The organism is Pseudomonas sp. GD03858, from assembly GCF_029840925.1.
GTDB lineage: Bacteria > Pseudomonadota > Gammaproteobacteria > Pseudomonadales > Pseudomonadaceae > Aquipseudomonas.
Genome location: NZ_JAOCDM010000035.1, coordinates 1 through 44640, shown reverse-complemented (window position 1 = coordinate 44640; position 44640 = coordinate 1). Strand labels below are relative to the sequence as shown.

Below are 44640 nucleotides of genomic sequence, written 5' to 3'. Positions count from 1 at the left end.
GGGCGAAAAGGGGACGGATTTAATTTTCCTACTCTAAATCCGGTTCCTGAGGTGAAGGGATCTAGCTGTCAAACCGAAAAGGTGACAGATCGATTTTCCCTCATTCGTATCCCGTTCTGCCCATGCTAACCTGCGCCCAAGTTCATTAAGGCGCCCATTCCCATGTCCATCGCCGACAACCTGATTGCCTTTACCTTCGCGGCTACGCTGCTGACCCTGACACCGGGCCTCGACACGGCCTTGATCCTGCGTACCGCGACGATGGAAGGCCGTCGCCAGGGGTTCCGCGCAGCGTTGGGTATCAATGCCGGTTGCCTGCTATGGGGCGCGGCTGTTGCTTTCGGCTTGGGTGCATTGATTGCCGTGTCCGAGTTGGCCTACGACATTCTCAAGTATTCGGGGGCCGCCTACCTCACTTGGCTGGGCTTGAACATGCTGCTGCGTCCGCGGCACTCCGTGGCGGCGGCAGGCGAAGACGCGCAACCGCAAGCCAATTGGTTTCTCAAGGGGATGATGGGCAACCTGTTGAATCCCAAGGTCGGGATCTTCTATGTCTCGTTCCTGCCGCAATTCATACCGCCAGGCCAGCCGCTGGTGGCCTGGACCTTCGGTCTGGTGAGCATTCACGTGGTGCTGGGCCTGCTCTGGTCAGTGATACTGATCAACGCGACACGTCCAATGGCGGGCCTGCTGCGCCGTGAAAAGGTGATCAAGTGGATGGATCGCGCCACTGGGCTGGTCTTCGTCCTCTTTGCCGCGCGGCTTGCCTTTAGCCGGCGCTGATTTGCGGGAAAAATCTTAAGACTTTCCCTATACCGCGTAGGCCATTTCCCAAACATGATTTCGCGGCCTGCAAAAGGTTGTCCTTGTCTGTCGCACTCCTTAGTCTCGCCCGGTCGTTGCCAACTCAACGACCGGGTGTGCAAGCCCGAGGATACAGCGCGTAAGCGTCATGGAGCCTTTTCGGTGAACTGCCGTTGAGGTGCCTTCAATGGCGGCCATGCGTGGGAGGTCTTCGGGCCTGCCGGGTTCCTGTATCCTCGGTCTTGCACACCTGCGCATAGCTGCCACCTATTCGAGTGCAAGCGGATTTCGGCAGTTTTCCCATGACGGTACAGGAGTGCTGAACCATGCTGAAAATAGTGCCCGATCCACCCCATGCCTTCGCTCGGGAGGTTCGCCCATGACCCTCGAGACGCCCACCGCCCGAACCTCCCGCCCCTCCACGGCCCACGCCCATTTCGGCACCTGCCACGACGCCCATCCCCCCATGTTCTCGGTCCACGCTGGCATCGATGGCGAGGACGCGCTGGTATGCGCCGTGGCGGCGCTCCAGGCGGCCTATGAAACCAATGCCACGGCCCTGGAGAAAGCCAGCGAACCGCTGCGCAGCCTGCTGGTGGCCACGGAGAACTCGTTGGAAAAGGGGCTGGCGCTGGCTTCGGCGGTGTTGGAGGGCATAGAGCGGGGCTAGGGAACTTGCCGCAAGGGCCGCCGGTGCGGCCCGATCCTGTGGCGGTCGATCAGTGATCGAGCATCTTGTGATAGGTCACGAAGTCGCGCTCCGCTTCATAGCCCAGCGATTCGTAAAGCGCCTGGGCCGCCAGGTTGGTCCTGGCGGTATCCAGGCTCAACCGCTGCGCGCCCTCGGCGCGGAAGATCTCGCTCAGCCGCTGCATTAGGTAGCGGGCATGTCCGCCTCTGCGCGCATGCGGCGCGACGAACAGGTCGTACAGCCAGTAGAAACGCTTCATCGCCAGCGAGCAGGTCGCCGGGTACAACTGGGCGAACGCGATGGCCTGGTCGTTGTCGTCCAGCAGCAGGTAGATGCGCGAGTTGCCGGTTTCGAGGTTGGCCTGCAGGAAGGCGCGGGCGGCGGGCAGGTCATCCGCCTCGTGGTAGAACAGGCGGTACTGGTTGAAGAGGTGTGCGGCGGCGTCGAGGTGTTGCAGTTCACAGGCAATGACATTCATGTCGGGGCTCGCTTTCAGGCTATCCAATGCCCTGGTCACACGGGGCGGTCTTGCAGAACTTCACGAAATACATCGGGGCGCGCGGCGGCGATATGGAGCAGCGACCTTGCCGCGCCTGACGGTGTGCGACGACCTTGCTCCCACTCCTGCAGCGTGCGAACCGAGACGCCCAGCAGTTGGGCGAACCTGGACTGGGAAAGCCCGGTTTTACTGCGGGCCGCCGCCGCTTCGGTCAGTTCGAGCTGGCCTACCGCGCCATGCCGTCCGGCTTTGACATCGCGAAGGGACTGCAGCAATTCTTCGCCGATGTTACGGCCGGCGTCGCGCTGCAGCAGTTCTTTTTCATTCATGGGCATGAGGTCATTTCCTTGGCGATCTTGCGCAGTATGTGCGTGGGTATGTTCTCGTTGGCGGTCTTGCCGTAGATCAGCAGTGCCATCAGGGCTCCGTGGGTCGATTGGGCGATATAGATCACCCGGACAGCCTCTCGCTTGCCTTGGCCTTCCACGCTCCAGCGCACTTTGCGACATCCACCTGAGCCAGGAATCACGGACCCGCTCCCTGGATCGTTTGCAAGGTACTGCATGAATTCACCGTGTTCGTCCTCGGTCCAATAGTCCGGCCACAGTTTGGTGAAGAGTGGAGATTCAATGATCGTCAGCATAGCGCATCCTTACGTCTTTGACGTAGAGATTTTGCTATGAACTGTCGAGTTTCAAAAGCGCAAGGCTGTTTCTAGCGGTTGCAGGTCGCGGCCATGACTAGCTGCCGCTAGGGGCGCAGCACGCGTCGCTCATCGAGCCATTGCTCGAAACAGGCGAAGGTTGCGACTGCGGCCTGCACCGCGCGGGTCTGGGCATGCTCGGAGGGCGGAGCAGCGGCCAGTCGAGCGAGAAAGCCGCGCCAATGCGCGCCGGTGAGCGGGCCGTAGACATCGAGAAAGGCAGCGCCCGTGTCGCCATCGATACCGAGGCGCTCGGCCATGGCGCGCTTGAGCACCTGGCCGCCGAGGGTCGAGCCTTCCAGCACGTACATCACGCCGAGCGCGCTGGCTGGATCTTCGATGGTCGGCAGCACTTGGCATTGGGGCAGGGTGTCGATCGGCACGGCAAGGGCGCGCAGGTCCCGTGCCAGGGCCGGGGCCTTGTTGCGTTCGGCTGGCTGGTGGTCGGCCAGGGCGCGGTCCAGTGGGGCGTAAAAGCCATGGTAGGCCGCGAGCAGGTGGCCGTAGGCCGTCAGGTCGAACCCAGGGCTGAAGAACGGCAGGCGTGCTTCCAGTTGCTGGTGGCGGGGGCGGGTGCCTTCGCGCAGGGCGAGCAGGAGCGGGCTGGTGTTTTCGGGCATGGGCGGGGTTCTGGCGGTTCGAGGGTCGATAGTGCCAGTTTTTCCTTGTCGAGGCAGCTCGCCCGTGAGCACCGGCAGAGCCGGTGCCATGCATCGCGCGGGCTTCTTCGCGGGCAAGCCCGCTCCCGCAGGGGCTGCTTAGAACGCCAGTTTGTACCCGATCAGCAACAGCATGGTCGCCAGGCAGGGGCGCAGCACGCGGTCGGACACGCGCCCGGTGAGGTGGCTGCCCAGGTAGATCCCCGGCAGCGAGCCGAGCAGCAGGTAGCCCAGCAGCGACCAGTCCATGTTGCCCATGCCGGCGTGGCCCAGGCCGGCCACCAGGGTCAGCGGCACGGCGTGGGCGATCTCGGTGCCGACCAGGCGACGGGTGACCAGGAACGGGTAGAGCAGGAACAGCGCCACGGTGCCCAGGGCGCCGGCGCCGATGGAGGTCAGGGTGACCATCACGCCCAGCACCACGCCGGTGATGACGGTGAGAAGATTCAGGCTGCGGTCGCTGAGGTGGTAGTGATCGCCGGCGTGCTTGCTGGCGAAGGCCTGCAGGCGCGACTTGAACAGGATCGCCAGGGCGGTGAGGATCAGCACCACCGCCAGGCCCTGCTTGATGATGGCGTTGAGCGCCGAGGTGTCGGCGTGCAGGGTGCTGAGGAACCACAGGGTCAGCGCGGCCGCCGGGACGCTGCCCAGGCTCAGCCAGCCGGTGATCTTCCAGTCGATGTTCTTGTTGCGGCCATGCACCCAGACGCCGCTGGCCTTGGTGATGGCGGCGTAGAGCAGGTCGGTGCCCACGGCGGTGGCCGGGTTGATGCCGAACCACAGCAGGATCGGGGTCATCAGCGAACCGCCGCCGACGCCGGTCATGCCGACGATGAAGCCCACAACCAGTCCCGCAATGGTGAAACCGAAAGAACCTACATCCATACGCTACTCGACGCCCAGCTTGCCCGTGATCGGATGGATGCCAGCATATAGATTTTTTTATAGCCAAATAGACTTGTTCGTTATTAGGTTATAACCGCTCCGCTGTATCCGCGGGCTTTGTGCAGGAGCGGCCTTGCCGAGGCGTCGGACCGGTCGGAAAGGGGCGCGAAGCGGCCCCGGCAAACTTCGCGTCAACGCTGAAATCCTGGGGCCGCTACGCAGCCCTTTCGCGACACAAGGCCGCTCTCATGGAACAAAACATAATTCTTTGATTTGACTGGGGCAGCGTGGGAGCGGGCTTGCCCCGCGATGCGGCGTTTGGCACCGGCTTCGCCGGTGATCGCGGGGCAAGCCCGCTCCCACGCTGGAACCTTGTTCCCTGCGCGACAGCGCAGCCCGGAAGGCTGTGTGATCTCCTACAGGGGATGGGTAACCCCAGGCCTTTCAGCGATCGGTCATCACCACCATCACCTGCGCATCGCCGCCATCCTCGCTTTCCGACAGGTAGATATGCCCCACCTGGCTGTCGAAATAGGCCGTCTCCTGCGGTCCGATGCTGACCGCCTCGCCTGTCTCGAATTCGATGCGCACGCGCCCGCTGATGACCATGGCGAACTCCTGGCCGGGGTGGCGGATGAAGTCGTCGAACTGGCCGCGTTCGCGGGCAATGATGCGGGCATAGGCCGGGGTCATGCGCCGTTCGGGGAAGGCGCCGGCGATCGGGTAGTAGTCGTAGGTGCCGGTGGAATAGCCCGCCACTTCGGTCAGTGAATCGACCACCACGGTGGCCGGTTGCGGTGTGCTGGCCGCACCGCTGGCGCGAAACAGCTGGGCGATGTCCAGGTTCAGGGCGCGGGCGGCGGCAGCCAGTTTCTCGTAGCTCACCGAGACCTGCGCCAGCTCCATCTTCGACAAGGTGGACACCGGCACGCCGCTGAGTGCCGACAATTGCTTGAGCGTCATGTGCCGGGCCTTGCGCACCTGGCGCAGGCGCGCGCCGACTTCGCTGCGGTCGAGTGAGGGGCGGGCGGTAGGCGCGTCGGACATCGGGGCTCTCAGGCGGGTCTTTGGTCGGGCATCTTACCTTGTCGGCTTGCACAATCCGAAATTCTCATATATTAGAATTCTCACAAATGATAATTAACCGACACAGGAGCGTGCATGGGACAGGTTCACGACATTCTGATCATCGGTGCCGGCATCGCCGGCGCCTCCCTGGGCTATCGCCTGGCCGGCCAGCGCCAGGTGCTGATGCTCGAGCGCGAGGCGCAGCCGGGCTACCACTCGACCGGGCGTTCGGCGGCGATGTTCATGGAGGCCTACGGCACGCCGCAGATCCAGGCCCTGACCCGTGCCAGCCGGGCGTTCTACGAGCAGCCGCCAGCGGGCTTTGCCGAACACCCATTGCTCGAACCCCGTGGCTGCCTGTATGTCGCCAGCCATGAACAGCGTCACCTGCTGGAAACCACCTACGCCCAGAACCTGGCCAACGGCACTGCCGTCAGCCTGCTTGACAGCGCGGCGGCGCTCGCGCTGGTGCCGAGCCTGCGTGGCGAGCTGCTGGCCGGTGCGGTGCACGAGACCGGGGCGATGGACCTCGACGTGCATGCCCTGCACCAAGGCTTCCTGCGCGGCTTTCGCCAGGCCGGTGGCGAGCTGCGCTGCAATGCCGAGCTGGTGAAGGCGCACTATCTGGATGACCTGTGGCATATCGAGTTGGCCGACGGCAGCCGCTTGCGCGCGCGGCAGCTGGTCAATGCCGCCGGCGCCTGGGCCGACCGGGTGGCCGCGCAGTGCGGGGTCGACACGGTCGGCCTGCAACCCTGCCGACGTAGCGCGTTCACTTTCCCCGGCCCTGCGCAACACGACTTCGCCGGCTGGCCGGCGGTGATCGGCGTCGACGAGAGCTTCTACTTCAAGCCCGACGCCGGGCAGTTGCTCGGCTCGCCGGCCAATGCCGACCCGGTCGAGCCCCAGGACGCCGCGCCGGACGAACTGGACCTGGCCCTGGGGATCTACAACATCGAGGCCATGACCACCCTCGAGATCCGCCGCCCCAGCCACAGCTGGGCGGGGCTGCGCTCGTTCGTCGCCGATGGCGACCTGGTGATCGGCTTCGATCCGGTTTCACCCGCGTTCTTCTGGCTGGCCGCCCAGGGTGGCTACGGCATCCAGTCCGCCGCTGGGGCCTCGCGCCTGGCGGCCGACCTGTTGCTGGGCCAGCCGTTGTGTTCCAGCCTTGTCCGCCAAGGGGTCGAGCCGGCACGGCTGTCCCCGGCACGTTTCAATCAATCCAATGTGGAGCTTTCCCATGAGCAATGACATCCAGCGTTTCCCCAGCAGCCTGCCATTCCCGTTTTCCCGTGCGGTGAAGGCCGGGGGCTTTCTGTTCCTGTCCGGCCAGGTGCCGATGAGCCCGACCGGCGAGGTGGTGCGCGGGGATATCCAGGTGCAGACCCGGGCGGCTTGCGAGCGCATCGCCGAGAGCCTGGCGGCGTGCGGCGCGCGCTTCGACCAGGTGGTGAAGTGCACCGTGTGGCTGTCGGCCATGGATCATTTCGCCGGTTTCAACGAGGTGTACAAGGAGTTCTTCGGCGCGGCGCTGCCGGTGCGCTCGACGGTGGCTTCGGCCCTGGCGCTGGGCGTGGATGTAGAGATCGAGGTGCAGGCCTACCTCGGTCAGGACAACTGAGATCGGTGTCGTGGGAGCGGGCTTGCCCCGCGATGGCGTTATCGCGGGGCAAGCCCGCTCCCACGACGACTTGCAACGACCCGACACAACAATAAAAACCAGAGGTGCACATGCAAGAGCAACTGAAGATCGCCGGCGCTTTCGTCGGCGTGATCGTGGGGGCGGGCTTCGCGTCCGGACGGGAACTGCTGTTGTTCTTCGTCGATTTCGGTGTGTGGGGCCTGGTCGGCGCGCTGGTCAGCGCCGCGCTGTTCACCTTTCTCGGCATGGCCCTGGCGGGGCTGGGAAATCGCCTCAAGGCCACTTCGCACAAAGAGGTGATCCAGGCCATTTGCGGTCGGCACCTGGGCGTGCTGGTCGATTGGCTCATCACCTTCTTCATGTTCGGCGTGATGGTGGTCATGCTCGCCGGTGGCGGCGCGCTGCTCGAACAGCAGTTCGGTATCCCGGCGTTGACCGGTAGCGTGCTGGTCACCGTGCTGGTGGTGGCGATCGTTTGCCTGGATGTGCAGAAGGTGATGGTGGCCATCGGCGCGATCACCCCGCTGCTGATCCTGGTGGCCTCGGCCATCGCCCTGTATGCGGTGTGTACCCGCAGCCTGAGTTTCGCGGCGCTCGACCAGGTGGCCAGCCAGCAGGAGGCCGGTACTCACCACTGGTTGCTCGGGGCGTTCCTGTATGTGTCCTACAACATCGTGGCCGGTGCGCCGATCCTGGCGATCCTCGGCGGCTCGGCGCGCAATGGCAGGGTCGCGGTGGTCGGCGGCTTGCTCGGTGGCGCGGCCCTGGGTGGGCTGATGCTGGTGATGAGCGCGGGCCTGCTCGCGCGCCTGGACACTGTCGCGGCCCTGCCGATGCCGATGCTGTCGATCGCCAGCGAGGTGTCGCCGCTGCTGGGGCTGGTGATGTGCCTGATCATCTTCGGGATGATCGTCAACACGGCGGTGGGCACGCTGTTCTCGTTCCTGTCGCGGTTGCTGCCGGCGGGCACGGCCAGGTTCCGCTGGGGCGCGGTGGTGGCCGGCGGGGTGGGGTTCATTTGCAGCCTGGTGGGGTTCATCAGCCTGGTGGGGCAGGTGTATCCGTTGTTCGGCTACCTGGGGCTGGTGCTGATGGCGGCGGTGCTGGTGGGGTGGTTGAGGCGCGGGCGGGGAGGCAAGGTGGTTGCGGCCTGAGGGCCGCTATCGCGGGGCAAGCCCGCTCCCACAAAAGCCTGTGGGAGCGGGGGCAGGTCAGATGCGGAAGCTGCCCACCAGTTGCTTCAGGCGCCCGGCCTGCTGGCTCAGGGCGTCGCAGTGGCGCAGGGTGTCGTTGAGGTTCTCCACCCCTTGCTGGTTCAGCGCGTTGATCTGGGTGATGTCCAGGTTGAGGCTCTCGACCACGGCGGTCTGCTCCTCGGTGGCGGTGGCCACCGACTGGTTCATGCCGTCGATCTCGCCGATGCGCTGGGTGACGCTGGCCAGGCGCTCGCCGGCCTGGTTGGCCACCTGCACGGTCTCCTCGCTCGACACCTGGCTGGTGTTCATGGTGTGCACCGCCTCGCGCGAGCCCACCTGCAGGCTGGTGATCATGCGGTGGATCTCTTCGGCCGACTCTTGGGTACGGTGGGCCAGGTTGCGTACTTCGTCGGCGACCACGGCGAAGCCACGGCCGGCTTCACCGGCACGGGCGGCTTCGATGGCGGCGTTGAGCGCCAGCAGGTTGGTCTGCTGGGAGATGCCCTTGATCACGTCGAGGATCTTGCCGATCTCGTCGGTGCTGGCGTTGAGGGTCTCGATCTGTTCGCAGGATTCGCTGATGCGCTCGGACAACGCGGTCATGGCGCTGATGGCTTCTTCCACCACCTGGCGGCCACCGTTGGCCTGCTCGCTGGCGCCGCTGGCGTGCTGCGAGGCGTCGGCGGCGTTGCGCGCGATTTCCTGGGTGGCGGCGCCCAGTTCGTTGATCGCCGCGGCGACGCTGTTGGTGCGCATGCTCTGCTCTTCGGAGCCGGTGAGCGAGGCGTTGGAGGCGACCACCACTTTCTCCGACAGGTCATGCACCAGGCGGGTGGCCGAGGACACTTCGCTGATCGAGGCGTGGATACGCTCGACGAAGCGGTTGAACGAGGTGGCCAGCTCGCCGAATTCGTCCTTCTGCTCCACGGTCAGGCGGCGGGTCAGGTCGCCTTCGCCTTCGGCGATGTCTTGCATGGCGCGGCCCATGGTGGTCAACGGGCGCATCAGCACCGGGATCAGCAGGCCCAGCAGGCCGGCGATGACGGCCACGGCGATGAGCATGGCGATGATCGCCGAGGTACGGAACTGGCTGAGTGGTGCGTAGGCTTTGTCCTTGTCGATGGACAGGCCGATGTACCACTGCGCCGACGGCAGGCCTTCCACCGGGGCGAAGGAGATGATGCGGTCCTTGCCGTCGAGGCTGACTTCCTGGATGCCGGGTTCGACCCGCAGCGGCGAGCCTGGGTAGATGTCCTTGAGGTTCTTCATCACCCGGTCCTTGTCCGGGCTGACGATGACCATGCCGCTGCGATCGACCAGGAAGGCGTGGCCGATGCCGCCGAAGTCCACGGCGTTGATGATGTCCACCAGGGTGTTCAGGCTCAGGTCGCCGCCGACCACGCCGAGCAGCTCGCCGCTGCCCTTGGCCTTGACCGGCATGGCGATGGTCACCACCAGGCCGCCGACCGCGGCCATGTAGGGCGGGGTGAGCATGGTCTGGTTGGCGGTCACGGCCTGGGTGTACCAGGGGCGCTGGCGTGGGTCGTAGCCGTCGGGCATCTTCGCGTCGGGGCGCTGGGTGAACAGGCCGGTGTTCTGGCCGAAGTAGGTGAACTGGAAGTTGCTGGTGTACGACGGCTGGTCGACCAGGCCCGGCACGTTGTCGCCGGCGCCTTGCTGGGCGATGTCCTGGGCCAGGTTTTCCAGCACCAGGATGCGCCCGCTCATCCAGTTCTGCACGCTGCTGGCGGTCTGCGCGCCGGCCTGGCGCACCGACGCCTCGATGCTCTGGCGGATGGTGTTGCGCTGCAGGTAGTCGTTGTAGAGGGTGAACAGCGCGAAGGCCAGGACCACGACGGCGCAGGCACTGAGCAGGATCTTGTGGCGGAATTTCAGGTTCATGTTTCGAGACCTTGAGCCAGTGAAGGAAGGGCGCCGCGTGCTTGTGGCACGAAGGGCGGAGCCTGTTGCAACGCTATCGGCCAGATCTGAAAAATGTTGAAAGACTAAATGTCGCAGCGCCTGGCAGATTTGCCCTGAATTTGTTGCCAGCTATTTGGGTGCAAGCAGGCTTACCAGTGATCTTGCTGCCTGCCCGAGGGGCTGTTGCTTGAGCCAGAAGGCGTTCACCGGCAGTTGCAGTTCGTTGCGAGTGTTCAGGAACTCGAGGCGTACCAGGCGGCCGCTGGCGATCAAGGGCGCGACCCGCGACAGCGGCAGGTCGCCCCAGCCCAGGCCGGCCTCGACCATCTGCACGGCCAGGTCGAGGCTGTCGGTGCGCCAGTGCGAGGTGCCGATCAGCGAGCGCGGGTCGGACAGCGGCAGGTCGCGGCTGCGCACCAGGATCTGGCGCAGGTTGACCAGGTCTTCGAGATGACGGATGCGCCCCTCGCGCAAGGCCGGGTGATGCGGCGACAGCGTGGCCACCAGCGACTCCATGGCGATCTGCTGGAAGCTGCGGCGTGGATCCACCTGCAGGCCGGCGAAGGCCAGGCACAGGCCGACCCGGCCGCTGTCGAGCAGTTGCAGGGCGTCCTCCTGCGGGGCGGCGAGCAATTCGATATCGAGCAGGGGGTAGCGCTCGCCCAGGCGGGCGATAGCCTCGAGCAACGGACGCTGGTCGATATCGGGGACCACGGCGATGGCCAGGCTGCTTTCCAGGCCGCTCGACAGCTCCAGCGCATGCACTTCCAGCAATCCCAGTTGCTCGGCGATCAGTCGCGCATGGGGCTCCAGGGCTTGGGCCTGGGCGGTAGGTCGCGCCTCGCGCGCCCCCCGTTCGAATAGCGCATAGCCCAGCTCGGCTTCGAGGTTGCCGATGGCCATGCTGACCGCCGAAGGCACTCGTCCCAGCGCCCGGGCGGCCGCAGAGAACGAGCCACGGTCAAGCACGGCGAGGAACAGCAGGATGGTGTCGCTGGAAAAATTCATGGCAGTCTCCTTTCAGTAAATCTGAAAGCTGCCGACTTTTTCTGTCAAGAGCGTTGATGCATTCTTGCCGCCTTCGTGAAACCCGCAACAAGGTAAAGCCGGTGCAAGGACTCAAACGCAAACTGGTCTACGTGACCTTCTATGAACTGATCGGCCTGTGCATGTCGACGCTGGGCCTGGCCTATCTGTCCGACACCCAGGCTTCGCATACTGGCCCCCTGGCGGTGATGATCACCACCATCGCCATGGCCTGGAACTTCATCTACAACAGCCTGTTCGAGTGGTGGGAGAGCCGCCAGGCCAGGCGCGGGCGCAGTGTCGGACGGCGGGTGGCGCACGCCATCGGTTTCCAGCTGACCCTGGTGGTGTACCTGATCCCGCTGATTGCCTGGTGGCTGGACATGACCCTGCTGGAGGCGTTCGTGGTGGACCTGGCGTTCATCCTCCTGGTGCCGTGCTACACGTTTATCTACAACTGGGCGTTCGACCGCATCTTCGGGCTGCCAGCCTCGGCCATGGCGCCGTCTGCCGCGTAGGAGATCGTCCGACGCTCACCCTGTAGGCGCCTGTCTTGCCTGGATTCCTCAACCTGGTGCGATTCCTGTGGGAGCGGGCTTGCCCGCGAACACGGGCGTAGCCCGTGCCATCCATCGCGTAGCCTGCTTCGCCAGCCAGCCTGATCAAGGTGCCCGGCGGTTCTGCAGCAAACTGTCCTCCACCTGCCCCGACAGGTAGTACACCCCGGACATGGCCCCGCTCTGGCGGTTCTCCATCAGTTCCTGCCATTCCTGGTTCAGCGCGACATTGAGGATCACCCGCAGCTGCTCGACCATCTGCGGCTGTTCACGGTCGTGGGTGATCATGCCGTAGCCGGTCACCGCCACCGAGATCATCGCCCCGGCTGCCTTGCCCACCGCCGCGGCGATGGCGCTGGCCGCGCCGCGCGGTGCCAGGCTGGCACCGAGCTTCTCGCTGGCCTGGGTGGCCACCGACGATAGCCCTGCCTCGGTCTGGCCGGGGGCCTTGGCTTGCTGGTGCAGGTGCTCGCGCAGCGACTGCCAGGCCGGCTGCTGATCGAGCGACTTGGCCCGCAGCAGCAGGTAGAGCGAGGCGTTGCGTGCATCCGGTGGTCCCAGGGCGATGACCGGGATGCGGTTCAGGCGCTGGCTGAACTGCTCGGGCGGGGCGTTGTAGCGCTGGATGATCGCCGGCAGTTGCTGGGCGAGCAGTTGCAGGTACAGCTCGCTGGCACGGTCGCGGATGCCCTCGGGGTCGATCTGCTCGGCCACCGGCTCGATGACCCGTTCGTGGTACTGCTCTTGCAGGTACAGGCCCAGGCGCTTTTCCGGGGTCTCGCTGCCGTTGCCGCTGTTCATCTTGTACCAGGCCACCTTGAGCGTGAGCCATTGCTGGGTCCAGTAGCCGGTGAACCAGGGGATGAAATTGTTCTCGGTGCGCTGCTGCACCTGCTCCTTCCACACGCGCATGGAGCGGCGGGCATAGTCGTTGGCCGAACCTGCGGCGGCCACGGAGGCGTCGAGAATCTCCTGGTCGATGCGTTGCCAGACGGCGGGCGGGAGGTTTTGCGCTGGGGGCGGGGGGCGTTTGCCGGCGCAGCCGGCGAGGGCCAGCAGCAGGCAGAGCGGGAAAATCACAAAAAGGGATTTCACGCGGAGCGCCCCCTTGAAAGAGGCCGGAATGTCTATTGGAGTATAGGTTCGTCTTCACTGCCTTTTCGCAGGCAAGCCCGCTCCCACAGCGACCGTGCTCGCAGTCGCTGTGGGAGCGGGCTTGCCCGCGATGGGCCGCGCAGCGGCCCCCTTTGCAGGTTTGAATGACATTGTTCAGTGCTCCCGCTTCAGTTGCAGCAACGGATACGGATCACCCTGTCCATCCACCTCGGACCGCCCGACCTGGACGAACCCGTGCTTCAGGTAGAACCCCACCGCCTGCGGGTTCTGCTCGTTGACGTCGACCTCGCCCACGCCCAGTTCCTCGACCACCTGGGCCAGCAGCGCCTTGCCGATACCCTGGCCACGGCAGGCCGGGTCGACGAACAGCATTTCCAGCTTGCCGTCATGCACCCCGGCAAACCCTTGGATCCGGCCATCGCTGTCACGCCAGGCGCGCAGTTGGACGAAACCCAGGTACTGCTCGCGCACCAGGGGGCGCAGACGCTCGATGTAGCCCTCGGGAAGAAAGTCGTGGGTCGCCCGCACCGAGGCCTCCCAGAGATCGGCGAGCCGGTCGAAGTGCTCCGCGCCCACCGGCGCGATACTGTGCTTCATGTTTGCCTCCAAGGCTGTGTGATGAATCGTCGGGCATGGTAAGACACGCCCGATACCTGCGCTATGCTCGGCGTTCCGTTCACTGCGCACGCTGGAGCACGCGATGACCCTCGACCCCGTCCCTCAGGCTGACGCCTTGCTGTTGGTGGATGTGCAATGTGCATTCATGGAGGGCGCCGAGGCCGTGCCGGGGCACCTCGCGCTGCAAGTGAGCATCGCCCGTTTGCTGGCACGGGCCCGGCAGGCCGGGGTGCCGGTGATCTTCCTGCAGAACGACGGCGCGCCCGGCAGCCCCGACGCTCCACACTCGGCGGGCTGGCCGCTGTACTTCCCGGCGGCGCCTGGCGAGCACGTGTTGTTCAAGACCGAGGACGACGGTTTCGTCGAGACTGGGCTGCAAGCGTTACTGCAGGTTTTGGGCGTGCGGCGCCTGGCCCTGTGCGGCCTGCTCTCGGAGATGTGCCTGGCCGCCACCGCCCGCGCCGCCCTGCAACGAGGCTTCGAGGTACTGCTGCCCCACGATGCCCACGCCACCTACGACGTGCCGCCGGGGCCGGGCGGTTCGCCTGGCGTGCCCGCCGCCCTGGCGGCGCGGGCAGCGGAGTGGTCGCTGGGTGACGACGTGCGGATTCTGCCGGGCGTCGAGGCGGTGGTGTTCAGCTCGGCCAGCCCGACTGGCGGATGATGCTGCAGAAGTTGCCGGGGCGGAACGTGGCTTGCTTGTCGGCGATGACGTCGGCCTTGACGTTGCCGAAGGTGGTCTGCGGCTTGTGCCGGATGCCGTCGTAGAACGCCTGGATGATCGCTTCCTTGAAACGCTCGCCACGGGGATGGGCCTGCGCCACGGCCTCGCGCTCCCCAGCGCGCAGATGTTCGTGGTGCAGGCCGAGTACATCGGTCTCGACGCCGGCCGTGACCAGGGCGATCAGTGGGTGCATGTGCTCGGGAATGCCGGGTGTGGTGTGCAGGGCGATTGCGGTCCAGACCCGTTCGATGTCGCGCTCGGCGATGCAGTGGCGCTGGAGGAAGTCGCGGGCGGCATTGGCGCCGTCGACCTCGAAGCGGCAGCAATCGCTGCTGTGCGCCTGGGTCAGGCCCATGTCGTGGAACATGCAGCCGCAATAGAGCAGTTCACTGTCGAACTTCAGGCCCAGGCGGCGACCGGCGAGGGCGGCGAAGTAGTACACGCGGCTGGAATGATGGAACAGCAGGGGCGAAGCGGTGTCGCGCACCAGCTCGGTGATTTCCCGGGCCATGGCGCTGTCGGGGAGGGTGATGCCGGCGATGGCAGTGGACATGGTGGCGCTCCTCGGTAGGTGAGGGGCCCAGTGTGCCGGGGGAGGTTTTTGTCCTCAATTGACGTTTAACGTCATATTCTGCCATTGTCCGCCAGGCAAGGACGCCGTCCGCTCCAAGAACGCGATTCCCGAGAACCAGCCATGCCCATCACCCTCGCCATTCTGGCCATGCCCGGCGTCCAACTGCTGGACGCCTGTGGCCCGCTCGACGTCTTCGCCGAGGCCAACCGCCAGGCCGGGCACGGGGCCTATCGGCTGTCGTTGCTCGCGTGCGAGCCTGGGCCGTTGGTCAGCTCGTCGGGGGCGAAACTGCTACCCGATGGCTGGATCGGTGATGACTTCGCGCCCTTCGACACCTTGCTGATCGCCGGCACGCCCCAGGCCGCCGAGCTGCATTTGCGCAGCGGCATCCTCGACTGGCTACGCCGGCACGCCGGGTCGAGCCGGCGCTATGGCTCGGTCTGCACCGGCGCCTTCGCCCTGGCTGCCGCCGGTCTGCTCGACGACCGACGCATTACCACTCATTGGGCAGTGGCCGAGGCGCTGGCGCGGCGTTATCCGCAGGTGACGGTGGAAGCCGACGCGATCCAGGTACATGACGGCAAGGTGCGCACCGCGGCTGGGGTGACCGCGGGGCTCGACCTGGCGCTGGCATTGGTGGAGGAAGATTTGGGCCGGGACATCGCCAAGCGCGTGGCGAGCCAGCTGGTGATGTATTTCAAGCGCCCGGGCGGGCAGTTGCAGTTCAGCCGCCAGGGCGCCTCGTCAACGCTGGGGCGCTCGGCGTTGCAGGGCGTGCAGCGCTATGTGGCGGCAAATCCGGCGCAGGATCACGGCGTCGCCCGGCTGGCGGCGCGGGTCGGGCTGAGCCCTCGGCATTTCGCCCGCCTGTTCCAGGCCGATGTCGGCATGACGCCGGCCGCCTGGGTGGAACTGGCGCGGGTCAATGCCGCTCGCGAACACCTGGAGGGCGGGTTGGAGGCACCCAAGCAGGTGGCGGCGCTGTGCGGTTTCGCCAATGCCGATACCCTGCGCCGGGCGTTCGTGCGGCATGTTGGCGTGACGCCGGCCGAGTACCGCAAGCGCTACGCGCAGCCGCTCTGATCCAGGTCGAGCTTGGCTTCGAGGCGGTCCAGATGCTCGTGCATCAGCGTCAAGGCCTCGCGGCCGTCGCCGCGTTCCACCGCATCGATGATCGCCGCGTGTTCCTGCCAGGCGCAGTGCTCGCAGCAGGGCGACTCGTAGCGGGCGATGATCAGCGAGGTCATCGGCACCAGGCCGTCGAGAAAGCGTGCCAAAGGCGCATTGGCCGCCATCTGCGCCAGTTTCATGTGGAACTCGCCGCCCAGGCGGATCGCCGTGCAGCGTTCGCCACGCTCATGATGCTGGCGCTCGCGCTCGACCAGCTGGCGCAATTGGCGGATCTGCGCCGGGCGCGCGCGTTGGGTGGCCAGGCCGATCAGCGTGGTCTCGGCCAGGCGCCGGGCGCTGAGCACCTGGCGCGCCTGTCGTGGGTCGGGGGCGGCCAGGTGCGCGGTGTGGCTGGGGCGTTGCACCACCACCTGCTGGTCGGACAGGCGCCCGAGCACCCGACGGATCACCGTGCGGCTCACGCCGAATACGTCGCCCAGCGCCTGTTCGGGCAGGGCGCTGCCGGGTGGCAGGCGCTGCTCGAGGATGGCATCGAACAGCCGGGGGTAGATCTGCTCCGCCGACAGGCGGGTTTCGCCGGCGCCGAGCAGGGCAGGCAGGCGGGGGGCGGCTGGGGCGCAGGCGGTCATGGTCGCTCTCCTTCTTTATTCAGGGACCTGGTCGGGAATGTTCAGGGCGATGCCCATGCGCTGGCCTTCGGCGAGGATGTGCCGGCGCATCTGCAGGCTGGCATGGGCGCTGTTGCGTTCGCGAATGGCGCGGACCACTGCTTCGTTTTCGCTCAGCCGCGCGGCCAGGTGCTCGGGGGAGTTGCGCAGCATCTCGGCGCTCTGCTTGAGGGCGTTGCCGGTCTGCTGCACCACGCTCTGGAAGATCGGGTTGGTGGTCAGCGCGAACAGCGCTTCGTGGAAGGCGATGTAGGCATCGAAGCCCGCCTCGCTATCGCCGGCCTCCAGGGCCTCGCGCATGTCCATCAGGGTCAGGCGCAACTGGCCGATGTCCTGGCTGCCGGCCGATTGCGCCACCAGGCCGGCGATGAAGGGTTCGAGGGTGTAGCGCAGCTCGAGCACATCGGCCAGGCTGGCCTGGGCGATGGCTTCCTGCGTCTGTTCCTGGGCTTGGCCGGCGTCGCTGTCGAGCACCAGCACGCCCTTGCCGGGCATCGAGCGCACCAGGCCGAGGGTTTCCAGCACGGTCACCGCTTCGCGCAGACTGGGCCGGCTGATGCCAAGCTGCTCGGCCAGCTCGCGCTGGCCGGGCAGCATGTCGCCGCTGCGCCACTGGCCACGGGCCAGGGCCTGGCGGAGTTTTTCCACCACTGAATCGACTACGGTAGAAGAGCTGATCACGGTTCGCTCCTTGGTTGACGCTGCATCCGTGCCGTTGACCGGCCGGCGCTGGGCGCCGGCCGCCTGAGGCTTAGAATTCCTGTTGATGGGGTTGGCCCTGCTTGCGGGTTATCGGGGTGAAGCCGGGTTTGTTGGCCAGCACGTTGTGCGCGCGCTCCAGGTCGATGTCCTTTTCCCAGCGGGCGATGGCCACGGTGGCGACGCAGTTGCCGATCAGGTTGGTCAGCGCTCGGCCGATGCCCATGAACCAGTCCACCGCCAGCACCAGCACCAGGCCCACCACCGGGATGGCCGGGACCGCGGTGAGTGTAGCGGCCAGGATCACCAGCGCCGAGCCTGGGATGCCGTGGGCACCCTTGGAGGTCACCAGCGACACCAGGAGAATGGTCAGCAGGTCGGTCATGGCCAATGGCGTGCCGGTGGCGTTGGCGATGAACACGATGGCCAGGGTCAGGTAGATGGAGAAACCATCGAGGTTGAACGAATAGCCGGTGGGGATCACCAGACCGACGGTGGAGCTGCCGATGCCGAGGTGCTCGAGCTTGCGCATCACCTGCGGCAGCACGGCGTCGGAGGACGCGGTGCCCAGAACGATGGACAGCTCTTCGCGCAGGTACTTGATCAGGGGCAGCAGGCGCAGGCCGGACAGGCGCATCACCGTGCCCAGCACGATCAGCACGAAGCCGGCGCAGGTCAGGTAGAACAGTGCGACCAGCCCGCCCAGGTGCTGCAGCGAGCTGAGGCCGTACTTGCTGGTAGTGAAGGCGATGGCGCCGAACACGCCGATCGGCGCCAGGCGCACGATCATACCCATGATGCGGAAGATCACGTGGCTCAGTTCGTTGATCAGGCGCGAGATGCCCGAGGCCGATTCGCCGACCAGGTTCAGCGCGCTGCCGAACAGCACCGAGAACAGCAGGACCTGGAGAATGTTGTTGTCGGCGAAGGCGCCGACCACCGAGGTGGGAATCAGGTCCATCAGGAAGGTCGTGGTGCCATGAATGTGCTGGCCACGTTCGGCCAGGGCGCCGGCGTCGGCGCTGGACAGCTGGTCGAGGTGGATGTTGGCGCCGCTGCCGATGCCGGTGGAGAAGGCGAACACCAGGCCGATCACCAGGGCCAGGGTGGTCAGCACTTCGAAGTAGATCACCGACTTCAGGCCGATGCGTCCGACCTTCTTCAGGTCGCCCGCGCCGGAGATGCCGCTGACCACCACGCAGAACACGATCAGGCCGATGAGCATCTTGATCAGCTTGATGAAGCCGTCACCCAGGGGTTTGAGTTGCAGGGACAGGTCGGGGAAGCTCAAGCCGCAGACGATGCCGAGGGCAAGGCCGAGCACAACCTGGAGGAAGATCGAACGCGAACACCATTTGAGCATGGGAGGGATCTCGGGTCGGTGTCCTTGCCCCCCAGCCACACGGAGCGAAAGAGTGCAGGACTTAATTATTGTGGTCTTACCGGTTTGTTCACTGCCGGACCATGGAACTCCGAAATTTCCCACATTGCAAGGCTTTTTGGCCTGACCGGTCTGACCAGTTGTGGTGCAATCGCAGCGAAGCTGCTCTAGCGTGGTGCGCGGGGGATTTCAGGGCTTGGCGAGCACCTGATCGACGGCAGCGATCAGCTTGACCAAGTCCTTGGGCGGGGCGTTGTGGATGACACCGAAAAGGTAGGCGCGCTGTTCTTCTTCATCGTCGGGCTCGGCGAAGAAGACCTTGGGCTTGACCCCCAGTGTTCTGGCGAACGTGACCAGGGTCTCGACACTGGGGGTATAAGTGCCGGTTTCGAAGCGGCTGATGGTCTTGGGGTCGAAGCCGGTTCGCTCGCCCAGTTGCGCCTGGGTGAGGCCGGCCAGTTTGCGGTAGCGGCGCAGGGCTGGGCCTAGACCTGTTCTCGTCATCGCTCAATTCCCATTTAGAATCAAGCACTTAACGATATCTTTCGACATGGCGCAACGCCATGATCCATCACATTTATTTGCAAAATGTGATGGAGTTCGTAGAATTCGGCGCTTTGATTGATCAGCCATTCAAGTCATCGTCCAGGGCGATCCGGCCATTCGCCGGCCCGCGTGCAAGCGTTGTCGGGCATTGGAGCTGATCCTGGACGAACGGTTCCGACGCCCCTGGCCCTTGCCAGGCCGCTCGTCGGCCCGGGTAGGAATGGAGTCTCATCGTGCGTCTGAACCTGCCGGTCAATCCGGTCGAGCAAAGCTTCCCCGAGCACCAGCGGCTCATTTCGGCGACCGACACGGCCAGCCTCATCACCTACTGCAACGCCGAGTTCGCCGCCATCAGCGGCTACAGCCAGCAAGAGCTGGTCGGCAGCCCGCATAACCTGGTGCGTCATCCGGACATGCCTGAAGCGGTGTTCGAGCTGATGTGGCAGTACCTCAAGGCCGGTCGCAGCTGGATGGGCATCGTCAAGAACCGTTGCCGCAACGGCAATTTCTACTGGGTCAATGCCTACGTCACGCCCATGCTCGAGAACGGCCAGGTGATCGGCTACGAGTCGGTGCGCGTACGCCCGACCCGCGAGCAGGTGGCCCGCGCCGAGGCGTTGTATGCACGGTTGCGCGAAGGCCGCTCGGCACTGACCGCCTCTCGGCGCCTGGCCTTGCTGGCCCGGGCCATGACCCTGCCGTTGCTGGCCGGCGGCCTGGCCGCTGGGGTCAACGGGCTGTGGCCGGGCCTGCCGGCGCAGGCCTTGACCCTGGTGCTGTTCGGCGGCGTCGGCTTGTGGGCACAAAGCCGCATGGGGCGTTACCTGCGGCGGATCGTCCAGGTGGCCGACAACACCTTCAGCGACCCGGTCGCGGCACTCACCTACAGTGACCTGCCGGGCGCCGCCGGGCAGCTGGAGCTGATCCTGATCAGCGAAGAGGCACGCCTGAAGACCGCGCTCACCCGCCTCAGCGACCTCGCCACGCAGATGGCCGATGCCGCCCAGGATGCCGGGCGGCTGTCGCGTGGTACCGAGTCGGCGCTGCTCGAACAGCGTGCCGAGACCGACCTGACCGCCACTGCCATGACCGAGATGGCCGCCTCCATCGGCGAGGTCTCCGGCCACGTGCAACTGACCGCCGAACAGGCGCACACCGCCCACCTGCTGGCTGGGCAGGGCAGCCAGGTGGCCGACGCCACGGGGGCGGCGATCCACAACCTGGCCGGCACGGTCGGGCAGATCAACCAGGCGGTCAACGACCTGGCCGGTCAGACCGGTGCCATCGCCGAGGCGGCTGGCATGATCCGCGCCATCGCCGAGCAGACCAACCTGCTGGCGCTCAATGCCGCCATCGAGGCGGCCCGGGCCGGCGAGCAGGGTCGCGGCTTCGCCGTGGTCGCCGACGAGGTGCGCGCCCTGGCCGACAAGACTCGCCAGTCCACCCTGCACATCCAGTCGATCATCGATGGCTTGCGCGGCGGCGCCGAACAGGCGGTAAGCATTGCCAGCCGGGGGCTCGAGGGCGCGCGGGAGGGGGTGAATCAGGTCGCCTTGACCCAGGAAGCCCTGCTGGGCATTCGCCACGCGGTGCAACGCATCAGCGACATGAGCCAGCAGATGGCGGCGGCCTCGCAGGAGCAATCCTGCGTGGCCGAGGATGTCTCGCGGCAGATCAACGGCGTGGCCGGCACGGTCCAGCAGAGCGCTCGCCGCGCCAATGCCGCCGCCGTGCGTGGCGCTGAACTTGAGCAGGTGTGCGCTGGCTTGCGCGCCCTGGTGGAGCGTTTCGACCGCTAGGTTGCGAGGGCTATGGACGACAACTACCGCGCGGCCGTGGATGCGGCCGCGATCTTTTCCGAAACCGATCTGCGCGGTCGTATCACCTACGTCAACCAGCAGTTCTGCAGCATCTCCGGCTACAGCCGCGAGGAACTGCTCGGGGCCAACCACCGTATTCTCAATTCCGGACTGCACGAGCCGGCCTTCTTCCTCGAGATGTGGCACGCCCTGGCCGCGGGCCAGGTGTGGAAGGGCGAGATCTGCAACCGTGCCAAGGACGGCTCGCTGTACTGGGTGGACAGCACCATGGTGCCGCTGATCGACCCGCACACCGGCAAGGTGCGCAAGTACGTGTCGATCCGCTTCGACATCACCGAGAAGCGCCAGTTGCTGCATACCTTGCAGTGGCGCGTGGGGCACGACGTGCTGACCGGCCTGCCCAACCGCGCCTACCTCAGCGACCTGCTCAACCAGGCCTTGGCGTTCTCCCGGCGCGAGCGCATCCCGCTGGCGGTGTGCATGCTCGACCTGGATGGTTTCAAGGCGGTCAACGACGGCTATGGCCATGCCACCGGCGACCTGCTGCTGGTGGAGGTCGCCCAGCGCCTGCAGGGCATCCTGCGTGGTGGCGACACGGTGGCGCGGTTGTCGGGCGACGAGTTCGTGCTGATCCTGCGCCATATCGAGGGCCCGCAGCAGTTGCACGCGGCGCTGATGCGCATCCTGCGGGGCCTTGCGGCCCCTTATCTGATCCGCGAGCATGCCTTGGCGCTCAGCGCCAGCATTGGCGTGACCCTGTTCCCGCAGGACGACGAGGATGCCGATACCCTGGTGCGCCACGCCGACCAGGCGATGTACGTGGCCAAGCAGCGCGGGCGCAACCGCTATCACTTGTTCGACGTGTCCCAGGAGCTCGAGCTCAAGGCCACGCACCAGACCGTGGCCCGGGTGCGCCAGGCGCTACGCCATGACGAGCTGTGCCTGCACTACCAGCCCAAGGTGAACATGCGCAGTGGCCAGGTGATCGGTTTCGAGGCGCTGCTGCGCTGGATGCACCCGTCGAAAGGGCCGGTACCGCCCGGAGAGTTCCTGCCACTGGTCGAGCAGACCGACCTGATCGTCGAGCTTGGCGAATGGGTCATCGACCAGGCCTTGGACCAGCTGTGGCAATGGCAGCTGTCGGGGCGGGACTGGTCGCTGAGCGTGAACATCGCCGCGCGCCAGCTGCAACGGGGCGACTTCGCCGAGCGACTGGCGCGGTTGCTCGGGCAATACCCCGGGGTCGAGCCGGCCCGGCTGGACCTGGAGATCGTCGAGTCGGTCGCCATCGACAACCTGGCACGTGTCGGGCAGTGCCTGGATGCCTGCCGCGCACTCGGTGTGCGCTTCTCGTTGGACGACTTCGGGACCGGCTACTCCTCGTTGAGCTACCTCAAGCGCCTGCCGGCGCAGACCATCAAGGTCGACAAATCCTTCGTGCGCGACATCCTCCATGACCATGACGATCTGGCGTTGACCGGCGCGGTGATCGGCCTTGCGCGGGCGTTCGGGCGGGAAGTGGTGGCTGAAGGCGTGGAGACCATCGAGCATGGGCGGGTGCTGATGGAGCTGGGGTGTGAGCTGGCCCAGGGGTATGGCATCGCTCGGCCGATGCCGGCCGATGAGGTGGCGGGTTGGGTGGCGGGCTATGCCCAGCCACCCGAATGGCAAATGGGATGATCCCGTTTAACGTGTAGTGTTAGCGGGGGGGAGGTGCGCGTTGATCAGCTGGTCGGTCTGCGTGCGCGACAGATGCGTTTCGGCGGCCTGCCTGGCGTGCAGCAGGATACCGCCGACGCGATCATGCAGGCTGGGTTGCAAGGCGGCGAAGCGCGGGGCCTGGAGATCGAAACGCTGGAGCTTGCCGTTGCGACGCCAGGTCAGGCCGGGCACATCGCGGGTTTCGCTCTCCAGGGCCTGGATGAACGCTTCAGGCACCGCTGGGCCGGTATAGTCCCCGAGCGTGCCACCGATGGTGGACAGCGCATCGTAGTACTCCGATGCGCCCTCCCATGCGCGGGCGAGCGCGGCGAAAGGCTGAGGGGTCAGTCGTCGCAGCCAGGCTTGCCAGAATGATTGGCCGGCGGCCCAATCGGCCAGGCTGGTCGTGGTGGCGCCGGCGTTCACTCGCGCACCCAGGCGATGCAGCGTGGCGTCGCTCAGCCGCGCCAGGTAGCCGAAACGGATCTCCTGGGGTTGCGGCGGCAGATTCAGTTGCGTGCGCAGGCGCAGGCGCGCGTACAGGGCCATTTCCAGCTCGTCGAGCAGATAGTCGGGTTCTGTCAGCGCTCCATCGCTGATGTCGTCATCGCCATCGGTCGGCGGCGCCGCCTGGCGCTCGGTTTCGTCGCGGGCGGCGGCCAGCGCGCGGCGCCGGCTGACACGGGCGTTGTACAGTTCACCGATTTGCGCATCGAGCAGGCGTTGGCGGAAAAGGCAACCCACGACGCTGGTCGCGACCTGCTGGTCGGCCATGTCGGGGCTGGCGTGGTTTACCGCCTGCCAGACCTGCACATCGGTCTCGACTTGCTGGAACAGCAGGCTGGCCTGGTCGACGCACTGTTGCCCGGCATCTTCCAGCAGGTCGTCGATCTGTTGCTTGAGCTGCGCTCGTCCCCAGCCGGACGCGGCCTCTTCCTGCTCTCCGACTACCAGCACGCGCAGCACGTGGCGCATGCGCTGCAGCATGGCCTCGGGGTTGCGCTGGTAGTCGGCGCTGCCCGAGAGGCGCAAGAAGAGATCGTGCAAGGCGCGCCATTGCGGGTCTTGCGCGGTGCCGGCCAATTGCGCCAACAGCTCCGGCGAATCGCCGATGGCCCAGTCACCGGATGAGCGCACCGAGTCGTGCACCTGGAGGCCGGCCTCGCTCAGGCGAGTTCGCGCGGTAGCGTCGAATGGGTTGTTGTCGAACGAATAGGCGAATTGTGCCTGATGCTCGCGTATCGCCTGGGCGTAGGCCAGATCGCGCAGTTCGGGTACTTGTGTCAGCGCATTGTCGCTCAGGTCGATCTGGCGCAGGGTGAGCGGTTGTCTATTCATCAGGTCCAGCAGCCCGTCGGGCCACTGGCTGATGCCGCAGTCTTGCAGATCGAGGTTTTGCAGGGCGTTCCAGCCAGAGAGGTCCGGCGCCAAGGACAATGGGTTTTCGTACAGGATCAGCAGTTCCAGTCGGTTCAGGCCGGCCAGGGCCGCCCGGCTCGACTCATCCAGCACGATCGCATTGCGGCCCAGGCTCAGGCCGCGCAGGGAAGGCCAGCGTTGCAGGGCCAGGAAGTGCTCTGCGGTCAGTGACAGCTCGTTCAGGTCGGCCTGGAGCCATTGCAGCGCCGGCAAGCGTGCCAGGCGATCGAGGGCCTCCACCGGTAGTGTCTGTAGCGCCTCGGTCAGGTTCAGGTTTAACAGGTGAGGAAGCTGGTCGAACACCGCGAGGCTGGCCTCGTCGAGCAAGTCGATGTTGTTTTCCGCCAGGTCCAGCGACTGCAGCTCGCTCAACTGGCCCAGCACTGGCGGCAGACGGTTCAGTGCGTTGCCGGCGATGTCCAGGTGGCGCACGCCTGGAAACGCGCCGAGCACTTCATTCAGGTTGCTGGCGTGCGGGTCGGTCAGGCCATTGATGGTCACTCGCCGTACGTAGGGCATGTTGACCGGTAGCCTGGGCAGCGAGTCGGCTTGGTGCGCCTCGAGCAACAGAGGCACATGGTCGATGCTGGCGGCCGAGTCTTCGCCGGGCTCGCGGCGCCAGGCCGCGCGAATCCGCTGGGCCAGCGCCTCGCGGTTGGCGCTGCGCAGCTCGAGGCCGCCGACGGCGATGCCTTGCGGGTCATGCACCCAGCGTTGCAGGGCAAAGTCGAGGCGCAGGTACTCTTCCCATAAACGGGTCAACAGGCGACGGAAGGCACCGGGCTGCTGACCTGCCTGGAAGCGCAGGCGCAGCATTTGCCGATCGTCGGTTGGCGTGGCCGGATACAGCTGGTCGAACATCTGGTCCTCGCTAAGCCAGCCTTGGGCGTTGCCGCTGAGGCGGTAACCGATGCGGCTGTCGCCAGGCAGGCGGGAGGGCAGTCGGTACATCGGGCGCACCGGCGCCATGCCCAAGTCTCTGGCTGCCTGGCGACGATTGCCGGCGGCCTTCTCGAAGAGCTTCTCGCGCAGTGCCGGCGCCTCGCCGATGTTCAGGCTCATGGCCCTGCGTTCGCTGTCGGGCAGTGCGTGCAAAATGGCATCGAACAGATCGCTTGCGTTGGCCAGCGAGTTACCGTGTTCATCGAAGGGTTGGTAGGTGTCGGCGACGCGCACCAGGGTCTTGCCGGGCATGCCGCTGTTGCCGGCTTCGCCGAGCAGGTGGCCAGCGAGGCGCCCCTCCCTCAGCGCGATACGCACGTTGCCGGACCAGCCAGGCAGCCGCCGCAGTGCGCCGAGCGCCAGCGCATCACGGTCGTTCGCACCCGCGCCCGCCGAATGGAAGCGCGCCAGGGCCTTGCTGATCCGGCTTTCGCGAATGTACAGGCGAGCCGTTTCGGCCATGCGCAATGGCAACCGACCCGTTCGCCGTAACTGCAGGATGTCGGGTGGCCTGGCCTGCGTCAGGATTTCCAGGCGCGCCGCAGGGCTGAGCGAGGGAAATGCCCGCGCCAGGGCGGCTGCCTCAGTGGGCTCGGATAGCGTGGTGCGCGGGGTGGCGCCAGACAGTTCGAGACAGTCGAGCAGCAGCGCAGGCAGTGGTCGATGGTCTTGCAATACCTTGCGCAGCACGTTGGCATCGTAACCGCTGCAGCGCAGGACGCGTTCGAGCGATGGCAGGTCCAGCCCGCTGGCGGCCGCGCCCAGGTGCTCGAGCAGTTGGGTCTGCTCCCAGGCCAATGGTCGATCGTGTTCGAGCAACCAGGTGCCTTGGCCATTGCCCACCAGCCGGGGTTGGTGACGTACGCCCCGGGCTGGCGCCAGGCGTTGCGTGCCCTCGGCGGCATGCTCCAAGGGCAGGGCCAGGCCGTCGCGCTCGAGCCAGCTCTGCCCGTGCCACTGGAACAGGCCCTGGGCATCGATCTTGTGTGTGCTTGGCCAGGGGCGCGGGCGTGAAAACGCTGCAAGCTCGCCGTGCCACCAGCGCTCGTTGCCCGGCTCGCCGACCTGGTGCCATTGCTCCAGGGTGCCGGGTGTCTCGCTGAAGTGTGAAGCCGTGCCGAGGGCGGCCATCAGCGCCAGGTTGCCGAACACATCGAACAGCGCGCCGATCGCGGCGGCGCCATCGCCTTCGTTGGCACTGTGCACGCCGTCGAGAAACTCATCGACCAGCTGCCCGCCGCCGATCACCATCATCATCTCGCCCAGGCCGGGCACGAACAGGCCGGCGACGTTGAGCAGGTTCAGACCAATGCCGAGCCAGTGCTCGAGGCGTGCCAATTGCGCGGCGGCGTCGCGCTGCGACACGGGCACCGCCAGGGTCGCAGCGTCTTGCAGCTTGCGCTCGACGTGGGTACGGGCGCGTTCGGCGAAAACATCCTGCTTCCAGCGAGTGGCGACCAGGGGCAGGCGGGCGTTCTTGTCGAGGGTTTCCTGCCAGATGTCGGTCGGAGCGGGAAACACGCGCTTGATCCAGTTGAAGGACTGGCCCTTTTCCAGAGTCGGTGGTGCGGGGTGCAAGGTGGCGTAGGGGTAGCGCGGATAGAGGGTCGCGCGCAGTCGGGCGGCGAAGGTCGGCTGGTCCGCGAGGTTGACGAAACGCGTGAAGAACGTTCGCCCGTCTTGCGTCCACAGCAGTTGGGTCAGGGCACTACCGGCGGCCTGTTCGCTGGCGTACTGGCGCAGTGGCTGGGTGGGGTGACCCGGCAGGTACAGCAAGCAGTTGCCTGAGCCGTGCGCTTCATCCAGGTGAATCAGCAGCGGGCCATTGAGCGGCAGATTGAACAGGCTCAGGAAGTGACAGCGCAGCGTGCGCCTGGCCGAGGGTGCCAAGCCCGAGGCCACGGTTTCGCCCATGGCCAGTCCATGGCTGTCGACATGGCCCTGCAAGGCTGCGGTGGCCAGTGTGGCGGCGAACGCGGCGCGGTCCTGCTCGCGCAGCAGCTCGCGGAAGCGGTCCGTGTCGATGTGATCGCCCAGGTGATAGCGGTAGAGCCGGCCAAGGTCGAGGTTGCGCACACCGCTGACGAAGGTGTGAACGTCCAGGCTGCAGGGCTGGGCACTGCCAGGGCGCTCGAAAAGCCTGGGTGTGGCGTTGGCGGCGAAGTTCTGCATGGCCGCCTCGAGCCAGGACATGTCCCGCTGCTGCTGGCGCACGCGCCCCTGGTCGACGAGGGGTAGGGCCGTATCCGGGTACCAGCGCTTCAGCGCCTGTTCGAGCAAGGGGCGGCAGTAGGTTTCGATATCCTGGATCGGTGCCAGCGCGTCGGCGACGCGGCGGGAGGCGGCATGGCTGCGCAGGATGAGTTTCTTGAGTCTGTTGCGCTGGCCAGGTGTCGCTTTGGCCAGCCAGATGGGCAGCCGTTTATGCACGAAGGCCAGGTGCGGAGGGGGCGAGACGATGGTCATGATGGCTGCTCTGTGAAAAGGAGCAGCGAGGCTAATGTCCGCGTGGCGTGCAGCCGAGTTGCATAATTGCCACCCGGCGCCCGTTGGAATGGGTCAGGCCTGTGGGGGCGTGCTCTTCACCGCGGCCAGTTCCGGATGCGCCACCAGCTTGTCGATGTGCAGTTCGTCGTTGTTCATCCAGGTCTCGGTCAGGACCCGGTAATGCTCCATGTCACGACAGCGCATGCGCAGGCTGTAGTCGAAGTGGCCACTGATCAGCTGACACTCGTAGACCTGCGGGCAGGCGCGCACCGTGGCCTCGAACGCCTTCTGCGCCGAGCGTCCGCTCTGGTTGGACAAGGCCACCAGCACCAGCAACGACAATCCGGGGGAGACCTGCTGCAGGTCGATGATTGCCCCGTACCCTCGGATCACCCCGCGCCGCTCCAGCTTGCGCACCCGTTCCAGGCAGGGCCTGGGGGTCAGGTGCACGAGGGTGGAGAGCTTCTCGTAGGTGATCCTTCCATGGTGGCGCAGCACGTCGATGATCGCTTCGTCGATGCGATCCAGCGGTGCGGCGGCGCGGGTGATGGCCTTGGTATCCATATGCGGCGTGACTTCACTTCAGACGATTGGAGAGGAACTGCCGCAGGCGCTCGCTCTGTGGCCGGTCGAGGATCTCGGCGCTGCCGCTTTCCTCGACCAGGCCCTGGTGCAGGAACAGCACCTGGCTCGACACCTGGCGGGCGAACCCCATTTCATGGGTGACCATGAGCATGGTACGTCCTTCCTCGGCGAGCGTCTGTATCACCTTGAGCACTTCGCCGACCAGCTCGGGGTCCAGCGCCGAGGTGGGCTCGTCGAACAGGATGATTTCCGGCTCCATGGCCAGCGCCCGGGCGATGGCCACGCGCTGTTGCTGGCCGCCGGAAAGAAACGCCGGGTACTGGTCGGCGGCGCGGGCCGGCAGGCCGACCTTGTCCAGGTACTGGCGTGCCCGCGCCTCGGCTTCGCCGGCGCTGATGCCCAGCACCTTGCGCGGCGCCAGGCAGATGTTCTCCAGCACCGTCAGGTGGCTCCACAGGTTGAAGTGCTGGAACACCATGGCCAGGCGCGTGCGCAGGTTCTGCAGCTGGGCCGGCGGCGGGGTGCGGGTGCCGGGGTGGATCTCCAGGGTCTGGCCGTCGAGGGTGATGCTGCCGGCGTTGGGCTGCTCGAGGAAGTTGATGCAGCGCAGGAAGGTGCTCTTGCCCGAGCCGCTGGCGCCGATCAGGCTGATCACGTCGCCCTTGCGCGCCTGCAGCGAGACGCCCTTGAGCACCTGGTGCTCGCCGTAGTGCTTGTGCAGCCCCTCGACGCTGAGCTTGATGGCGCTGGCATGGGCGTGTGCCGCGGGGGCCTGTTCGAAGGTGTTGAGTGGCAGTGCGGTAGCGGTCATTTGGTCAGCCTCGTACAGGGTCAAGGAAGCGCATCCAGCGACGTTCGGCCACACGGAACAGGCCGACCAGGGCGAAGGACAGCAGCATGTACAGCAGGGCGGCCACGCCGAAGGCCTGGAAGGTCAGGAAGGTCGCGGCGTTGGCGTCGCGGGCCACCTTGAGGATGTCGGCGACGGTGGCGGTGAAGGCCAGCGAGGTGGCGTGCAGCATCAGGATCAGCTCGTTGCTGTAGGCCGGCAGCGAACGGCGCAGGGCCGCTGGCAACACCAGGAACAGGTTGAGCCTCCAGCCGCGCAGGCCGTAGGCCTGGGCCGCCTCCAGCTCGCCGGCGGGCAGGTTGCGGATGGCCCCGGCGAAGATCTCCACGGTGTAGGCGCAGGTGTTGAGCACGAACGCCAGCAGGGTGCAGTTGAGCGCGTTGCGGAAAAACTGATCGAGCAGGGCATGGTCGCGCACCATTTGCAGGCTGTAGAGCCCGGTGTAGCAGATCAGCAGCTGGATATAGAGCGGCGTGCCGCGGAACACGAAGGTGTACAGCTGCACCGGCAGGCGCAGCCAGGCGTGGCGCGAGGTACGCGCCAGGGCCAGCGGCAGCGACAAGGCGAAGCCCAGCACCATGCTCGCCAGGAACAGCCAGAGGGTCATGGCCAGGCCCGAGAGTCCGGCGCCGTCGTGGTACAGGTAGGCCAGGCCATATTCCTGAAGGAGTTCGATCATCGCGCCAGCTCCTTGATACCGATGTTGTAGCGCCGCTCCAGGTGCTTGAGCAGACGGTTGGACAGGGTGGTGATGAGCAGGTACACCAGGCCCGCCAGGCACAGGAAGAACAACACGTCGTTGGTGGTCTTGCCGGCGTTCTGCGCGGCCTTGACCAGGTCGGCCAGGCCGATGATCGACACCAGCGCGGTGGACTTGAGCAGCACCAGCCAGTTGTTGCCCAGCCCCGGCAGGGCGAAGCGCATCAGTTGCGGGAACAGCACCAGCCGAAACCGCTGTGCCCGGCTCAGGCCGTAGGCGGTGGCGGCCTCCAGCTGGCCGGCGGGCACGCTGAGGATGGCGCCGCGGAAGTTCTCGGTGAAGTACGCGCCGTAGATGAAGCCCAGGGTGATGACCCCGGCGCCGAACGGGTCGATCTCGACGTAGTCCCAGCCCAGCGCCTCGGTCAGGTCGTTGAGCCAGATCTGCATGCTGTAGAAGATCAGCAGGATCAGCACCAGGTCCGGGACGCTGCGGATCAGCGTGGTGTAGAGGGTGGCCGGGAGGCGCAGCAGCCGGGATCGCGACAGTTTGGCGCTGGCGCCGATCAGGCCGAGCGCGAGGCTCAGCGCCAGCGACAGCAGGGCCAGCTTGACGGTCATCCAGGTGCCCTGGGCCAGCAGCGGGCCGAAGCCTTGCAGGCCGCTTGTGAGGAAGTCGTGCATGACGGGAATCTCGCGGTGGGCGCTTCGCGGGTGAACCCGCTCCCACAGGATATGTGCAGGCCGAAGGCTGGTGGGTTATCTGTGGGAGCGGGTTTACCCGCGAAGAGGCCGGTGGGGGCTCACTCGTTATAGATGTCCAGGTCGCCGACGTACTTCTTCTGGATCTCGGCATAGGTGCCATCGGCGTGGATCATGGCGATGCCCTTGTCGAGCAGGGCCTTGAGCTCGGGGTCGGTCTTGCGCAGACCCATGGCGATATCCAGCGGCAGGGTCGGGTCCTTGATCGCCGGACCGCTCCTGAAGTCGGCGCCCTCGGGCTTGGAGAGGAAGTTCAGCTGGGCTTCGAGCTTGTCGGTGACGGTGGCGTCGAGGCGGCCATTCATCAGGTCGGCGTAGTTCTGGTCCTGGCCCTGGTACGCCTTGACCTGGGCGCCCAGCGGCGCCAGCACGGCGCGGGCGTACACCTCCTGCAGCGATCCCTGGAGCACGCCGACCTGCTTGCCCTTGAGCGACTCGGCGGTGTCGCCGAAGTCGGCCGACTTGCGCACGATCACCGAGGTAGGGCTGAGGAACAGGCGGTCGGTGAAGTCGATCTGCTTCAACCGCGCCGGGGTAACGGCCATCGACGACATGATGGCGTCGAACTTGCGGGCGCGCAGGGCGGGAATCATGCCGTCGAATTCGTTGTGCACCCAGGTGCACTTGACCTGCAGCTTGGCGCAGATGGCATTGCCCAGGTCGATGTCGAAGCCTTGCAGGCTGCCATCGGCGGCGACGGATTCGAACGGTGGGTATTCGGGGAAGACGCCGAAGCGGATCTCGGTCCACTCCTTGGCCTGGGTAACGGTGGTAGCGCACAACGAGAACAGCAGCACGCCGAGGCGTTTTCGCATGGAGGGCATGGTCTTGGGTCCCTGGGTGTTGTTATTGGTAGTAGGACGGTTAGCGCGTGCAGGTCCGTCGCTGACTCATGGGTCGGGCTCAGGATGCGCGAGATAGACAGGTTTTTTGTGTCGTTTGCCAGCGTGTGGCGTGTCGAATTCGGCTGTTAGGATTCCCTGCGCAGCCGAATCGGCTGTTTCGACAAAGATTTATGCAAGTGCGACAGCGGTTTCGGTCATTGGTCGAGCGACCGCCATGCTTGTCGGTCGCGGTGTACGCGGTCCCCTGTAGGAGCGGCCTTGTGTCGCGAAAGGGCCGCAGAGCGGCCCCGGCAATATCGGCTGCATAGCTGAACCCCTGGGGCTGCTGCGCAGCGCTTTCCGACCGGTCCGACGCCTCGGCAAGGCCGCTCCTACAGGGGGGCGTGCCAGGCCGGTCAGGCGGCGTTGACCTTACGTGCCGCCACGTTCGGCTGCAGCAGGGCGAACAGGTCCTTCGGATTCTCAAGCGTCGGCACCAGCGCGATATCGCGCCCGATGTCCAGCGCCCTGGCCACATCCAGCACATAGCGCAGGGCCGAGTAGTCCTCCAGGGCGAAACCGACCGAGTCGAACAGCGTCACCTGCGCGGCGTTCTCGCGTCCTGCGGCGTTTCCCTCGACCACCTGCCAGAATTCGGTGGTCGGCGAGTCCGCCGGCATCTGCTGGATCTCGCCTTCGATGCGGCTCTGTGGCTCGTACTCGACGACCACCCGGGCGCGCTCGACGATGTCGCGGTGCAGCTCGGTCTTGCCCGGGCAATCACCACCGACCGCGTTGAGGTGCATGCCGGGTTCGATCATCTCCGGGGTGAGGATGGTGGCGTAGGCCTTGTCGGCGGTGACCGTGGTGACGATATCGGCGCCGCGCACCGCCTCGGCCACACTGCCAGCGAGGATCAGCTTCAGTTGCGGATAGCCAGCGAGGTTGGCCGCCAGCTTCTGGCTCGCCGCACGGTCGATGTCGAACAGGCGGATCTCGCCGATGCCGAGCAAGGTGTGGAAGGCGATGGCCTGGAATTCGCTCTGCGAGCCGTTGCCGATCAGCGCCATGCTCCGGCTGTCGGGGCGCGCCAGGTAGCGGGCAGCCAGGGCCGAGGTGGCGGCGGTGCGGATCGCGGTGGTCAGGGTCATTTCGCTGAGCAGCACCGGCGCGCCGGTATCCACGTCGCCCAGGGCGCCGAAGGCCATCACCGTGAGCAAGCCGTCATGGGTATTCTTCGGGTGGCCGTTGACGTACTTGAAGGCATACAGGTTGGCGTCGGACACCGGCATCAGTTCGATCACGCCGTCTGGCGAATGGTTGGCCAGGCGGGCGCACTTCTCGAAGTCGTGCCAGCGCAGGTAGTCCTGGCGAATGTATTCGGCCATCTCGGCCAGGCAGGTCGGCAGGCCCTTGCGGTTGACCAGGTGGGCGAGGTCGTGCACGTCGATGTAGCGGGTCATGATGATTCTCCTTGTCGAGTCAGTGGCGCGAGGGCAGGTGGATTTCGGCGAGCATGCAGCGCGCGCTGCCGCCGCCGATGCGTTCGATATGGTCGATGTTCACCACCAGCGGATGACTGTGCCGCTCGACCTGGCGGCGCTGGTCGGCGTCGAGCGCATTCCAGGCGCTGCGCGACATGACCAGCAGGGAGCGGCCGTCACGGTCGTGGACTTCGAGCATGTTGCCGGCGAAGTTCTCCAGCTGGTCGAAGTTCAGCGCCAGCACCTGTTTGTCGGTGTCGCGCAGCGATTGCTCCAGGGCGCGGCGTTCATCCAGGTGGGGCAGGGCGTCGAGGCAGGCCACGGCGAGCTGGCGGCCGACGTTCATCATCACGTTGCTGTGGTATATCGGCGCCTGGCGGCGGTCCACGGCGTGGAACAGGCACAGGCGGTAGTCCAGGCGCTCGGCGAACTGGCGCAGGGCGCGTTCGTGGGTGCGCCCGGAGTGGCAGGCGTAGCTGATGCGGTGCTCGCGGTCCAGAACCATGCTGCCGGTGCCTTCGAGAAACAGATTCTGCTGTTCCAGCGGACTCAGGTCGATGGTGCGGCGGATGGCAAAGCGTTCCTGCAGCACGCCGAGTACGCCCTTGCTGCGTTCCAGGCGGCGGTTCTCGCCTTCCATCGGGTACAGCACCAGACTGCCGTCGGCGTGGCTGCTCCACCAGTTGTTGGGGAAGATCGAGTCGGGGGTATGGGGTTCGGGCGTGTCCTGCACCACCAGCACGTCCACGCCTTGCGGGCGCAGGGCATCGACGTAGCCGTCGAACTCTTCCAGGGCCTTTTCGCTGGCGGCTTCAGGGTCCAGCGGCGCTTGCTGGAAACGGTTGTTGGCGGCGGTGTCCGGGTTGAAGGCGAACCGCGCCGGACGAATCATGAGGACGGTATTTGTTGTTTGCATTGGGCACGCATCCACGGGTGGGCTGTGTGACCATTGTCGGAGGGATCGCGGGGCAATCCTGGCTGAAGCGTGAGAGGTGGGCAGCCGGTCCAGCTGAAGTGGCTTGCTTGGCAGCGGAATCGGCTGGTGTCGCAGAAAAGGTCGCCATCCTCGTGGGAGCGCAAATGAAAACGGCGCCTCGAAAGGCGCCGTTGCGTCTATTGCCGGAGCAACTTACTTGTGCAGCTCTTCAGCCGCATACAGGGTGTTCTCCAGCAAGCAGGCGCGCGTCATCGGGCCCACGCCGCCCGGCACCGGGGTGATCCAGCCGGCGCGGGGCAGGGCGGTCTCGTAGACCACGTCGCCGACCAGCTTGCCGTCTTCCTGGCGGTTGATGCCGACGTCGATGACGATGGCGCCTTCCTTGATCCATTCACCTTTGACCAGGCCCGGCTTGCCGGCGGCCACCACCACCAGGTCGGCGCGCCCGACGTGTCCGGCCAGGTCCTTGGTGAAGCGGTGGCAGACGGTGACGGTGCAGCCGGCCAGCAGCAGTTCCATGGCCATGGGCCGGCCAACGATATTGGAGGCGCCGACGATGACGGCATTCATGCCGTACAGATCCTGACCGGTGCTTTCCAGCAAGGTCATGATGCCTTTGGGCGTGCATGGGCGCAGCAGCGGGATGCGTTGCGCGAGGCGGCCGATGTTGTACGGGTGGAAACCATCGACGTCCTTGTCCGGGCGAATGCGCTCGAGCAGCAGCGAGGCATCCAGGTGCTCGGGCAGCGGCAGCTGCAGCAGGATGCCGTCGACGGCCGGGTCATCGTTGAGGCGATCGATCAGGTCGGTCAGGGCTTGCTGCGTGGTATCGCTGGGCAGGTCGAAAGCCTGGGAGATGAAGCCGACCTCTTCGCAGTCCTTGCGCTTGTGCGAGACATAGACTTGGGAGGCGGGGTCGGTGCCGACCAGGATCACCGCCAGGCCTGGAGTGCGCAGGCCCTGCTGGCGGCGCTCCGCGACACGTTGGGCGATCTGCTGGCGCAGGTTGGCGGCGATCGCCTTGCCATCGATAAGGTGTGCAGTCATAGACGCGTGATTAACCATCGAGAAGGGAACATATAAGAAGCGCGTATTCTCGCACGACACGGCGCAAGGGCAAAGGCGCGTGGTCGGGCAAATCCCCTAACCCCTTCAATAATTTAAATTTTTTAGAGAAAGGTGTTGACGACCCGCAGGGCCGACTATAAGATTCGCCGCACTTGTCGGGCACTGCCTGGCACGGGTTGGCAAAGTCGGGCAGAATAAGCGGTTCGTTTGTTCGGTTGGACTGAAAGCTTAAGCGCCCGTAGCTCAGCTGGATAGAGCATCCGCCTTCTAAGCGGATGGTCGCAGGTTCGAGTCCTGCCGGGTGCGCCATAAGGCCTGGGCAAGTGGCAAGCAACACCGCAATATGGTGGGCGTAGCTCAGTTGGTAGAGCGCTGGATTGTGATTCCAGTTGTCGTGGGTTCGATTCCCATCGTCCACCCCAGATTCTGCAGAGGCGCCTCGATTTGATGATCCGGCGCCTTTGTTTTTGAGTTTCATGCGGACGTGGTGAAATTGGTAGACACACTGGATTTAGGTTCCAGCGGCGCAAGCTGTAAGAGTTCGAGTCTCTTCGTCCGCACCATGTTTCTGTAAGGCTGTACCGCAACACTGCTATATGGTGGGCGTAGCTCAGTTGGTAGAGCGCTGGATTGTGATTCCAGTTGTCGTGGGTTCGATTCCCATCGTCCACCCCATATTTTCGAAGGCGCCTTGGTCGTATGACCGGGCGCCTTTGTCGTTTCTGGTATTGGCGGCCTATGGTGGCCTTGCTGCAAAAGCTGATAGATTTCAGTCGGTTGAATGGTAGGCCGAACGGTCGGCAGAGGAATAGCGCAGATGATCGCAAAAGAGGCGCGCCAGGCCCTGGCGCTGCAACGTTTCGCCGAGGCCAATCCGCAACTGCTCGAGGAAATCCACGAGCTGGACGCCCGCGAGCAGGCCCGGCAGATCGAGTGGGCATTCGAGGACGCTGCGCAGGAGCAGGGCGTCGAGCCTTGGGAGTATGCGCTGCAGCTGATAGCCGAGTCGCCTGAGCAGTTGCAGGCCATGCGCCTGGAGACCCATCGCGAGGTGGCCGAGGCGCTGGGGTTGGCGTGGGAAGAGTATTGTCAGTTCAATGGGATTGATCTGGAGTAGGTCGGGGTTTTCCGGTTGTGTTGTGATTAGTCGAACACTTGTAGGCCTTCACGCAAGCTCCCTTGAAATCACCGACAAAAAGCCATATCTCAACTGGCCGCTGTTTGTTTGACAAGGTTTTACAACCGCGCGCGCCACAAGGTGTCGCGCGGCCATGAATGAAACAGGCTCGACGCCAATGCGGGCGGGCCTTCCAAGGAAATCGACCGGCATAGCGGGCCGACAATCCGGGTGGGGTGACTTCTGCTGCACGAGTCACTAGAATGCTTGCCCTTGATTCTGGAGTCGGGCTATCGCCGGCTAACGTCTGTGCAACGAGGAATATCCATGCAAGTTTCTGTTGAAAACACTTCCGCTCTCGAGCGCCGCATGACCATCGCCGTTCCGGCCGAGCGCGTCGAGAACGAAGTCAACAAGCGTCTGCAGCAGACTGCCAAGCGCGCCAAGGTTGCCGGCTTCCGTCCGGGCAAGGTGCCGATGAGCGTGATCCGCCAGCGTTACGAAGATGCCGCTCGTCAAGAGGCCTTCGGTGACCTGGTCCAGGCTTCCTTCTATGAAGCCGTGGTCGAGCAGAAGCTGAACCCGGCTGGCGCCCCCGCCGTCGAGCCCAAGTCGTTCGAGAAGGGCAAGGATCTCGAGTTCGTCGCCATCTTCGAAGTCTTCCCTGAGTTCACCGTTGCCGGTTTCGACTCGATCGCCGTCGAGCGCCTGAGCGCCGAAGTGGCCGATGCCGACCTGGACAACATGCTGGAAGTCCTGCGCAAGCAGAACACCCGTTTCGAGGCCGTCGAGCGCGCTGCAGCCAACGACGATCAGGTCAACATCGACTTCGTCGGCAAGATCGACGGTGAAGCCTTCGCCGGCGGCTCGGCCAAGGGCACTCAGCTGGTGCTGGGTTCCGGCCGCATGATCCCGGGCTTCGAAGAAGGCCTGGTCGGCGCCAAGGCCGGTGAAGAGCGCGTGGTCAACGTGACCTTCCCCGAGGACTACCAGAACCTGGACCTGGCCGGCAAGGCCGCCGAGTTCACCATCACCGTCAACAGCGTCTCGGCGCCTGTGCTGCCTGAGCTGAACGAAGCCTTCTTCGCCCAGTTCGGCATCAAGGAATCGACCCTGGAAGGCTTCCGCGCCGAAGTTCGCAAGAACATGGAGCGCGAACTGCGCCAGGCCATCAAGACCAAGGTCAAGAACCAGGTCATGGACGGTCTGCTGGCCGCCAACCCGATCGAAGTGCCGAAAGCCCTGCTGGAAAACGAAGTCAACCGTCTGCGCGTGCAGGCCGTCCAGCAGTTCGGTGGCAACATCAAGCCCGACCAGCTGCCGGCCGAACTGTTCGAAGAGCAGGCCAAGCGCCGCGTGGTCCTGGGTCTGATCGTCGCCGAAGTGGTCAAGCAGTTCGAGCTGAAGCCGGATGATGCCAAGGTTCGCGAAGTCATCGAGGAAATGGCCTCGGCCTACCAGGAGCCTGAGCAGGTCATCGCCTGGTACTACAAGAACGACCAGCAACTGAACGAAGTCCGTTCGGTTGTGCTGGAAGAGCAAGTTGTAGATACTGTCCTGCAGAAAGCGACTGTGACCGACAAGTCGGTCTCGTACGAAGAAGCCGTCAAACCAGCACAGGCTCCTGCCGCCGCTGAGTAACAGGCTACTCTCGTAGGAAACCCCCACAAGCCAGCCTTCGCGCTGGCTTGTGCGTATTCAAGCCATGACTATTTGGGAGCGAGTGCAGGACATGTCCCGCAATTCTTATATTCAGCAAAGCTCTGACATCCAGGCCGCAGGCGGCCTGGTCCCGATGGTTATCGAGCAGTCCGCCCGTGGCGAACGTGCCTACGACATCTACTCGCGCCTCCTGAAGGAGCGCGTGATCTTCCTGGTCGGCCCCGTAGAAGACTACATGGCCAACCTGGTGGTGGCGCAGCTGCTGTTCCTGGAAGCGGAAAACCCGGACAAGGATATCCATCTTTATATCAACTCCCCGGGCGGCTCGGTAACTGCCGGCATGTCGATCTACGACACCATGCAGTTCATCAAGCCGGACGTCTCGACCATCTGCATCGGCCAGGCCTGCAGCATGGGCGCCTTCCTGCTCGCGGCCGGTGCCGCTGGCAAGCGCCACTGCCTGCCCAACTCGCGGGTGATGATTCACCAGCCGCTGGGTGGTTTCCAGGGGCAGGCGACCGACATCGAGATCCACGCCCAGGAAATCCTCAACATCAAGGCGCGCTTGAACGAGCTGCTGGCCCACCACACCGGCCAGGACCTCGAGACCATCAAGCGCGACACCGAGCGCGACAACTTCATGAGCGCCGCGCGCGCGGCCGAGTACGGCCTGATCGACTCGGTCTACGACAAGCGGCAACTGGCATCCTGAAGCAATACGCCAGAGCGCGCGGGCGCGGATTGCGCCCGTGCGCGGACTTGAAAAAGCCAGCGATTGCCTTCATCTTGTGTTTCAAGCCTACCGGATTGGATCGATCGAATGACTGACACCCGTAACGGCGAGGACAACGGCAAATTGCTCTACTGCTCCTTCTGCGGCAAAAGCCAGCACGAAGTGCGCAAATTGATTGCCGGCCCCTCGGTATTTATCTGCGACGAGTGCGTCGACCTGTGCAATGACATCATCCGTGAGGAGGTGCAGGAAGCCCAGGCCGAGAGCAACGCGCACAAGCTACCCTCGCCGAAAGAAATCAGCGGAATCCTGGACCAGTACGTCATTGGTCAGGAACGCGCGAAAAAGGTCCTGGCAGTAGCGGTGTACAACCACTACAAGCGCCTGAACCAGCGTGACAAGAAAGGCGACGAAGTCGAACTGGGCAAAAGCAACATCCTGCTGATCGGGCCGACCGGCTCGGGCAAGACGCTGCTCGCCGAGACGCTCGCGCGCCTGTTGAACGTACCGTTCACCATTGCCGACGCCACCACCCTGACCGAAGCCGGTTATGTCGGTGAGGACGTCGAGAACATCATTCAGAAACTGCTGCAGAAGTGCGACTACGACGTGGAAAAAGCCCAGATGGGCATCGTCTACATCGACGAGATCGACAAGATCTCGCGCAAGTCGGACAACCCGTCCATCACCCGTGATGTATCGGGCGAGGGTGTGCAGCAGGCGTTGCTGAAACTGATCGAAGGCACCGTTGCCTCCGTGCCGCCGCAAGGCGGGCGCAAGCACCCGCAACAGGAATTCCTGCAGGTCGATACCCGCAATATCCTGTTCATCTGCGGTGGCGCCTTCTCGGGGCTGGAAAAGGTCATCCAGAACCGCTCCACCAAGGGTGGAATTGGCTTCAGTGCCGAAGTGCGCAGCAAGGAAGAAGGCAAGAAAGTCGGCGAGTCGCTGCGTGAGGTCGAGCCGGACGATCTGGTCAAGTTCGGTCTGATCCCGGAGTTCGTGGGTCGTCTGCCAGTATTGGCGACGCTGGACGAGCTGGACGAGGCTGCGCTGATGCAGATCCTCACCGAGCCGAAGAACGCCTTGACCAAGCAATACGCCAAGCTGTTCGAGATGGAAGACGTCGATCTCGAGTTCCGCAGCGATGCGCTCAAGGCCGTCGCGCGCAAAGCCCTGGAGCGCAAGACCGGCGCCCGTGGCCTGCGTTCGATCCTCGAGGGCGTGCTGCTCGAGACCATGTACGAGATTCCTTCGCAGAAGGAAGTCAGCAAGGTGGTGATCGACGAGAGCGTCATCGAGGGGACTTCGCAGCCATTGCTGATCTACGAGAACAGCGAGCCGCAAGCCAAGGCCGCTCCCGACGCCTGATCAGGTGGGATGCAGCAAAAGGAAAGGGGCCCTAGGGCCCCTTTCTGCATTTCATGGCCCCGGCGCTTGTAATTTTGCAGGGCTGCCCCCACATTAGCCCCAAGCACCATTTCCAACGGTTTCCGGCCACAAGGCCGCTGTAGAGGCGAAATCATGAAGACCACCCTCGACTTGCCTCTTTTGCCATTGCGTGACGTTGTCGTCTATCCGCATATGGTCATCCCACTGTTCGTGGGGCGTGAGAAGTCCATCGAGGCCCTCGAGGCTGCGATGACGGGCGAGAAGCAGATCCTCCTGCTGGCCCAGAAGAATCCTGCCGACGACGATCCGGGCGAAGACGCCCTGTATCGCGTGGGCACTGTCGCCACCGTGCTGCAATTGCTCAAGCTGCCCGATGGCACCGTCAAGGTGCTGGTCGAGGGTGAGCAACGCGGCGCCGTCGAGCGCTTCAACGAAGTCGATGGCCATGTCCGCGCCGAAGTCAGTCTGATCGACGAAACCGAGACCGCCGAGCGCGAGTCCGAAGTGTTCGTGCGCACGCTGCTGTCGCAATTCGAGCAGTACGTGCAACTGGGCAAGAAAGTGCCGGCCGAAGTGCTGTCTTCGCTCAACAGCATCGAAGAGCCTGGCCGCCTGGTCGATACCATGGCCGCGCACATGGCGCTGAAGATCGAGCAGAAGCAGGAGATCCTCGAGATCATCGACCTGCAGACCCGCGTCGAGCACGTTCTGGCGCTGCTGGATGCGGAAATCGACCTGCTGCAGGTAGAGAAGCGCATTCGCGGCCGCGTGAAGAAACAGATGGAGCGCAGCCAGCGCGAGTACTACCTGAATGAGCAGATGAAGGCCATTCAAAAGGAACTCGGTGATGGCGACGAAGGCCACAACGAAGTCGAAGAGCTGAAAAAGCGTATCGATGCCGCGGGCCTGCCCAAGGATGCCCTGGCCAAGGCCCAGGCCGAGCTGAACAAGCTCAAGCAGATGTCGCCGATGTCGGCGGAGGCCACCGTGGTACGCTCGTACCTCGATTGGCTGGTGCAGGTGCCATGGAAAGCCCAGAGCAAGGTGCGCCTGGATCTGGCCAAGGCCGAGGAGATCCTCGACGCGGATCACTACGGCCTGGAAGAGGTCAAGGAGCGCATCCTCGAGTACCTCGCCGTGCAGAAACGGGTGAAGAAGATCCGTGGCCCGGTGCTGTGCCTGGTTGGTCCGCCCGGCGTGGGCAAGACCTCGCTGGCCGAGTCGATCGCCGCCGCCACCAACCGCAAGTTCGTGCGCATGGCCTTGGGTGGCGTGCGCGACGAGGCCGAGATTCGTGGCCATCGTCGCACCTACATCGGCTCGATGCCGGGTCGTCTGATTCAGAAAATGACCAAGGTTGGCGTACGCAATCCACTGTTCCTGCTCGACGAGATCGACAAGATGGGCAGCGACATGCGTGGCGACCCGGCCTCGGCGCTGTTGGAAGTGCTCGATCCGGAGCAGAACCACAACTTCAACGACCACTACCTGGAAGTCGACTACGACCTCTCGGACGTGATGTTCCTGTGCACCTCGAACTCGATGAACATCCCGCCGGCGCTGCTCGACCGCATGGAAGTCATCCGCCTGCCGGGCTACACCGAGGACGAGAAGATCAACATCGCGGTCAAGTACCTGGTGCCCAAGCAGGTCAAGGCCAACGGCTTGAAGAAAGACGAGCTGGAGGTCGAGGTGTCGGCCATCCGCGACATCATTCGCTACTACACCCGCGAAGCCGGTGTGCGTGGTCTGGAGCGTCAGATCGCCAAGGTTTGCCGAAAGGTGGTCAAGGAACATACCGGCGCCAAGCAGGTGAAGGTCAAGGTCAGCGGCGAGCAGCTCGAGCAGTTGCTTGGCGTGCGCAAGTTCCGCTACGGCCTTGCCGAGCAGCAGGATCAGATCGGCCAGGTTACCGGCCTGGCCTGGACCCAGGTGGGTGGCGAGTTGCTCACCATCGAAGCCGTGGTCATCCCTGGCAAGGGCCAGTTGATCAAGACCGGCTCGCTGGGTGACGTCATGGTCGAGTCGATCACCGCCGCGCAGACGGTCGTGCGTAGCCGCGCCCAGAGTCTGGGGATCGCCGCAGATTTCCACGAGAAGCGCGACGTTCACATCCATATGCCCGAAGGCGCGACGCCGAAGGATGGCCCTAGCGCGGGCATCGGCATGTGCACCGCGCTGGTGTCGGCGCTGACCCAGATCCCGGTGCGCGCCGATGTGGCGATGACCGGCGAGATCACGCTGCGCGGCCAAGTACTGGCCATTGGCGGGCTCAAGGAAAAACTGTTGGCGGCACACCGCGGCGGGATCAAGACGGTGATCATTCCCGAAGAGAATGTTCGCGATCTCAAGGAGATTCCAGAAGACATCAAGCAGGATCTTCAGATCAAACCGGTCAAATGGATTGACGAAGTCCTCCAAATTGCGCTGCAATACGCCCCGGAGCCCTTGCCAGATGTGGCTCCGGAGATCGTCGCGAAAGATGAAAAGCGCGACGGTGATGCCAAGGAAAGAATCAGCACGCATTAATACGTATTTCGCTGGGGGGCGTTGGTTGACAGTTTTTTCCGGCCCTTGCTATAAAGCGGCACGCCAGTGTCAACAGGCCACCCAGCGCTCGTTTCATAAGCTTTTCATTACATACTTAGAAACAAACTCAATAGAGATATAAGGGGACTTAGAGTGAACAAGTCGGAACTGATTGACGCTATCGCCGCATCTGCTGACATCCCGAAAGCTGTAGCCGGCCGTGCGCTGGACGCAGTCATTGACTCCGTGACCGGTGCCCTGAAAGCAGGCGACGACGTCGTACTGGTTGGCTTCGGTACCTTCTCGGTCAAGGAGCGCGCCGAGCGCACCGGCCGCAACCCGCAAACCGGCAAGGCGATCAAGATCGCTGCCGCCAAGGTTCCAGGCTTCAAGGCTGGCAAGGGCCTGAAAGACGCCGTCAACTAAGTCGTCTTTCAGCCGGTCCGGGCAAGCCTGGGCCGACCGCGTGACGGCGGGTCGCAAACGTTCCCGCTGGCACGCTCGCTTCGAAAAGGCGCATCCACTGGATGCGCCTTTCTTCTATCAGGATTCTACCCACGCTCCGCGGTTGTCGATGCAGTGGTACAGCCGTTTCTGGGGGACGCATGCTGCAGAATATCAGGGACAATTCACAAGGTTGGATTGCCAAGACCATCATCGGCCTTATCGTCGTGTTGATGGCGTTGACCGGCTTCGAGGCTATTTTCCAGGCCGCCAGCCATAGCCAGGACGCCGCCAAGGTGAACGGTCAGACCATCAGCCAGAACGAGCTGAGTCAGGCCGTGGACATGCAGCGCCGCCAGCTGATGCAACAGCTGGGCAAGGATTTCGACCCTGCGCTGCTGGACGAAAAGATGCTGCGCGAAGCCGCGCTCAAGGGGCTGATCGACCGCAAGCTGCTGTTGCAGGGTGCCGAAGACGCCAAGTTCGCTTTTTCCGAGGCCGCGCTGGATCAGCTGATCCTGCAGACGCCTGAGTTCCAGGTCGATGGCAAGTTCAGCGCCGAGCGCTTCGACTCGGTCATCCGCCAGATGGGCTATGGCCGCATGCAGTTCCGCGAAATGCTCGCCCAGGAAATGCTCATCGGCCAGCTGCGCACCGGCCTTGCCGGCAGCAGCTTCGTCACCGACAAGCAGGTCGACGCCTTCGCCCGCCTGGAGAAGCAGACCCGCGACTTCGCCTCGCTGACCTTCAAGGCCGATCCGGCCGCGGTGAAGGTGAGCGATGAGGAAGTCAAGGCTCACTACGACCAGCATGCCAAGGAGTTCATGACCCCTGATCAGGTGGTCATCGACTACATCGAGCTGAAGAAGTCGGCGTTCTTCGACCAGGTCAAGGTCGATGACGACGCGCTCAAGGCACTGTACGAGAAGGAAATCGCCAACCTTGGCGAGCAGCGTCATGCTGCCCACATCCTCATCGAGGTCAACGACAAGACCAGCGACGCTCAGGCCAAGGCCCGCATCGAAGAGATCCAGCAACGCCTGCAAAAGGGTGAGGATTTCGCCGCCCTGGCCAAGGAGTTCTCCCAGGATCCTGGCTCTGCCAGCGCGGGTGGTGACCTCGGCTTTGCCGGCCCTGGCGTGTACGACCCGGCCTTCGAGGACGCGCTGTACAAGCTGAGCAAGGAGCAGGTTTCCGCCCCGGTTCGCACCGAGTACGGCTACCACCTGATCAAGCTGCTGGGCGTCGAGGCTCCCGATGTACCTAGCTTCGCCAGCCTGAAAGACAAGCTGACCCACGAGCTGAAGACCCAGCAGGTGGAGCAGCGCTTCGTCGAAGCCACCAAGCAGCTCGAAGACGCCTCGTTCGAGGCTTCCGACCTGGCGCAGCCGGCACAGGATCTGGGCCTGAAAGTGCACACTTCGGCGGCGTTCGGCCGCGAGGGTGGCGAAGGCATCACCGCCAACCGTGGCGTGATCCAGGCCGCGTTCAGCGAAGAGGTGCTGGAAGAGGGCGCTAACAGCAACGGTATCGAGCTCGATCCTGAGACCGTGGTGGTCTTGCGCGTCAAGGAGCATCGCAAGCCGGAGCAGTTGCCTCTGGAGGCGGTCGCCAAGAACATTGGCGAGCACCTGGCCAAGGAGAAGGCGACTGCCGAACTCAAGGCCAAGGCCGACAAGTTGATCGCCGACCTGCGTGCAGGGGCAATCAAGGCTGACAGCCAGCACTGGAAAGTCCAGGAAGCGGCCACCCGTGGCCAGGACGGCATCGACCCGGCTGAACTGCAGGCAGTGTTCCGCCTGGGCAAGCCTGCGTCCAAGGACAAGCCGGTCTACGGCAGCGTGGTCCTGGGCGACGGCAGCCTGGTCGTGCTGCAGCTCAAGGGCGTCAACGAAGGCGCCGCCGCCACCGACGAAGAGAAGGCGCAGATTCGCCGCTACCTCGCTTCGCGTGCTGGCTCGCAGGACTTTGCGGCGTACCGCAAGCTGCTCGAAGGCAGTGCCGACATCACGCGCTACTGAGTAGTGCGCTGATCACGAAACAGGCCGCGTACGCGGCCTGTTTCGTTTCCG

The 44640-nt window shown here is 64.7% G+C and carries 41 protein-coding genes and 4 tRNA genes; 21 read left to right on the top strand and 24 right to left on the bottom strand.

What is annotated here, in order from left to right:
• Positions 1–162: 162 nt before the first annotated feature.
• Both N5D48_RS11960 and N5D48_RS11955 read left to right on the top strand, forming a co-directional pair.
• On the top strand, positions 163–783 hold the full coding sequence (locus N5D48_RS11960) for a LysE family translocator (protein ID WP_279884357.1): 621 nt from the start codon (positions 163–165) through the stop codon (positions 781–783).
• 400 nt (positions 784–1183) lie between these two features.
• On the top strand, positions 1184–1474 hold the full coding sequence (locus N5D48_RS11955) for a hypothetical protein (protein WP_279884355.1): 291 nt from the start codon (positions 1184–1186) through the stop codon (positions 1472–1474).
• 49 nt (positions 1475–1523) lie between these two features.
• Here N5D48_RS11955 and N5D48_RS11950 read toward each other — a convergent pair whose 3' ends face one another.
• The 6 genes from N5D48_RS11950 to N5D48_RS11925 form a co-directional block, all read right to left on the bottom strand.
• Positions 1524–1973 carry a GNAT family N-acetyltransferase gene (locus N5D48_RS11950; protein ID WP_279884353.1) on the bottom strand — a complete coding sequence of 150 codons (450 nt, stop codon included), beginning with the start codon at positions 1971–1973 and terminating at the stop codon, positions 1524–1526.
• Between the two features lie 35 nt (positions 1974–2008).
• Entirely contained in the window at positions 2009–2329 is a 321-nt protein-coding gene (locus N5D48_RS11945) for a helix-turn-helix domain-containing protein (protein ID WP_279884351.1), read from the bottom strand.
• On the bottom strand, positions 2320–2637 hold the full coding sequence (locus tag N5D48_RS11940; RefSeq protein ID WP_279884350.1) for a transcriptional regulator: 318 nt from the start codon (positions 2635–2637) through the stop codon (positions 2320–2322). The genes N5D48_RS11945 and N5D48_RS11940 overlap by 10 nt, the downstream gene beginning before the upstream one ends.
• A 107-nt stretch (positions 2638–2744) precedes the next feature.
• The gene (locus N5D48_RS11935; protein ID WP_279884349.1) at positions 2745–3317 is read right to left on the bottom strand and encodes a biliverdin-producing heme oxygenase; all 573 of its coding nucleotides are present in this window, start codon (positions 3315–3317) and stop codon (positions 2745–2747) included.
• 138 nt (positions 3318–3455) lie between these two features.
• The gene (locus N5D48_RS11930; protein ID WP_279884348.1) at positions 3456–4241 is read right to left on the bottom strand and encodes a sulfite exporter TauE/SafE family protein; all 786 of its coding nucleotides are present in this window, start codon (positions 4239–4241) and stop codon (positions 3456–3458) included.
• A gap of 444 nt (positions 4242–4685) precedes the next feature.
• Complete coding sequence (locus N5D48_RS11925) at positions 4686–5288, bottom strand: XRE family transcriptional regulator (protein ID WP_279884347.1); 603 nt, start codon at positions 5286–5288, stop codon at positions 4686–4688.
• Positions 5289–5402: 114 nt separating this feature from the next.
• On the opposite strand from N5D48_RS11925, the gene N5D48_RS11920 reads away from it, so the two are divergent.
• The 3 genes from N5D48_RS11920 to N5D48_RS11910 all read left to right on the top strand — a co-directional run bounded on the left by N5D48_RS11920 (position 5403) and on the right by N5D48_RS11910 (position 8108).
• Positions 5403–6563 carry an FAD-dependent oxidoreductase gene (locus N5D48_RS11920; protein ID WP_279884345.1) on the top strand — a complete coding sequence of 387 codons (1161 nt, stop codon included), beginning with the start codon at positions 5403–5405 and terminating at the stop codon, positions 6561–6563.
• A complete protein-coding gene (locus N5D48_RS11915; RefSeq protein ID WP_279884344.1) occupies positions 6553–6933 on the top strand; it encodes a RidA family protein in 381 nt (126 codons plus the stop codon). Before N5D48_RS11920 ends, N5D48_RS11915 begins: the two co-directional genes overlap by 11 nt.
• A 110-nt stretch (positions 6934–7043) precedes the next feature.
• Positions 7044–8108, top strand: a complete 1065-nt coding sequence (locus N5D48_RS11910; protein WP_279884342.1) for a hypothetical protein — start codon at positions 7044–7046, stop codon at positions 8106–8108.
• Between the two features lie 57 nt (positions 8109–8165).
• Here the strand turns inward: N5D48_RS11910 and mcpA are convergent, their stop codons facing one another.
• Together mcpA and N5D48_RS11900 are read right to left on the bottom strand one after the other, a co-directional pair.
• Positions 8166–10052: a methyl-accepting chemotaxis protein McpA gene (gene mcpA / locus N5D48_RS11905; protein WP_279884340.1), complete on the bottom strand. Its 1887-nt coding sequence runs from the start codon at positions 10050–10052 to the stop codon at positions 8166–8168.
• A 150-nt stretch (positions 10053–10202) separates the two neighbouring features.
• Complete coding sequence (locus tag N5D48_RS11900) at positions 10203–11081, bottom strand: LysR family transcriptional regulator (RefSeq protein WP_279884338.1); 879 nt, start codon at positions 11079–11081, stop codon at positions 10203–10205.
• A gap of 101 nt (positions 11082–11182) precedes the next feature.
• On the opposite strand from N5D48_RS11900, the gene N5D48_RS11895 reads away from it, so the two are divergent.
• The gene (locus tag N5D48_RS11895; RefSeq protein ID WP_279884337.1) at positions 11183–11617 is read left to right on the top strand and encodes a PACE efflux transporter; all 435 of its coding nucleotides are present in this window, start codon (positions 11183–11185) and stop codon (positions 11615–11617) included.
• Between the two features lie 144 nt (positions 11618–11761).
• Here the strand turns inward: N5D48_RS11895 and N5D48_RS11890 are convergent, their stop codons facing one another.
• Both N5D48_RS11890 and N5D48_RS11885 read right to left on the bottom strand, forming a co-directional pair.
• A complete protein-coding gene (locus N5D48_RS11890; RefSeq protein WP_279884335.1) occupies positions 11762–12751 on the bottom strand; it encodes a hypothetical protein in 990 nt (329 codons plus the stop codon).
• Positions 12752–12925: 174 nt separating this feature from the next.
• Positions 12926–13369 carry a GNAT family N-acetyltransferase gene (locus N5D48_RS11885; RefSeq protein ID WP_279884333.1) on the bottom strand — a complete coding sequence of 148 codons (444 nt, stop codon included), beginning with the start codon at positions 13367–13369 and terminating at the stop codon, positions 12926–12928.
• Between the two features lie 103 nt (positions 13370–13472).
• Here N5D48_RS11885 and N5D48_RS11880 point away from each other — a divergent pair, with 103 nt between their 5' ends.
• Positions 13473–14054 (top strand): isochorismatase family protein, encoded by a 582-nt coding sequence (locus N5D48_RS11880; protein ID WP_279884331.1) that lies wholly within the window; start codon positions 13473–13475, stop codon positions 14052–14054.
• On the opposite strand, the gene N5D48_RS11875 is transcribed toward N5D48_RS11880, so the two are convergent.
• Positions 14026–14667 carry an HD domain-containing protein gene (locus N5D48_RS11875; RefSeq protein ID WP_279884329.1) on the bottom strand — a complete coding sequence of 214 codons (642 nt, stop codon included), beginning with the start codon at positions 14665–14667 and terminating at the stop codon, positions 14026–14028. The two genes, N5D48_RS11880 and N5D48_RS11875, sit on opposite strands and share 29 nt — an antisense overlap.
• A gap of 141 nt (positions 14668–14808) precedes the next feature.
• On the opposite strand from N5D48_RS11875, the gene N5D48_RS11870 reads away from it, so the two are divergent.
• On the top strand, positions 14809–15771 hold the full coding sequence (locus N5D48_RS11870) for a helix-turn-helix domain-containing protein (RefSeq protein ID WP_279884327.1): 963 nt from the start codon (positions 14809–14811) through the stop codon (positions 15769–15771).
• On the opposite strand, the gene N5D48_RS11865 is transcribed toward N5D48_RS11870, so the two are convergent.
• The 4 genes from N5D48_RS11865 to N5D48_RS11850 all read right to left on the bottom strand — a co-directional run bounded on the left by N5D48_RS11865 (position 15753) and on the right by N5D48_RS11850 (position 19071).
• On the bottom strand, positions 15753–16448 hold the full coding sequence (locus N5D48_RS11865; protein ID WP_279884325.1) for a GntR family transcriptional regulator: 696 nt from the start codon (positions 16446–16448) through the stop codon (positions 15753–15755). The two genes, N5D48_RS11870 and N5D48_RS11865, sit on opposite strands and share 19 nt — an antisense overlap.
• A 15-nt stretch (positions 16449–16463) precedes the next feature.
• Positions 16464–17168, bottom strand: a complete 705-nt coding sequence (locus N5D48_RS11860) for a FadR/GntR family transcriptional regulator (protein ID WP_279884323.1) — start codon at positions 17166–17168, stop codon at positions 16464–16466.
• A gap of 70 nt (positions 17169–17238) precedes the next feature.
• Positions 17239–18549 carry a C4-dicarboxylate transporter DctA gene (locus N5D48_RS11855; RefSeq protein ID WP_279884321.1) on the bottom strand — a complete coding sequence of 437 codons (1311 nt, stop codon included), beginning with the start codon at positions 18547–18549 and terminating at the stop codon, positions 17239–17241.
• Positions 18550–18756: 207 nt separating this feature from the next.
• Positions 18757–19071 carry a helix-turn-helix transcriptional regulator gene (locus tag N5D48_RS11850; protein WP_279884319.1) on the bottom strand — a complete coding sequence of 105 codons (315 nt, stop codon included), beginning with the start codon at positions 19069–19071 and terminating at the stop codon, positions 18757–18759.
• 275 nt (positions 19072–19346) lie between these two features.
• On the opposite strand from N5D48_RS11850, the gene N5D48_RS11845 reads away from it, so the two are divergent.
• Entirely contained in the window at positions 19347–20912 is a 1566-nt protein-coding gene (locus N5D48_RS11845; RefSeq protein ID WP_279884318.1) for a PAS domain-containing methyl-accepting chemotaxis protein, read from the top strand.
• Positions 20913–20924: 12 nt separating this feature from the next.
• Positions 20925–22613 (top strand): GGDEF and EAL domain-containing protein, encoded by a 1689-nt coding sequence (locus N5D48_RS11840; protein ID WP_279884316.1) that lies wholly within the window; start codon positions 20925–20927, stop codon positions 22611–22613.
• Positions 22614–22619: 6 nt separating this feature from the next.
• Here the strand turns inward: N5D48_RS11840 and N5D48_RS11835 are convergent, their stop codons facing one another.
• The 9 genes from N5D48_RS11835 to folD form a co-directional block, all read right to left on the bottom strand.
• Entirely contained in the window at positions 22620–27461 is a 4842-nt protein-coding gene (locus N5D48_RS11835; RefSeq protein WP_279884314.1) for a DUF6543 domain-containing protein, read from the bottom strand.
• Positions 27462–27554: 93 nt separating this feature from the next.
• Positions 27555–28046, bottom strand: a complete 492-nt coding sequence (locus N5D48_RS11830; protein ID WP_279884312.1) for an Lrp/AsnC family transcriptional regulator — start codon at positions 28044–28046, stop codon at positions 27555–27557.
• Between the two features lie 13 nt (positions 28047–28059).
• Positions 28060–28878 (bottom strand): ATP-binding cassette domain-containing protein, encoded by an 819-nt coding sequence (locus N5D48_RS11825; RefSeq protein WP_279884310.1) that lies wholly within the window; start codon positions 28876–28878, stop codon positions 28060–28062.
• Positions 28879–28882: 4 nt separating this feature from the next.
• Positions 28883–29596 (bottom strand): ABC transporter permease, encoded by a 714-nt coding sequence (locus N5D48_RS11820; RefSeq protein WP_279884308.1) that lies wholly within the window; start codon positions 29594–29596, stop codon positions 28883–28885.
• Positions 29593–30300, bottom strand: a complete 708-nt coding sequence (locus N5D48_RS11815) for an ABC transporter permease (protein WP_279884306.1) — start codon at positions 30298–30300, stop codon at positions 29593–29595. Before N5D48_RS11815 ends, N5D48_RS11820 begins: the two co-directional genes overlap by 4 nt.
• Before the next feature lie 119 nt (positions 30301–30419).
• Entirely contained in the window at positions 30420–31193 is a 774-nt protein-coding gene (locus N5D48_RS11810) for an ABC transporter substrate-binding protein (RefSeq protein ID WP_279884305.1), read from the bottom strand.
• 425 nt (positions 31194–31618) lie between these two features.
• Positions 31619–32665 carry an ornithine cyclodeaminase gene (locus N5D48_RS11805; RefSeq protein WP_279884303.1) on the bottom strand — a complete coding sequence of 349 codons (1047 nt, stop codon included), beginning with the start codon at positions 32663–32665 and terminating at the stop codon, positions 31619–31621.
• A gap of 19 nt (positions 32666–32684) precedes the next feature.
• Entirely contained in the window at positions 32685–33602 is a 918-nt protein-coding gene (locus N5D48_RS11800) for an arginine deiminase-related protein (protein ID WP_279884301.1), read from the bottom strand.
• Positions 33603–33815: 213 nt separating this feature from the next.
• Positions 33816–34670 (bottom strand): bifunctional methylenetetrahydrofolate dehydrogenase/methenyltetrahydrofolate cyclohydrolase FolD, encoded by an 855-nt coding sequence (gene folD / locus N5D48_RS11795; protein ID WP_279884299.1) that lies wholly within the window; start codon positions 34668–34670, stop codon positions 33816–33818.
• Between the two features lie 253 nt (positions 34671–34923).
• Here folD and N5D48_RS11790 point away from each other — a divergent pair.
• From N5D48_RS11790 to N5D48_RS11740, 11 genes are all read left to right on the top strand, one after another.
• Positions 34924–35000 (top strand) — tRNA-Arg (locus N5D48_RS11790).
• 37 nt (positions 35001–35037) lie between these two features.
• A tRNA-His gene (locus N5D48_RS11785) sits at positions 35038–35113 on the top strand.
• A 56-nt stretch (positions 35114–35169) separates the two neighbouring features.
• A tRNA-Leu gene (locus tag N5D48_RS11780) sits at positions 35170–35254 on the top strand.
• A 36-nt stretch (positions 35255–35290) separates the two neighbouring features.
• Positions 35291–35366, top strand: a tRNA-His gene (locus N5D48_RS11775).
• A 142-nt stretch (positions 35367–35508) separates the two neighbouring features.
• Positions 35509–35808, top strand: a complete 300-nt coding sequence (locus N5D48_RS11770) for a DUF6388 family protein (protein WP_279884298.1) — start codon at positions 35509–35511, stop codon at positions 35806–35808.
• Positions 35809–36135: 327 nt separating this feature from the next.
• Positions 36136–37449: a trigger factor gene (gene tig / locus N5D48_RS11765; RefSeq protein WP_279884296.1), complete on the top strand. Its 1314-nt coding sequence runs from the start codon at positions 36136–36138 to the stop codon at positions 37447–37449.
• Between the two features lie 91 nt (positions 37450–37540).
• The gene (clpP, locus tag N5D48_RS11760; RefSeq protein WP_043213484.1) at positions 37541–38182 is read left to right on the top strand and encodes an ATP-dependent Clp endopeptidase proteolytic subunit ClpP; all 642 of its coding nucleotides are present in this window, start codon (positions 37541–37543) and stop codon (positions 38180–38182) included.
• Between the two features lie 108 nt (positions 38183–38290).
• Positions 38291–39574, top strand: a complete 1284-nt coding sequence (gene clpX, locus N5D48_RS11755) for an ATP-dependent Clp protease ATP-binding subunit ClpX (protein WP_279884292.1) — start codon at positions 38291–38293, stop codon at positions 39572–39574.
• A gap of 153 nt (positions 39575–39727) precedes the next feature.
• Positions 39728–42124: an endopeptidase La gene (gene lon, locus N5D48_RS11750; protein ID WP_279884290.1), complete on the top strand. Its 2397-nt coding sequence runs from the start codon at positions 39728–39730 to the stop codon at positions 42122–42124.
• 153 nt (positions 42125–42277) lie between these two features.
• Complete coding sequence (gene hupB / locus N5D48_RS11745) at positions 42278–42550, top strand: nucleoid-associated protein HU-beta (protein WP_054892387.1); 273 nt, start codon at positions 42278–42280, stop codon at positions 42548–42550.
• Between the two features lie 179 nt (positions 42551–42729).
• Positions 42730–44589 carry a SurA N-terminal domain-containing protein gene (locus N5D48_RS11740; protein WP_279884288.1) on the top strand — a complete coding sequence of 620 codons (1860 nt, stop codon included), beginning with the start codon at positions 42730–42732 and terminating at the stop codon, positions 44587–44589.
• The last annotated feature ends 51 nt before the right edge of the window (positions 44590–44640 follow it).

What these genes read in the sequence shown, in the direction of transcription:
- N5D48_RS11960 (WP_279884357.1), top strand. Translation starts at nt 163, where the DNA reads ATGTCCATCGCCGACAACCTGATTGCCTTTACCTTCGCGGCTACGCTG.
- N5D48_RS11955 (WP_279884355.1), top strand. Translation starts at nt 1,184, where the DNA reads ATGACCCTCGAGACGCCCACCGCCCGAACCTCCCGCCCCTCCACGGCC.
- N5D48_RS11950 (WP_279884353.1), bottom strand. Translation starts at nt 1,973, where the DNA reads ATGAATGTCATTGCCTGTGAACTGCAACACCTCGACGCCGCCGCACAC.
- N5D48_RS11945 (WP_279884351.1), bottom strand. Translation starts at nt 2,329, where the DNA reads ATGCCCATGAATGAAAAAGAACTGCTGCAGCGCGACGCCGGCCGTAAC.
- N5D48_RS11940 (WP_279884350.1), bottom strand. Translation starts at nt 2,637, where the DNA reads ATGCTGACGATCATTGAATCTCCACTCTTCACCAAACTGTGGCCGGAC.
- N5D48_RS11935 (WP_279884349.1), bottom strand. Translation starts at nt 3,317, where the DNA reads ATGCCCGAAAACACCAGCCCGCTCCTGCTCGCCCTGCGCGAAGGCACC.
- N5D48_RS11930 (WP_279884348.1), bottom strand. Translation starts at nt 4,241, where the DNA reads ATGGATGTAGGTTCTTTCGGTTTCACCATTGCGGGACTGGTTGTGGGC.
- N5D48_RS11925 (WP_279884347.1), bottom strand. Translation starts at nt 5,288, where the DNA reads ATGTCCGACGCGCCTACCGCCCGCCCCTCACTCGACCGCAGCGAAGTC.
- N5D48_RS11920 (WP_279884345.1), top strand. Translation starts at nt 5,403, where the DNA reads ATGGGACAGGTTCACGACATTCTGATCATCGGTGCCGGCATCGCCGGC.
- N5D48_RS11915 (WP_279884344.1), top strand. Translation starts at nt 6,553, where the DNA reads ATGAGCAATGACATCCAGCGTTTCCCCAGCAGCCTGCCATTCCCGTTT.
- N5D48_RS11910 (WP_279884342.1), top strand. Translation starts at nt 7,044, where the DNA reads ATGCAAGAGCAACTGAAGATCGCCGGCGCTTTCGTCGGCGTGATCGTG.
- mcpA (WP_279884340.1), bottom strand. Translation starts at nt 10,052, where the DNA reads ATGAACCTGAAATTCCGCCACAAGATCCTGCTCAGTGCCTGCGCCGTC.
- N5D48_RS11900 (WP_279884338.1), bottom strand. Translation starts at nt 11,081, where the DNA reads ATGAATTTTTCCAGCGACACCATCCTGCTGTTCCTCGCCGTGCTTGAC.
- N5D48_RS11885 (WP_279884333.1), bottom strand. Translation starts at nt 13,369, where the DNA reads ATGAAGCACAGTATCGCGCCGGTGGGCGCGGAGCACTTCGACCGGCTC.
- N5D48_RS11880 (WP_279884331.1), top strand. Translation starts at nt 13,473, where the DNA reads ATGACCCTCGACCCCGTCCCTCAGGCTGACGCCTTGCTGTTGGTGGAT.
- N5D48_RS11875 (WP_279884329.1), bottom strand. Translation starts at nt 14,667, where the DNA reads ATGTCCACTGCCATCGCCGGCATCACCCTCCCCGACAGCGCCATGGCC.
- N5D48_RS11870 (WP_279884327.1), top strand. Translation starts at nt 14,809, where the DNA reads ATGCCCATCACCCTCGCCATTCTGGCCATGCCCGGCGTCCAACTGCTG.
- N5D48_RS11865 (WP_279884325.1), bottom strand. Translation starts at nt 16,448, where the DNA reads ATGACCGCCTGCGCCCCAGCCGCCCCCCGCCTGCCTGCCCTGCTCGGC.
- N5D48_RS11855 (WP_279884321.1), bottom strand. Translation starts at nt 18,549, where the DNA reads ATGCTCAAATGGTGTTCGCGTTCGATCTTCCTCCAGGTTGTGCTCGGC.
- N5D48_RS11850 (WP_279884319.1), bottom strand. Translation starts at nt 19,071, where the DNA reads ATGACGAGAACAGGTCTAGGCCCAGCCCTGCGCCGCTACCGCAAACTG.
- N5D48_RS11840 (WP_279884316.1), top strand. Translation starts at nt 20,925, where the DNA reads ATGGACGACAACTACCGCGCGGCCGTGGATGCGGCCGCGATCTTTTCC.
- N5D48_RS11835 (WP_279884314.1), bottom strand. Translation starts at nt 27,461, where the DNA reads ATGACCATCGTCTCGCCCCCTCCGCACCTGGCCTTCGTGCATAAACGG.
- N5D48_RS11830 (WP_279884312.1), bottom strand. Translation starts at nt 28,046, where the DNA reads ATGGATACCAAGGCCATCACCCGCGCCGCCGCACCGCTGGATCGCATC.
- N5D48_RS11825 (WP_279884310.1), bottom strand. Translation starts at nt 28,878, where the DNA reads ATGACCGCTACCGCACTGCCACTCAACACCTTCGAACAGGCCCCCGCG.
- N5D48_RS11820 (WP_279884308.1), bottom strand. Translation starts at nt 29,596, where the DNA reads ATGATCGAACTCCTTCAGGAATATGGCCTGGCCTACCTGTACCACGAC.
- N5D48_RS11815 (WP_279884306.1), bottom strand. Translation starts at nt 30,300, where the DNA reads ATGCACGACTTCCTCACAAGCGGCCTGCAAGGCTTCGGCCCGCTGCTG.
- N5D48_RS11810 (WP_279884305.1), bottom strand. Translation starts at nt 31,193, where the DNA reads ATGCGAAAACGCCTCGGCGTGCTGCTGTTCTCGTTGTGCGCTACCACC.
- N5D48_RS11805 (WP_279884303.1), bottom strand. Translation starts at nt 32,665, where the DNA reads ATGACCCGCTACATCGACGTGCACGACCTCGCCCACCTGGTCAACCGC.
- N5D48_RS11800 (WP_279884301.1), bottom strand. Translation starts at nt 33,602, where the DNA reads ATGCAAACAACAAATACCGTCCTCATGATTCGTCCGGCGCGGTTCGCC.
- folD (WP_279884299.1), bottom strand. Translation starts at nt 34,670, where the DNA reads ATGACTGCACACCTTATCGATGGCAAGGCGATCGCCGCCAACCTGCGC.
- N5D48_RS11770 (WP_279884298.1), top strand. Translation starts at nt 35,509, where the DNA reads ATGATCGCAAAAGAGGCGCGCCAGGCCCTGGCGCTGCAACGTTTCGCC.
- tig (WP_279884296.1), top strand. Translation starts at nt 36,136, where the DNA reads ATGCAAGTTTCTGTTGAAAACACTTCCGCTCTCGAGCGCCGCATGACC.
- clpP (WP_043213484.1), top strand. Translation starts at nt 37,541, where the DNA reads ATGTCCCGCAATTCTTATATTCAGCAAAGCTCTGACATCCAGGCCGCA.
- clpX (WP_279884292.1), top strand. Translation starts at nt 38,291, where the DNA reads ATGACTGACACCCGTAACGGCGAGGACAACGGCAAATTGCTCTACTGC.
- lon (WP_279884290.1), top strand. Translation starts at nt 39,728, where the DNA reads ATGAAGACCACCCTCGACTTGCCTCTTTTGCCATTGCGTGACGTTGTC.
- N5D48_RS11740 (WP_279884288.1), top strand. Translation starts at nt 42,730, where the DNA reads ATGCTGCAGAATATCAGGGACAATTCACAAGGTTGGATTGCCAAGACC.